This window comes from Sphingobacteriales bacterium, assembly GCA_016711285.1.
Classification (GTDB): domain Bacteria; phylum Bacteroidota; class Bacteroidia; order Chitinophagales; family UBA2359; genus JADJTG01.
In genome coordinates this window covers 57,672-115,342 of record JADJTG010000010.1, presented here as the reverse complement: position 1 = coordinate 115,342, position 57,671 = coordinate 57,672, and the positions used below count along the sequence as shown (strand labels likewise).

The 57,671-nt window shown below is 41.0% G+C and carries 34 protein-coding genes and 1 pseudogene (1 of these 35 only partly in view); 7 read left to right on the top strand and 28 right to left on the bottom strand.

What is annotated here, in order from left to right:
* The 7 genes from IPL35_06275 to IPL35_06245 form a co-directional block, all read right to left on the bottom strand.
* Positions 1-120, bottom strand: the 5' portion of a protein-coding gene (locus IPL35_06275) for a hypothetical protein (protein ID MBK8443029.1). 399 nt of this gene lie to the left of the window's left edge; 120 of the gene's 519 nt are visible here — the first part of the coding sequence; its start codon is at positions 118-120; its stop codon lies off the left edge, out of view.
* Complete coding sequence (locus IPL35_06270) at positions 63-593, bottom strand: hypothetical protein (protein MBK8443028.1); 531 nt, start codon at positions 591-593, stop codon at positions 63-65. The genes IPL35_06275 and IPL35_06270 overlap by 58 nt, the downstream gene beginning before the upstream one ends.
* Positions 559-924 (bottom strand): hypothetical protein, encoded by a 366-nt coding sequence (locus IPL35_06265; GenBank protein MBK8443027.1) that lies wholly within the window; start codon positions 922-924, stop codon positions 559-561. Before IPL35_06265 ends, IPL35_06270 begins: the two co-directional genes overlap by 35 nt.
* Positions 896-1,618, bottom strand: coding sequence for a DUF11 domain-containing protein (locus tag IPL35_06260; protein MBK8443026.1), 723 nt, complete (start codon positions 1,616-1,618; stop codon positions 896-898). Before IPL35_06260 ends, IPL35_06265 begins: the two co-directional genes overlap by 29 nt.
* Positions 1,561-2,781 carry a DUF11 domain-containing protein gene (locus IPL35_06255; GenBank protein ID MBK8443025.1) on the bottom strand — a complete coding sequence of 407 codons (1,221 nt, stop codon included), beginning with the start codon at positions 2,779-2,781 and terminating at the stop codon, positions 1,561-1,563. The genes IPL35_06260 and IPL35_06255 overlap by 58 nt, the downstream gene beginning before the upstream one ends.
* Positions 2,782-3,097: 316 nt before the next feature.
* Positions 3,098-3,646, bottom strand: a complete 549-nt coding sequence (locus IPL35_06250; GenBank protein ID MBK8443024.1) for a T9SS type A sorting domain-containing protein — start codon at positions 3,644-3,646, stop codon at positions 3,098-3,100.
* Between the two features lie 50 nt (positions 3,647-3,696).
* On the bottom strand, positions 3,697-7,125 hold the full coding sequence (locus tag IPL35_06245) for a choice-of-anchor L domain-containing protein (protein ID MBK8443023.1): 3,429 nt from the start codon (positions 7,123-7,125) through the stop codon (positions 3,697-3,699).
* Between the two features lie 232 nt (positions 7,126-7,357).
* Here IPL35_06245 and IPL35_06240 point away from each other — a divergent pair, with 232 nt between their 5' ends.
* The 3 genes from IPL35_06240 (at position 7,358) to pyk (ending at position 11,375) form a co-directional block, all read left to right on the top strand.
* Positions 7,358-9,265, top strand: coding sequence for a RecQ family ATP-dependent DNA helicase (locus IPL35_06240; protein ID MBK8443022.1), 1,908 nt, complete (start codon positions 7,358-7,360; stop codon positions 9,263-9,265).
* Between the two features lie 117 nt (positions 9,266-9,382).
* The gene (locus IPL35_06235) at positions 9,383-9,766 is read left to right on the top strand and encodes a hypothetical protein (protein ID MBK8443021.1); all 384 of its coding nucleotides are present in this window, start codon (positions 9,383-9,385) and stop codon (positions 9,764-9,766) included.
* Positions 9,767-9,932: 166 nt separating this feature from the next.
* Positions 9,933-11,375 (top strand): pyruvate kinase, encoded by a 1,443-nt coding sequence (gene pyk, locus IPL35_06230; GenBank protein ID MBK8443020.1) that lies wholly within the window; start codon positions 9,933-9,935, stop codon positions 11,373-11,375.
* A 573-nt stretch (positions 11,376-11,948) separates the two neighbouring features.
* Here pyk and IPL35_06225 read toward each other — a convergent pair.
* The 17 genes and pseudogenes from IPL35_06225 to gap all read right to left on the bottom strand — a co-directional run bounded on the left by IPL35_06225 (position 11,949) and on the right by gap (position 49,517).
* Entirely contained in the window at positions 11,949-12,905 is a 957-nt protein-coding gene (locus tag IPL35_06225; protein ID MBK8443019.1) for a type IX secretion system membrane protein PorP/SprF, read from the bottom strand.
* A gap of 57 nt (positions 12,906-12,962) precedes the next feature.
* Entirely contained in the window at positions 12,963-24,779 is an 11,817-nt protein-coding gene (locus IPL35_06220; GenBank protein MBK8443018.1) for a tandem-95 repeat protein, read from the bottom strand.
* A gap of 162 nt (positions 24,780-24,941) precedes the next feature.
* Positions 24,942-29,741, bottom strand: coding sequence for a hypothetical protein (locus tag IPL35_06215; GenBank protein ID MBK8443017.1), 4,800 nt, complete (start codon positions 29,739-29,741; stop codon positions 24,942-24,944).
* 676 nt (positions 29,742-30,417) lie between these two features.
* Entirely contained in the window at positions 30,418-32,067 is a 1,650-nt protein-coding gene (ftsZ, locus tag IPL35_06210; protein MBK8443016.1) for a cell division protein FtsZ, read from the bottom strand.
* A 217-nt stretch (positions 32,068-32,284) separates the two neighbouring features.
* A complete protein-coding gene (gene ftsA / locus IPL35_06205) occupies positions 32,285-33,817 on the bottom strand; it encodes a cell division protein FtsA (GenBank protein MBK8443015.1) in 1,533 nt (510 codons plus the stop codon).
* Positions 33,818-33,910: 93 nt separating this feature from the next.
* A complete protein-coding gene (locus IPL35_06200) occupies positions 33,911-34,723 on the bottom strand; it encodes a hypothetical protein (GenBank protein MBK8443014.1) in 813 nt (270 codons plus the stop codon).
* Positions 34,724-34,903: 180 nt separating this feature from the next.
* Positions 34,904-36,256, bottom strand: a complete 1,353-nt coding sequence (locus IPL35_06195) for a UDP-N-acetylmuramate--L-alanine ligase (GenBank protein ID MBK8443013.1) — start codon at positions 36,254-36,256, stop codon at positions 34,904-34,906.
* A 241-nt stretch (positions 36,257-36,497) separates the two neighbouring features.
* On the bottom strand, positions 36,498-37,610 hold the full coding sequence (gene murG, locus IPL35_06190; protein ID MBK8443012.1) for an undecaprenyldiphospho-muramoylpentapeptide beta-N-acetylglucosaminyltransferase: 1,113 nt from the start codon (positions 37,608-37,610) through the stop codon (positions 36,498-36,500).
* A 6-nt stretch (positions 37,611-37,616) separates the two neighbouring features.
* Positions 37,617-38,807: an FtsW/RodA/SpoVE family cell cycle protein gene (locus IPL35_06185; GenBank protein MBK8443011.1), complete on the bottom strand. Its 1,191-nt coding sequence runs from the start codon at positions 38,805-38,807 to the stop codon at positions 37,617-37,619.
* A 67-nt stretch (positions 38,808-38,874) separates the two neighbouring features.
* A complete protein-coding gene (gene murD, locus IPL35_06180) occupies positions 38,875-40,230 on the bottom strand; it encodes a UDP-N-acetylmuramoyl-L-alanine--D-glutamate ligase (GenBank protein MBK8443010.1) in 1,356 nt (451 codons plus the stop codon).
* Positions 40,231-40,315: 85 nt separating this feature from the next.
* Positions 40,316-41,566: a phospho-N-acetylmuramoyl-pentapeptide-transferase gene (locus IPL35_06175; GenBank protein MBK8443009.1), complete on the bottom strand. Its 1,251-nt coding sequence runs from the start codon at positions 41,564-41,566 to the stop codon at positions 40,316-40,318.
* 91 nt (positions 41,567-41,657) lie between these two features.
* Positions 41,658-43,133, bottom strand: coding sequence for a UDP-N-acetylmuramoyl-L-alanyl-D-glutamate--2,6-diaminopimelate ligase (locus tag IPL35_06170; GenBank protein ID MBK8443008.1), 1,476 nt, complete (start codon positions 43,131-43,133; stop codon positions 41,658-41,660).
* 122 nt (positions 43,134-43,255) lie between these two features.
* Positions 43,256-45,415, bottom strand: coding sequence for a transpeptidase family protein (locus IPL35_06165; protein MBK8443007.1), 2,160 nt, complete (start codon positions 45,413-45,415; stop codon positions 43,256-43,258).
* Positions 45,416-45,437: 22 nt separating this feature from the next.
* On the bottom strand, positions 45,438-45,818 hold the full coding sequence (locus IPL35_06160) for a hypothetical protein (protein ID MBK8443006.1): 381 nt from the start codon (positions 45,816-45,818) through the stop codon (positions 45,438-45,440).
* Positions 45,819-45,930: 112 nt separating this feature from the next.
* A complete protein-coding gene (rsmH, locus tag IPL35_06155; GenBank protein MBK8443005.1) occupies positions 45,931-46,833 on the bottom strand; it encodes a 16S rRNA (cytosine(1402)-N(4))-methyltransferase RsmH in 903 nt (300 codons plus the stop codon).
* Positions 46,834-47,215: 382 nt separating this feature from the next.
* A pseudogene (locus tag IPL35_06150) lies at positions 47,216-48,411 on the bottom strand (phosphoglycerate kinase).
* 89 nt (positions 48,412-48,500) lie between these two features.
* Complete coding sequence (gene gap, locus IPL35_06145) at positions 48,501-49,517, bottom strand: type I glyceraldehyde-3-phosphate dehydrogenase (GenBank protein MBK8443004.1); 1,017 nt, start codon at positions 49,515-49,517, stop codon at positions 48,501-48,503.
* A gap of 231 nt (positions 49,518-49,748) precedes the next feature.
* Here gap and IPL35_06140 point away from each other — a divergent pair, with 231 nt between their 5' ends.
* The 4 genes from IPL35_06140 to IPL35_06125 all read left to right on the top strand — a co-directional run bounded on the left by IPL35_06140 (position 49,749) and on the right by IPL35_06125 (position 54,568).
* On the top strand, positions 49,749-50,318 hold the full coding sequence (locus IPL35_06140; protein ID MBK8443003.1) for a type 1 periplasmic binding fold superfamily protein: 570 nt from the start codon (positions 49,749-49,751) through the stop codon (positions 50,316-50,318).
* Entirely contained in the window at positions 50,299-52,641 is a 2,343-nt protein-coding gene (locus IPL35_06135) for a TonB-dependent receptor (protein ID MBK8443002.1), read from the top strand. The genes IPL35_06140 and IPL35_06135 overlap by 20 nt, the downstream gene beginning before the upstream one ends.
* A 98-nt stretch (positions 52,642-52,739) precedes the next feature.
* The gene (locus IPL35_06130; GenBank protein MBK8443001.1) at positions 52,740-53,807 is read left to right on the top strand and encodes a histidine kinase; all 1,068 of its coding nucleotides are present in this window, start codon (positions 52,740-52,742) and stop codon (positions 53,805-53,807) included.
* A gap of 65 nt (positions 53,808-53,872) precedes the next feature.
* Positions 53,873-54,568 carry a response regulator transcription factor gene (locus tag IPL35_06125; GenBank protein MBK8443000.1) on the top strand — a complete coding sequence of 232 codons (696 nt, stop codon included), beginning with the start codon at positions 53,873-53,875 and terminating at the stop codon, positions 54,566-54,568.
* A gap of 59 nt (positions 54,569-54,627) precedes the next feature.
* Here IPL35_06125 and IPL35_06120 read toward each other — a convergent pair whose 3' ends face one another.
* The 4 genes from IPL35_06120 to IPL35_06105 all read right to left on the bottom strand — a co-directional run bounded on the left by IPL35_06120 (position 54,628) and on the right by IPL35_06105 (position 57,658).
* Positions 54,628-55,032: a lactoylglutathione lyase gene (locus IPL35_06120; GenBank protein ID MBK8442999.1), complete on the bottom strand. Its 405-nt coding sequence runs from the start codon at positions 55,030-55,032 to the stop codon at positions 54,628-54,630.
* 202 nt (positions 55,033-55,234) lie between these two features.
* Positions 55,235-55,693 (bottom strand): SRPBCC domain-containing protein, encoded by a 459-nt coding sequence (locus IPL35_06115; protein ID MBK8442998.1) that lies wholly within the window; start codon positions 55,691-55,693, stop codon positions 55,235-55,237.
* Between the two features lie 182 nt (positions 55,694-55,875).
* Complete coding sequence (locus tag IPL35_06110; GenBank protein ID MBK8442997.1) at positions 55,876-56,676, bottom strand: class I SAM-dependent methyltransferase; 801 nt, start codon at positions 56,674-56,676, stop codon at positions 55,876-55,878.
* 112 nt (positions 56,677-56,788) lie between these two features.
* On the bottom strand, positions 56,789-57,658 hold the full coding sequence (locus IPL35_06105) for a hypothetical protein (GenBank protein ID MBK8442996.1): 870 nt from the start codon (positions 57,656-57,658) through the stop codon (positions 56,789-56,791).
* Positions 57,659-57,671 lie beyond the last annotated feature (13 nt).

Here is a 57,671-nt window from a genome sequence, read left to right as displayed (position 1 = left end):
GTCAGCATCAGCCAGCGAGAAGCCGGCAGGGATATAATCAGAGATAGTAACATTGGCAGCATCTAAATCACCTTGGTTAGAGATGGTGATGTCGCAGTAGGAGCCGGAGCAGCGAGAGATTTAGAGAGTGCCAAGTCAAAGGTAGTGACGACAGGAATGAGGGCTGGGTCGTGGTCATCTTCGTCGGTAGCGGCAACAGAGTCACCGGACGTACCGGAACCATCACCATTGATGCTGTCATCGGAAGGCGACTCGGGATTACCCCCTGCATCGTTACCATTGGTGCTGTCAGGCGTGGAGTCCACATCAGTAACAGGGTTTCCGTTAGCATCGGTAGCGGCAGAGATTTCAGCAAAGTTGACAGAAGAAGAGCCAATGGTATTTGCATCGTCAAATTGCAAAGTAACCTGTACTGTCATAGCAGTACCTGCTGCGATAGTACCTGGAACAGCTAAAGAAGCCTGCGAAGCAGAAACGCTGGTCCAGTCGGCATCAGCCAGCGAGAAGCCGGCAGGGATATAATCAGTGATAGTAACATTGGCAGCATCTAAATCTCCTTTAGCTAGAGGTGATGTCGAAAGTGACCAAATCACCGACCGCCACGGCAGTAGGAGCCGGAGCAGCGAGAGATTTAGAGAGTGCCAAGTCAAAACCTGGAGTTACGAGCGGAATGAGGGCAGGGTCGTGGTCATCTTCGTCGGTAGCGGCAACAGAGTCACCGGACGTACCGGAACCATCACCATTGATGCTGTCATCGGAAGGCGACTCGGGGTTACCCCCTGCATCGTTACCATTGGTGCTGTCAGGTGTGGAGTCCACATCAGTAACAGGGTTTCCGTTAGCATCGGTAGCGGCAGAGATTTCAGCGAAGTTGACAGCACTGGTCACGATAGCATCATATTGCAAAGTGATTTGTACGGTCATAGTAGCACCTGCTGCGATAGTACCTGGAACAGCTAAAGAAGCCTGCGAAGCAAGAAACGCTAGTCCAGTCAGCATCAGCCAGCGAGAAGCCGGCAGGGATATAATCAGAGATAGTAACATTGGCAGCATCTAAATCACCTTGGTTAGAGATGGTGATGTCGAAAGTGACCAAATCACCGACGGCCACGGCAGTAGGAGCCGGAGCAGCGAGGACTTTAGAGAGTGCCAAGTCAAAACCTGGAGTTACGAGCGGAATGAGGGCTGGGTCGTGGTCATCTTCGTCGGTAGCGGCAACAGAGTCACCGGACGTGCCGGAACCATCACCATTGATGCTGTCATCGGAAGGCGACTCGGGGTTACCCCCTGCATCGTTACCATTGGTGCTGTCAGGTGTGGAGTCCACATCAGTAACAGGGTTTCCGTTAGCATCGGTAGCGGCAGAGATTTCAGCGAAGTTGACAGCACTACTCACGATCGCATCATATTGTAAAGTGATTTGTACGGTCATAGTAGCACCTGCTGCGATAATGCCTGGAACAGCTAAAGAAGCCTGCGAAGCAGAAACGCTAGTCCAGTCAGCATCAGCCAGCGAGAAGCCGGCAGGGATATAATCAGAGATAGTAACATTGGCAGCATCTAAATCACCTTGGTTAGAGATGGTGATGTCGAAAGTGACCAAATCACCGACGGCCACGGCAGTAGGAGCCGGAGCAGCGAGAGATTTAGAGAGTGCCAAGTCAAAGGTAGTGACGACAGGAATGAGGGCTGGGTCGTGGTCATCTTCGTCGGTAGCGGCAACAGAGTCACCGGACGTACCGGAACCATCACCATTGATGCTGTCATCGGAAGGCGACTCGGGGTTACCCCTGCATCGTTACCATTGGTGCTGTCAGGCGTGGAGTCCACATCAGTAACAGGGTTTCCGTTAGCATCGGTAGCGGCAGAGATTTCAGCAAAGTTGACAGAAGAAGAGCCAATGGCATTTGCATCGTCAAATTGCAAAGTAACCTGTACTGTCATAGCAGTACCTGCTGCGATAGTACCTGGAACATCAAAAGAAGCCTGCGAAGCAGAAACGCTGGTCCAGTCGGCATCTGCGAGGGAGAAACCGGCAGGGATATAATCGGTGATAGAGACATTGGCAGCATCTAAATCTCCTTGGTTAGAGATGGTGATGTCGAAAGTCACCAAATCGCCTACCGCCACAGCAGTAGGAGCCGGAGCAGCGAGGACTTTACAGAGTGCCAAGTCAAAAGTACAGGAATCAGATGCTTTCAAAATAGCCGGACAAAATAAATTAATGTCACAGCCGCTGGCATCTTTTGCTGTGTAGGTGTATTCACCTATATCACTGGTTGTTAGAGTGGACGAAGTACCTTCCGGAGACGGTACAGCAACTCCATCTTTATACCATTGATAGCTGCTTAATCCTGCTTGAGCAACTAAATCAACAGTATCTCCCGGGCAAATAAATTCCACTTTGCTGGGAGAACACTCGTCATAGGCGGCGGTTTTGGTAATTGTGCAGACAGCATCATTGGCAAATGAAGCCATTACATCTACATCGGTTGCTCCTGTAAGTTGAATACCCATAATGGTAAAACTTTCAAAGCCACTGTCATTAGATGTAAAAGGATACACATTACCTAATACTTCTACATTAATAGTACCACCGGGCCCATTGATGTAATTTACTTCTACAATCAGGTCATAAGTATTGCCCGGATCTGTAAAAGTACAGTTTGTGGGTTTTACGGATACAATGCCTATCGCGCAGGAAGCTTGGGCATGTAGTTCACCATAAAACCCCATCGTACTTAGCAGTACGATAGTGATCAAGGTAATTAATTGTTTCATACTACATTAAATAATGAAAAACTTTGTTATTAAAATTTATTTTAATTTTATTTTTTTACTATACAATATTCATGGCAAAATATATATCCCCAAAATTCATTCCAATTTTAAAAAATGGGACTATTAACGGACAAGACATGTAAAAAAATGAAATCTGTTCTATCAATAAAAAATAAAAGAGGTTTTATAATTCAATTTGATTGTCTTAAAGAGGCTTTAATATTAAAAATATTGTTTACTAAAATGTACATATATAAAAAAAAGGGCTGCCTAAAAGACAGCCCTTTTTTTATATGGTATTATAGATTAATAAACTTTACTCTATAACTAAAATACGTTTGACAAAAAATGTACTGTTTTGTAAACATAATGTATAAATTCCTTGCGGTAAATTTGATAATTCCAAACGTTGATGGGTTTGTGTGGCAGAATATCGAGTATTCAGTACAATTCGTCCGGTTAAATCATATAAATTTATTTCACAAGGTTCGTAGATAGGTGTTGTAAGGCTGATATTGATATAATCAGAGGCAGGAATAGGACTAAGGACAATTTCTACTAAATTGTTGCGTTGCAAAGCAATAATTTGAGAATATGCTTGTTCGTTTTCGGTAGAAATACTTAATAAACGATAATAATTTATTCCATTTTCTGTACTTTTATCCAAATATTCATACTCTTGTAAACTACTGCTGTTTCCTTTTCCTTGAATGATAGCAATAGTTTCAAAGTGGATTCCATCTTGAGAACGTTGCAACTCAAAATGTTTGTGATTGATCTCTTGAGCAGTTGTCCAAATCAAAAGATTTCCTTTTTCTTCTATGTTGCCTTCAAAACGAAGCAATTCCAGAGCGGTAGGCGGCAAACAGGTCACGGCATCATTGGCGACGGTGATGCTGCATTCTCCGTCAGAAATTAAAATATTATAACCGCTTGAAACCGCTGTCCGAAGAGCGTGATGATTTGAGCAAAACTTCCAGATACCGAGCCGAAGGCTTCATAATTACCACTGCCTTGATAGGAGGGCAAGCCGCCATTTACAACAAGAATAACATCGTATGTGCCTTCTTCGCTGTTGCATACTTCTTCTACTTCTGCACTCAACGGCAACAAGAATACGATTTCAGGTCCCAAAGCAATATCTGTGCAGGGGTGGTTCATCATTATATTACCGTTGGCATCGGCGGGTCCTGCAATTGCCGACAAATAATAAGGCTGATTGTAGGCACGCAAAGCGGGATTGAGGTTTTCAAAAGAGAAAGAGCCAGTGCTGTTCGTAGCTAAAACAGTTCCGAGCGAATTGTTGTTTTGGGTATGAATTACAAATATTTTTTTATCACTTTGGAGTAATTGTGCGCCGCTGTTTAAAGCAACGGTAACACCGCCATCGCATATCATCTGCGGACTCATTTGGAAACTACCTGCTTCAGTGATACATTTTTGACAGATAACTTCACCGGAAATTTGGCTGCTGCAAGCAGACTCATCGCTTACACTAATAAAATAAGTATCTCCATCTACATAATTGACATTGAAAGGAATACCCGCTGCTACCGTAAATCCTTCACTATTATAATCGCCTTCTACACTGAATAGGGCATTGTTGTCATAATTTGCTATACCGCCACTGATAACAAAAGTAGCCGTAGCGTGTCCGCTGATTTCCTCACATTCCCACGCTGTAATTTCGATTTGTATAGGAGTTAAAAATACTGCTCCGGCGGTATTGCTCACCGCAACACACTCCGATGAGCCGAGCGACTGACCGACAGGACTTACAAAAGCGGTTATATATACATTTTGATTGGCAGGTGCATTTTGTTGTGAAAACATACCTGTTGTATTGCTGGCATAAATAGTAAAATCTTCTGCTGAAAGGTCAGCATTGTAGCTGTTGTGCATTACATACGTCAGTTCGTAGCCGTCAGGAATATTGCTGCTGCTTAATTGTGTGGTTATGGTATCGCCTTGACATACATAATAGGTAGAAAGATTTAAAGTACCAATTGCGGGAGCTATCCAAGAAATAGCTGTTGTGTTGCTGGCAGATAAACAAGCCGAGTTGAAATTGATGCCGCCATTGCCATCACTATCGCCTACAAAAGCTGTTACATAACCTGTAGTATTAGGCGGCAAATTCCAACTGTTGAATTGCCCGTTGCTGCTGGAAGTATAAATAGTAAAACCATCTATATCAGTGTCACCTGTGGGGCTATTGTGCAATACATACACCAAAGCCGCACCTTCGGGAACGATACTACCTGTGGTTTGGGCGATAATGGCAGCATTGCTACAAGCCGGATTCGGAGCAACACTCAATGTTCCGGCTGCATATTCAGAGAATAAAACGGCAACGGTATTACTAAATGCCAAACATTCATCGGTCAGTACTACATTTCCGTTTGCATCAGCAGCACCCACCACAGCAGTAATATAAGCAGTTGTATTAATGGGAATTTGCGTATTGTCAAATGCTCCGTTATTATTGCTTGCATATATTGTAAAACCTTCCATATTGATATTTCCGTTGTAGCTGTTATGAAGAATATACATCAAAACTGCTCCTTGCGGCACTTGTGTTCCCTGAGCAGTAGCGGTTACTGTATTGCTGCAACTTCCGCCTTCAATATTGAGCCACCCTGCATTGTATTGTATAAAATAAACCGCTACAGTATTGCTTACCGACAGACATTCATCGCTTAAGTCCACACCGCCTTGTCCGTTGTTATTGCCTGCTACTGCTGTAATATAAAGCTCGCTGTTGGCAGGGGCAGCACCCAACGAAAATGAACCCGAAGTATTGTTACTATATATCATCAAATCATTTGCATTGAGGTCGCCGTTGGGATTGTTATGCAAATAATAAACAATCATATCATTATCATCTAATATTTGTCCGCTTACAGCAGCTTGTACGGTTTCCCAAGAGCAGGCAGGGCTGCCCGAAGCGGCAAGCATACCTACTTGTGTAATACAGGGTTGTTCGCTGATAACTGTTACGGTTACTTGTTGGCTGTAGTTACAAGTACCCAAATTGCTCGTAACAGTGTAGGTCGTTGTTTCGGTAGGAAAAGCCGTTGGGTTGGCGGTATTTGCTCCGAGTAAGGAGTTGGAGGGAGTCCAACTATAAGAGCCGCTGCCACCCGTCGCCGCCAGAGTAGCGGTTTCGCCCAAGTTAATCGTCACATTTCCTGAAACCGTTAGAGGAAGCTGGTCTTCTATGGTCAATTCGGCAGTTTGAACAATGGTAGAATCAGCGCAGGCAATTTCATTGCTTACGCTAATGCTCAATATTTCATTGCCTTCACTGGTATTATCTTCGAGTGTTTCAACATATAGTTCAATGCTGCTTTCGCCGGCAGGAATGGTAATCTGACCACTCAACTCCGCATAATCTATACCATTGGTTGCCGTTCCTGAAAGTTCATAAGGAACTGTTAACGGATAACTAATATCTCCTTCGCGGGAAAAAGTGATAATTCCATCAATACAACCTTCCACCGTATTGTCGTAGCCGTTGAGGGTGGTAAAAGTAGTGGTAGCAGATACACTCACCACCGGTACGCCCAAACTTTCGGCTTCTATAAATACCGAAGAGTCCAATACATTATCCAAAGCATCGGCAACTGCCAATTTTAAATGATAGGTTTGGCAGGGAATAACGGCTGCTTTTGCTTTGAGCGGAACTGTAAAACCATCTAACTGAACGGTGCTGTTAGGTCCCGGATTCGTCCCATCACCGTTATCAACATAATATTCGCTGTTTACGTCTGTATTTACATTGTTAATGGTAACAGGAGTATTGGTATTCGGAACAAGGGCGATATTGACATTATTATAATTTCCTCCCGTGGGGTTATCTCCGCTCAACAGCAAAGCAAAGGCATCATTGTAAGAGCCTACAAATTCCAAATACTCCTCCGAGCCGAATACATAATTAAAACGCAGTGTATCTCCATAAGGAATTACGTCAAATTCAAGTACGCAAGCATCATTGGTGTTGCCGCCCGAAATAATATCCAAATCGGGATCGCCGGGCGAGGGAGGAATTTGACCAGTAGCACCGCCTTGATTATTGGGGCTTGCCAACACATTAATTGCACCACTGGACAATACAATCCCCTGATCAATATTCAGGTTGGTATAAGTACCGTTAAAAGTGCCCGAAGCACCATCAGGGCAATTGAGTTCTATATTTGAAATCAATACACCCGCGCCCACTAAAGTCTGCGCCAACTCTTCGCCGGATACCCCACTTTGCAATTCCAACTGTGCGTGCAATTTGCCGCCTATCAACAGCAAACCGATACACAGCATTTTAAAAAAGTAATTGTTACAGTTCATAGTTTTTTATTTTGTAAATATATCTAAGGTAATATAAAAAATACTTCTGTGTAATTATAAACAGGCATTTGACGGCAGAACCAGAAATTTTTCAAAAAGACGCTGTTTGATTTAAAATAATATAAAAAATAACTATATAAAAGTGATTGAAAAACAATAACTATATCTTTTTTTATAAAAATAAATCAAAAATAATATTACTTTGCCGAAAACAAAAATGTTTTTGGAAGAAATGACGCTAAATAACATTTTGCGACATTATTGGGGATACGATGTATTTCGCCCCTTGCAAGAGTCTATTATTCATTCTGTATTTACACACCAGAGAGATACTTTAGCCTTGCTGCCTACGGGTGGCGGAAAATCCTTATGTTTTCAAGTGCCTGCTTTGGCGATGGAAGGGCTGTGCTTAGTTGTTTCGCCCTTGATTGCGCTGATGAAAGACCAAGTATATAATCTTCAACGGCGCGGCATTGGTGCGGCAGCTTTGTATAGCGGTATGCACCCGCAAGAAATTGATGATACCTTAGAACGTTGTATCTATGGAAATGTGAAACTGCTCTATGTGTCTCCCGAACGTTTGGAGAGCGAAATGTTTTTGGCACGTTTGCCGCGTATGAAATTCAGTTTTTTGGCAGTTGATGAAGCACACTGTATTTCGCAATGGGGTTATGATTTTCGTCCTGCGTATTTAAAAATACACGAACTGCGCAATAAATTGCCGCAATTAAATATTTTGGCACTTACGGCATCAGCAACTCCCCAAGTGCGCGAAGATATTATCACCTACCTAAAACTACAAGAACCCAATGTATTTACAGGTGGGTTTGCTCGTTCTAATTTGTCGTATTCTGCGTTTGAAGAAGATAATAAAATGCAAAAAATGCTTCAAATATTACAAAATGTTAATGGTTCTTCCGTTGTGTACGTTCGTAGCCGCAAAAAAACAGAAATTATCGCTGCCCAACTGCATGAAAAAGGAGTGGCTGCCGATTTTTATCACGCAGGACTGAGCAGTACGCAACGTTCACAAAAACAAGACCTGTGGCTGCAAAATACTTGCCGTGTGATGGTGAGTACCAATGCCTTCGGTATGGGCATTGATAAACCCGATGTGCGTACCGTAGTGCATTTGGACTTGCCCGAAAGTTTGGAAGAGTATTATCAGGAAGCCGGACGCGCCGGACGTGACGGCAAAAAAGCATACGCCGTGCTGTTATACGATAAAACAGACCTGCTGCGACTTCGGGAATCTTTACAAAAAGGAGAACCGGATATAGAAGAATTACGGCGGCTATACCAGGCTTTGGGCAATTATTGCCGCGTACCGCTGGGAAGTGGTGCTTTGCAAAATTTTGATTTTCAGATATTTGAGTTTTGTAAAACTTATAATTTAAAAACCGTCAATACCGCCGCCGCACTGAAACTTTTGGAACAGGAAGGTTATATTTTGTTGAGCGATGCTGTATGGCTACCGCCGCGTTTTAAAATCACCTGCTCGCGCGAGGCTCTTTATGATTTCCAGCTTCGCCACCCGCGTTACGATGTGTTTTTGAAATTTTTGATGCGCAATTATGCAGGTGTTTTTGAGGATTTTGCTGCTGTAAATGAGGGTTTTATTGCACATCATTTATCATATAAAAAAGAGGAAGTAAAGCCTATTTTTGAAAAATTACAACAATATGAAATAGGTGTATATATACCTCAAAAAGATGCGCCTCAACTTACTTTTTTAACGCCGCGTTTGCCGGCAAATGATATTGTTATTTCGCAGGAAAAAAGAGAAAAAAGAAAAAATATACGTTATAAAAATATAATAGCTGCAATAAACTATGCAACAACTTATCATTTATGTCGTAGCCGCCAGTTGAGTGCTTATTTCGGCGAGGCTGATGTGCCGGATTGCGGTATTTGCGATGTGTGTTTGCAACGGCGGAATACTATTAAAAATGACGAAGAGCAGCAAATTATAGCTGAAATAAAACAACTTTTGCAACAGGGAGAATATAGCATGGAGGCTATTTTGCAATATAACGCTTGTAAACAAAAAGACCGTGTAATAACAGTATTGCGTAATTTGTATGATGCCCAAAAAGTTGTTGTCAACGAGCGAGAAAAATGGACTTGGCGTAAAAAATAAAACTCACTTTGAAAATATATTTTTTGGAATTTAAAAAAATACGTTCCTTTGTTTTTTATTTTAAAAAAGCAAAATACAGACATTTTTAATTTTTTGCGAAAAACAACAGATATCGCCATGAATTTTAAAAATATTAAATCAGCACTGCTTGGTTCTTTTTTTTTGATAACGATAGCAGCGATAGCACAGTATTTTTTGCCTTGGTGGGTGGCATTACCTATTGCCGCAATTATAGCTTTTTGGCAAAAAATTAATCCTTTGGCGGCATTTGTTATGGGCTTTGCCACTATTTCTTTGTTGTGGGGCAGCTATGCCACCTGGCAATTGGCGGCAAGTGGCAATATAGTAGGGCAAAAAATGGGAGCCTTGTTCGGCGATCTTAGTCCGGGTGCTCTAATCAGTTTGACATCATTGCTCGGCGGTTGGTGCGGCGGTTTAGGAGCACTCACGGGTGCATTTGCAAGGGGTTTATTTGTAAGGCGGGAAAAATACGCTTATTAAAATATTTATATATTTTATCAAATAGTTTTTACTCTTTTACTTTCTTTATTGTTATTCATTTTGTCTTTTTTCATTATTATAAAAAAGGCACTGCCATACACAACCCTATCAGAAAACATTTTTTTATTTTATTCATATATTAAAAAAGTATCGGTTTATTTCAATTATGATACACGACAGTACACGCACCAAAATAGTTGCTACAATAGGTCCGGCGAGTTCCAGTTATGAAGTATTGCGCGACTTGGTTGTAGCCGGTGTAGATGTGTTTCGTCTGAATTTTTCACACGGCTCACACGAAGACAAAAAAACAATTATTGACCTCATCACTTCCATTAATCAGGAGCTGAGTGCGAGCGTTGCCATTTTAGCCGACCTGCAAGGACCTAAAATCCGTACTGGCGAAATGGAGCTGAATACCGAACTCAAAACCGGCTCTCGCGTGATATTTACTACAGAAAAAATGGTGGGCAACAGTGAGCGTTTGTATATCTCTTACGAAAGTTTTTCGGCAGATATAAAAGTTGGCGACCGTATTTTGATTGACGATGGCAAAGTGGAATTGCGTGCAACACGTATTTTGAGTGCTACGGAAGTAGAAGCGGAAGTGATGTTCGGTGGGGTGGTGAGTTCCAAAAAAGGAATCAACCTGCCCGACACCAATATTTCTATGCCTTCGCTCACCATCAAAGATATTCAGGATCTGGACTTTATTCTCCAACAGCCCATTCATTGGATAGCTTTGTCGTTTGTTCGGCGGGCGGGCGATGTAGAAAAATTGCGCAAACGTATTCAGGCGCAGGGGCATCAGGCAAAAATAATAGCCAAGATAGAAAAGCCCGAAGCCTATCTCAATATCGACAGCATCATCACTGCTGCCGATGCCATTATGGTGGCGCGCGGCGATTTGGGTGTAGAAATGCCTGTGGAGCAAGTGCCCTCTATACAAAAAGATATAGTGCGCCGTTGTAATGCACAGGCTGTGCCGGTGATTATTGCTACACAGATGATGGAAAGTATGACCTACAATTCCAGCCCCACCCGTGCCGAAGTAACCGATGTAGCCAATGCCATCTATGATGGAGCTGATGCTGTGATGCTTTCCGGCGAAACCGCTACCGGTATTCACCCCGTGAAAGTAATAGAAACGATGCACCGCATTATGGAAGAGGCTGAAAAAGAAGAAAGCATTTATGACAAAGACAGCCATTTTGACCCTACACTCAACAAATATCTTTCCGACACCATCTGTGCCAGTGCCTGCGATATTGCCAACCGCGTGAATGCCAGTGCTATTATTGGAATGACAAAATCAGGGTACTCGGCGTTCAAACTTTCGAGTCATCGCCCCAAAGCACCTATTTTTATGTTTACCGAAAACGCCGACATTCTCAACGAGCTTAATTTGCTGTGGGGAGTACGTGCGTTTTATTATAATTCATTCAATACAACCGACACTACCATCGCCGAAGTAGAAGCGATATTATTGAAAAAAGGTTTGGTAAAAGAAGATGATGTGGTGATATTCACCGGCAGTATGCCCCTCAAAGAACGCGGCAGCACCAATACCATCAAAGTAGATGTAATTGGCAGCTATTATTATTCATAGATAAAAAGAATTACGAACAAAGACCAACAATTATAAAAAAAGAAAGGCTGAATAGTTAAATTCAGCCTTCTTTATTAAAAAAGAAGAAAAAAGGACAGGCGTTACTCACTGTTAAAGAGAAGAAAAGAATGCCGCCAAGCTATTCAAAAATGAAGAAAGAGGATAACAATTTTCGCGCCTGTTCTTATTTCGTATAAAAGCAATGATAGTTTTAGTATTTTTAATCTTGATGTTAATTGTATTTTTTTATATAAAATATTTATAATTAATATTTTACAATTTATTTTTAAAATAAATTTAATTGATTTTTACAAAAATAATATGCCACTTTACAGGTTGTGAGAAGTCGGTGGCGATACACATATATTAGCATCAAGAAAGGGAATGATATTGAGTAAATTCTATATCCGGTAGTACTAAAACTATACCAATTTTTAAAAAAATACAGAGTTCTTGCATAAAAATATTGCCTTGCCAATAAAGAATGCCGCCAAGCTATGAAATGTAGAAGAAAGCAAGACATTTTTTGCTGTTAAACCCTGTATTATTCTATTTTTTGTTTTATTTTTTCAATTAAAAATAACGCGGGGTTACAATTTTATCTTCCATTTTCACCAAATCATATCCCAGCATCAATTCGTGCGAGCCACTGCTGTAGCGGCGCAATTCGTTGCCTGAAATATCGTAAGCATATCCTACGCGAATTTGAGGTGTAGCTTGCAACATCATATTAATATTATAGGAAACGGCAGCAAATTTGTCCGAAACGTTGTTGCGCAGCGAAGCACCTAACCAAAATCTGCTTTTAATCAGAAAATTCAGATTTATATCGCTTTCCATCGGTGCATTTTCGGCGTATTTTATCAAGAAGGTAGGCTTAAAGAGCAAAACCGAACTAATTGGCTGCACATAACCGCCACTCAGATAGTAATGTCGTTCTTCGCGGCTGCTTTTGCTGAGGTGGGTGTCGCCGTTGTCGTCAATACTATTATTGAGCAAGCGCGGCACGGCAAGTCCGGCAAAGAAACGCTGACCGTAATAATACACCCCTGTTCCGAAATTGGGCAAAACACGGCTGATATTTTCGCCATATACATTGATGTCGGGGTCAATGGTGCTTACATCGGCGTAGTTGGCATTGTACCAAGTAGCACCTCCTTTGATACCCAAAGAAAGCATACCATTTGCCAAAGGAATACGATAAGCATAGTCGGCAAACAAACGGTTTTGATTGATTACGCCAATGCGGTCATTTTCAATAGTGACCCCTAAAGCAGTTTTTCTTTTCGTTCCCAAAGGCGAATGTGCGCTGATGCTCACTGTTTTGGGTGCGCCTTCAATGCCCACCCATTGGTCGCGATAAAAAGCAGTTCCGCTCAAACATTCGCGGCTGCCGGCATACGCCGGATTATAAGACGAACCATTAAACATATATTGTGTAAAGAGCGCGTCTTGCTGTGCATATATATTCAACTGAAAGCCAACGGCGATAATTGCAATTGTTGCTTTCCATAATTGCCGGATTGTCATAAAAGGTAGTTTTTTAATTTTTTAGTTGTAATGAAATAAATAATGAAGCGGTTAGCATTAACGTTTGAGCATTACATAACCTGATTGTTGGGAAGTAATATCATCAGATTTTCCTATAATGACATAGAAATAAGTACCTGCCGGCAACTGCTCGCCTGTTTTGTCCCAAGTACCATTCCAGAAATCCCATTTTTCGCCCTGACGACTATATACTTCTTCACCCCAACGGTTAAATATTTTAATGCTCGGGCTTTCGTAACAATCTATATTCACAATTTCAAAAACATCATTGATACCATCTCCATTCGGTGAAAAACCGGTAGGAATTGTCAATGCACAATCGCGGATAGTAATGAATACCAAAGCATCGTCACAAGCACCATCGCTGTTGCAAATACGATATTGCAGCACATCTTGACCGGTATATTCGGCATACGGTGTGTAGCTGATGCTCATATCTTCATTTACGAGGACTTCGCCGTGTTCGGGAGCCGTAATGATGTTCACGGTCAGCGGTAAATTATTCGGGTCGCTGTCGTTGCCCAACACAGTGTATGTAACGGTAGTATTCACCGAAGTAATAATTTCGTCATTTTCGGCATTAGGTTTAGGTATGCTTTGCGCCGTAACACTGATAAATACCATTGCTTGGTCGCAGGAAGCACCATTGCACACCTGATAAACGAGTGTATCGTTGCCGATAAAACCTGCATGCGGATTATAAGTGAGCGATTCGTCTAAGTTTACATATACTGCCCCGTGTTCGGGTTGTGTGATGATGGTAACTACCGGATTACCCGCTACATTTTGGTCATTTTCCAAAATATTGATTACAAAAGGTACATTGATAGTTGTAGCAGCTTCATCATCAATAGCCAATACAGCACCGCTCAAAACAGTAATAACCACATTTGCTTCCGAACAATCGCTGCCGTTGCATATTTGATAACTCAAAGTATCGTTGCCTGCAAACGCATTATCAGGTGTATAAATAATTTCGTTGTTGCTCACGGTAGCTGTACCATTTGCAGGGTTTGTGCTGATAGTAAGGGTTGCATCATCAGCCACATTGAAGTCATTATTCAACACTGCTACATTTACGGCTTCATTTATCATAGTCGTTGCTGCATCATTGATAGCAAACAACTCCTCTTGCTGAACCGGCAAAATGGTAACAAATACAGTCGCCACATAGCAATTATCCAATGGGTCGCAGATTTCATAGAGCAATTCGTCTGTACCCGAATAATTTACATACGGAGTATAAATTAATTGATTATTAGCATCTAACACAGCAATACCATGTTGCGGCGGCACCATAATATGAACATCGGTATAAGTGTTGATATTCACATCATTTTCCAAAATATCTATCGCAATAGGTGTATTGAGATAAGTGGTAGTATCATCGTCAATAGCAATAGGCGATTGTACTACACCATCAACCAATACAGTAACCAGTGCTTCGTCACAGCCTTCGCCATTGCAAATCGTGTAGGTAAATGTAATGACACCTTCGTATCCGCTGTCGTTGCTGTAAGTAATAGTGCCGTCATTATTAATAGTTACCGTACCTTGGTTGGGTGTGGTAGTGGTATCAATTACAGGATTGTCGCCATAATCGTTGCTGATAACCGGAATGATAATTTCGTCGTTAGGAGTCATCACTACCAAATCATCTTGAGCCAAAATTCCTGCTACTATCTGAACAGAAACAGTAGTTTGGTCGCATACATTACCAGCACAAACGGTATATTGGAACGAAGTGCTACCTGTAAAGTTGCTATTTGGTATAAAGGTAAATTCACCATTATATAAATATACGTTTCCATTGGCAGGGTTGGTGTATTGTGTAATTACCAAGGGCACATTGAAGCCCGGGTTATCATTTTCGGAGGCATCAAAGGTGACGGAAGTATTGATGTAAGTGACTACATTATCCGGCACTGCAATATTGCTGTTGTTGAGCACGGTAAATACCGCTATTCCGCTGTCGCACATATTCATACACGCGCTACACAATTGATAGGTGAGCGTATCTGTTCCTATAAAACCTACTTGTGGTGTGTAAGTGAGTACGCCATTGCTGCTGAGGCTTGCAATGCCATGACTGACATTGTTGGTAATAGAAACCGTAGGCGGCTCGTTGCAAGGGTCAATGTCATTATCAAGAATATTTACGTTTACGGTTTGTCCGATATTTAAAGTTATGGCATCATCAATAGCTTGTAGCTGGCAACCGATTTGAATGACTACTTCTGTTGTATCGCAAATATTATTATGACAGCCCACCACTTGAATTGTATCGCGCGTTCCTAAAATGTAACCCGCTTTGGGTGTATAAATGAAGCAGTTTCCATTAATATCATCAATACTGCATTGTAATTGCGGCAATACTGCTGCTATAGTAGCCTGCGGTACATCGCAGAAAGTAACACATACAGAAACAGGGGTCATCGGATTGGTACAAGTATATTGCGTTTGGTCGCAATCCGCTATTACCGTTATGCAAATGGTAGCTTGATCACATAAGCCGTCGTTGTTGCAAATAGTGTAGCTGATTTCCTCTACTCCGCTAAAACCATTGGCAGGAGTATAAGTATAATTTCCGCTACTGTTGCTTTGTAAAGTACCATGAGCAGGAGTGGCAATTTGTGAAATGTAAATGCCGTTTCCAATATCGTTCACAAGCGGGAATACATAAATCGGTGTGTTCTGCAAAGTTTCGTAATAACAATCGTTGATAGCATTTACTATTTGCGGATTATCGCAATCTTCTTGTACGTTTATATGAGCATACCAAGTTTCGCAGTAGCCATTGTGACAAGCTGTGATAGTGGCAATTTCATCGCCATAAAAACCGGGCAAGGGTACATAAGTAAAACAAGGATAATCAATATTAACAATGCTACAGTTGTACATGGTTTCTATATCAGTAATAACGGCATCGTCCGGCAATAAACTGCAATCGGCAATACAAATTTGTACAGGTTGTGTAGGCTCGGTACATACAGATATGATATGTTCGCATACCTCATTGCAAGCGGGTACGGTGATATGTACGATAGCAGTATCACATTTACCACATTGATTACAAATGACGTATTCAATTTCATCGTTGCCGCTAAATTCATCATCGGCTTGATAGCTCAGATAATGACCATTTGTAACCGTAGCCGTGCCGTGTTCAGGTCCACTGATAAAGGTCATATTCACATTATCGGAGCAGAAATAATTTAATTCGTCATTGAGCAATACATCTATATTTTGTGTGCCACCGCACTGATAAGTGATATAATCATCATTGGCTTCGGGTTTATTGCAACCTACATGCACATACACGATAGAAGTAGAGCAAGCCGCAGGTACTTGGTCATCGCATACTTGTAAATATACCGTATCAATACCTACAAATCCGGGAAGCGGTGTATAACGGAAGCAAGAATCATTCATAAATACTAAACTACAATGGAAAGTGGTAGAACCTTCTATAATAGCAGCGTGGTCGCCGTCCGGATCTACAAAATCATTACAAATGATAATAGGTGTTACTTGCATAGTACATACTTCCAATGTATCAGACAAAGGTGCTTGATTCGGATTTGGACATTCTTGTATAGTAACATCAACCGAAGTAACGTCCATGTTATTATCGCCGTCTTGAATAATGTATTCAAAATAATCAGTACCAATATAGCCGCTTTGCGGAGTATAAAAGATACCTGTTTCTATGACTACAACTGTACCGTGTTGAGGTTCTTGTATGGTATTGGTTATTTCTAAACCATTACCTGTGTCGTTGTCCAATACTGTTAATAAAGTGCTTTGGTCTTGGCAAATAATATAAGTATCAGGTTTGGCTGAAATAACGTTTGTATCATTGAAAGGCACAATGACTGCATCATCTTCATCGTCATAATCATCCACATTCAGATTTTCGTTGTTGTCACCCGGTGTGCTGTCAATATCCTGTTCATTGGCAGATTCAATTTCGGCGATATTCACAATTTCACCCGTAATATCACCTACTTGTGCAGTAATGATTAGTGTGACGCTGTTGTTTACAGGTAAGTTGCCAATAGTCCAGATACCATTTTCAGCGTTGTAATTTCCGTTTGATGTTACAAAAGTTACGCCTTCGGGCAACATATCAAATACTGAGACACCGGTTGCATTGTCGGGACCTTTGTTGATTACAGAAATGCTGTAATGGATAATATCTCCATTGCTTACTTCGTAGGCATCAACAGATTTTTCCAATTCCAAATCAATGACTAAAGGTTCAGTCGGGTCAAAAGGAATAATCACTGCATCATCTTCATCGTCATAATCGTCCACATTCGGGTTTTCGTTGTTATCGCCCGGTGTGCTGTCAATATCCTGCTCGTTGGCAGATTCAATTTCGGCGATATTCAGAATCGGACCGGAAATCGCAGCCACCTGTGCTACAATATTGAGCGATACCGTTTGATTCACTGCTAAATTTCCAATATTCCATAAACCGTTGTCTGCATTGTAGCTGCCGTCAGAAGCAATAAACACTAAACCCTCCGGCAGCATATCATACACACTCACACCGGTCGCATTGTCGGGTCCTTTGTTGATAACAGAAATAGTATAAGTGATAATATCGCCTACACTTACTTCGTAGGTATCAACAGATTTTTCCAATTCTAAGTCAATAACAATCGGGCTATTTGGGTCAAATGGCATAATCACTGCATCATCTTCATCATCATAATCGTCCACATTCGGGTTTTCGTTGTTGTCGCCCGGTGTGCTATCAATATCCTGCTCATTGGCAGATTCAATTTCGGCGATATTCAGAATCGGACCGGAAATCGCAGCTACCTGTGCTACAATATTGAGCGATACCGTTTGATTCACTGCTAAATTTCCAATCTGCCATAAACCGTTGTCTGCATTGTAGCTGCCGTCAGAAGCAATAAATACAATACCCTCCGGCAACATATCATATACACTCACACCGGTTGCATTGTCGGGACCTTTGTTGATTACAGAAATAGTATAAGTGACAATATCGCCTACACTTACTTCGTAATCATTCACAGATTTTTCCAATTCCAAATCAATGTGCAAGGTATCTATAACTACAGGGTCTATATAGATATGTACAGTAGCCATAGCTGTATCGCCGCAGGCATCTAAAATATTATAGCTGAACGGAATTTCTCCAAAGAAGTCGGTAGGTGCAGTAAAGGATATATTGCTGCACGAATTAATAACAGCACTGCCTTGTTGTGGCAACTGAGTAATATTTTCTACACAAATTGCATCGCCGCTATCGTTGGCTATTACATTAATATTCAAGGTTTGACCCGGAGTTGCAATAGCATAATCATCAACAGCATCAACAGCAACTTGAGCCTCGCCGCCTTCAATTTCAAAATTGAAAGTTTGTGTATCACTGCACATACCATTGTAAGTAACTGTTACGCTATATATACCCGGCACCAAATTCTCTATATTTTCTTCGGTAGAGCTAAATCCGTCAGGACCTATCCATACATAAGAATAAGTAGTATCTGAGGTATTGCTGTTTTCTATTAATGAAATAACACCATCGTGATTACAGAAGGTAGCGTGTTGTACTACGGGCTGGAAATTGAAATCGGCAGTTTCCACCATTGTTTGGCAACTATGAGTAAATGCACAGCCGTCTGTTTCGTTGTTGTAGGATACTGTAACGGGTTTCAAACCGGCGGTTGTCCATCTCAACGTTGCAGCTTGTTCGTTTTGGCTGATTACTTCTGCATCTCCAAAATTCCACTGAATATTATCAACATTGCTTGCTTGCGGAAGGCTGAGGATTACTTCTATTGCTTCGTTGAGGCAAGTCATAGCAGGCAACATACAGGCAATTTCGGCAGGTTGGTTAATAATTACTTCTACTGCCGCCGATAAAGTGCTGCATTGTGAGACGTTGGTAGCCACTACTGCATAGCTGCCTTCAATATCAGTGGTAAAACTATTCTGAGTAGCTCCTAAAATTAAGAAACCATTGCGATACCACTGGAAGCTAATATCTGTATCGGGCGTACTGTTGGCATATAGCGTGGCAGTACCGCCTTGGCAAATATGAATTTCAGGAGAAGGGAAAATACTCACCGTTGGGCTGTTTTGCAATACAACCGAAATTGTATCAGTAGTACCGCTGCAAGTACCGTCAGTTACCACAGCATAATAATCTCCGCTTTCACTGCCTTCATATACATTGTTGGAAAAACTGTTTAACGGGTTGGCATATCCTGTCTGGTACCACAAAACATTTTCGTAATTACCTGCTACCTGCAAAGTGAAACTGCTGTTTTCGCACAACGTGCTTTCCTGCAAATAAATGATAGGTGCAGTAAAATCAGAAGTGCTGATGAGGATAGGGTCAGAAGTGCTGCTGCAACCATTTTGTGTAACTACTACATAGTAAGTTCCATCATTATTTACAGTATGGTAGCGTCCTGTCCCTATCAGGGCATCATTTTCATCATTATACCACATATAACTGTCATATACTTCGCCTTCGGCAGTTGTTCCGGCATCTAAGGTGATGCTGGTACTGTTGTTGCAAAAATCGTAATCGCTGATGCTGATAATTGCTTTTTCTGCCGTAACAGTTTGAACGCTGAGTGTATCGGAAACAGCCGTACATTCATCATTTCCACTTATCACATAATAATCACCGCTTTCGCTGATTTCTATTTGTGATGAGTTTGCTTGATAAATCGCGATACCATTGTGATACCACTGATAATTGCTGAAGCCCGCAGTAGCCGTTAAAGTGCTTACGCTGCCTTCGCAGAAAGCAGTAGCACCTGAAATGTTGATACTTTCGGGATTGATTACTTGAATTAAAACACTCGCTGATGCGCTGCAACCTTCAGCATCGGTGATAGTTACCAAATAGTTGGTGTTGTAAGCAGGAGTAGCAATCGGATTTGGACAATCGGTACAACTTAATCCGCTTGTCGGCGACCATTCATAGCTGACAGCCGAAGAATTTACATATAATTGTACAGATTCGTTGGGGCAAATAATGGTGTCGGAAGCCATTAAATTAACACTCGGATTAGCATTCGGATAAACACTTACATAATTGGAAGTATTTTGACAACCATTACTTTGAGTGGCAACCACCACATAATCACCCGGATTATCTACGGCAAGTATATTAGAGCTTCCGGCTTGCACCAAGGCAGTACCGTTGCGATACCATTCGTAATAGAACAAACCGTTGGTGGCTATTAAATTGATATTAAAATCTTCATAACAAATATAAGCATCTGTTTCAGGAGCGATGGCAACCGTAGGCAATGGCAATATATTGATATACATCGGTGCTGATATGTCTTCACAATCGGCATTGTTATTTACATAAACGGTATAATTACCTGCGGCGGAGGCTTCATACACTGCACTGTTGGCAGTAGGTAAAATTGCGCCGTCCAAATACCATTGATAGTTGCTGTAATTGCCAACAACAGACAAGATTACGCTTTGACCTTGGCAAATAGTTGTATTGCTACCCGCCATTATAACAGGTGCAGGACTTGGCAATACATTTACTTCTATCATTTCAGAAGTAGCCGTACAAGTATTTTGGTTGCTTACTACTACATAAACCGATGAATTTTCGGTAATGACGATACTGTTTGTATTATTACCTGACACTAAAGTATTATTGACAAACCAGCTATAATTTGCAAGTCCTGATGTTGCGGTTACAGTTACATTACCACCTTCGCAGAAGTTGCCATTGCTGCTGAGTGATAATTGAACTTCAGGTAAAGAATTAACGACTACATTAACAGTATTGCTATTGACCATACAACCGCTATAAGTAGTCGCTTCTACACTGTAAGTACCACTTTGAGTAGCTTGTAGTACATTAGAAGCACTTTGTTGTACCAAAGTAATACCGTTCAAGTACCAACTATATTCAGCGTAGCCGGTAGTGGCTTGTATAGTTACGGATTCTCCTGCACATACATTCGCTGTGCCTCCTGTACCAGCTATTGCTATAGCAATAGCTGGGTTTATGATTGTATTAATAGTTATATTTCCTTGCGACTCACAACCGTTGGCATCGGTGATGGTAACAGTATAAGTTGTCGTTTGAGTTGGTGTGGCAATCGGATTTGGACAGTTGCTGCAAGAGAGCGAAGCCGCAGGCGACCAACTAATGCTTTGTGCTGCCGAATTACTAAATAATTGTACACTTTCGCCCAAACAGATTTGGTCGGTTTCGGCTTGAATATTCACCGGCGGCAAGGTATTGAATTGAAGCACGGCCACATTAGAGGCAGCACTACAACCCTGTGCATTGGTGGCTATTACCTGATAGCTCCCGCTTTGTTCGGCATTAAATGTGTTGTCGCCATTATTTTGAACCAATACATTGCTGTTCCACAACCATTGATAATTGACAAAACCTGTATTGGCAGTGAGTGTAACACTCATAGCATCAGCGGAGCAATCGCTGTAAGTTTCAGGTGTGATATTTACTTGCGGCGCAGGCAATACTGAAATATTAATGGCTGCCGAAGTAGCACTGCAACCTTGAGCATCGGTAACATACGCTGTGTAAGCACCGGAGGCGGACACTGTGAGTACCGGAGTAATACCAGTACTGATAGCTTGTCCATCTTTATACCATTGAACGGCGGCAATATTATTACCCAATACAGCCAAAGTGGTGCTTTCATCTTCACAAATTTGTGTTTTGCTGGCAATGACAGCAGGAGTGGGGTTTTCGGTAACAGATATTTCAAATACTGAAGATTGCCCTATGCAACCGTTGGCATCGGTAACAACAACATAATAATAACCACTGCTAATTACGTTCAAGCTCGGATAAATAGAACCCGGAATGATAAAATCGCCACTATACCATTGGTAGCTGCTGTATGATGCATCTGCAACAGATAAAACAGTGCTGTTGTTTTCGCATAAATTCAAATCACCTTCAATATATAATTCGGGAGAGGGAAGTGGTGTTACTTCTAAATTCACCGGATTAGAAGTACCCTGACAGCCTTGAGTATTCGTAACAACTACGGTATAAACACCATCATAAGCAGCATTATAAGAGTTGGAAGCCCCATTTTGAAGCAACGTAACACCATTGAGATAGAATGCATAGTTGGTAAAACCAGTCGTAGCCGTAACAATTGCTGAGCCGCCTTCACAGATGCTATTGTCGGAAATGCTTAAAACAGCTTGTGGCGTGGGAATGACGGTAATCAGTACAGACTCTGTTTGTTGGCAGCCGTAAGCATCGGTAATAGTAAGGCTGTAAGTGGTTGTTTGCTGCGGAGTAGCTACCGGACGGGCACAGGTGAGGCACGAGAGTGTGCCGTCATTGGGTGTCCACGAAAAAGTAGTGGCGTTGGCATTAGCGTCAAATTCAACCACTTCACCCGGGCAGATTTCGTATTTGTCGGCAGTAAGATTGACCGGCATCGTAGGACTTACGATTACTTCGGCGGTAGTTCCACTTGTATTGGTGCAGCCATTGGCATCGGTCACTTCTACCGTATAAACACCTTGTTGCATGGCATTATAAGTGTTGAGCGTTGTACCTTCGGCAACAATTTCAACACCATTTCTCCACCAACGATAATTGCTGAAAACACCACCCGAAGCAGTAAGTACGATAGGTAAGTCTTCATTACCACAGGCGATAGTTTCTGTTTGAGATACAGTTGGTTGTGGCAATGGATTTACGGTAAGCACAACCGGATTAGAAGTGCCTTCGCAACCATTAAAATCATTTACATATACGGTATAACTGCCGCCTTGATTTACTTCAATAACATTACTGCTGCCATTGTAGAGGGCTTGCCCGTTGAAGAACCATTGTACAATGGCATAGTTGCCCTGCACGGCAAATTCGGTGCTTTCGCCTTCACAAATTTGCTGCTGCGGTGCCATAATAACAGGAATCGGATTGGGGTTAATATTAACTTCTACCGTTTCTGATATATTGGAACAACCATTGGCATCAGTTACTTGTACTTGCATAATACCGTTTTGTGTAGCAAAATATTGATTTTCATTGTTTGCCAAAATAGTTTGACCATTAAATATCCACTCATACGAACTATAACCTGCCGTAGCACTGACGGTTACATTACCGCCTTCACAGAAGTTGCTGTTGCTCTCTACGGTAATATCTACCTGTGGCGTTGGATAAAAAGTGATTTCAATATCGTTGGAAATATTGGTACAACCATTGGCATCGGTTACTTGTAGGCTATAAATACCATTTTCGGTAGCTGTATAAGCAGCCTCGGTAGCCTGATAAATTGGCAAACCGTCTTTCAACCATTGGCGCACCGCATAAGTACCCGAATTTGAACTTAAAGATACAGAACCACCTTCGCAAACCGGATAAGCACCTGCCGTAATGAATACTTCGGGTAAAGGATATACGGTGATAGGAATAGTAAAAGTAGTAGTGCTGCAACTTCCGTCCATTACTACTGCGTGATATACACCGCTTTGAGTAACAATCAACTCAGGTGAGGTTGCTCCTACAATAATGGTATTATTGCTATACCATTGGTAGCTGTCGTGCGGCTCGGTAAGTGTCAGGATAATATTTTCGCCAATACAAAAACTTTGTTCTCCATCTACTTCAATACCTGCTTGCGGTATATCTTGTACCTGTATGGCAAAAATCGGCGAAGTGAGCAAACAGCCGTCCAAGGTTTTGGCAGTAGCATAATACACTCCTGCCCCCATGCTTGTTAAGGTATTGTTGGTTTGGTTGGGTAGCGGCGTACCATTGTAGTACCAGATATAATTAAAGAAGCCCGCACTTACAGATAATGTCGTTTCTTCTTCTTCGCCGCACAGCGTAATTTCTGTATTGCTGAGTGCGTTTAAGGTAGCATTTGGTTCAATAATCGTTACCGGAACGGCGGCAGAAGCACCGGAGCAACCATCTTCATTGGTTACATATACCAAATAAGAGCCGCTGATACCTGTTGTAAATGTATTTCCCGTACCCAATATAGTACCGCTTGGAGGCGGTGCTGTAGCCGAATACCATTGAATCGTGGGATAAGTACCAAATACAGCTAAGGTTACTTCTTTTCCGGTACATACCGTACTCGGACCTACTGCTGACACAATCGGTGTTTGGAATGGCAATGTTTCAATAAATACAGGGTCGGAAGTTACTTTACAGCCGTTAATATCGATGGTTTCTACGGTATAAGTACCACTTTGGGAAGCAACAAATGTATTGCCGCCGCTACTTACGGTACTGCCGTTTATTTTCCACAAATAATTGGTAAAAACAGGCGGCACAGACAGTGTGACTGTTTCATTTTTGCACAACAAATTGTCGCCGTCTAAGGCAATAGCTACGTTTTGAACAGCAAAAATGGATATAGTCTCAGGTTCGGATTGTGCCGGACAACCATTTTGGTCGGTAGCCGTTATGAAATAAGTACCTGCATTATCCGTTATGAATGAGGCACCGAAGGCAATCGGTGTGGTAGGATTATTGACATTATACCATTGAATATCATTAAAGTTGCCTGTAACAATTAAAGTAGCTTCGGTATCGCTGCATATAGCATTATCGGGAATAACGGCGATTTGTGGTTCAATGGAATGATTGATATTCACTTCAATGGTTGGCGAAATACCTACACATTGATTGGCGGTATTGGATACCACTTCCACATAATAATTGCCCGAAAGAGTAGGAGCGAGGGTTTGTCCGCTGCCCACCGGAATCGGATTGGTGGGGTTGGAAGCATCAAACCAAGCATACGAAAAATAACCGGAACCGGCATCTAATATTACCTGACCCGCCGCCGCACAAGAGTTGAGGTCGCCTTGCACTACTAAAACAGGTTCGGGCGTAGGCTCTACATTTACTTGTATGGAATAAGTAGCTTCACAATTAAAAGCATCTAAATAGGTGGCTGTATAAGTGGTAATGCCCGCCGGAGGCGTAATAACCGGATTGGCAATATAGGGATTGCCAAAGCCGTTGAGTGGAACCTAACTATATTCGCTGCCGATAGTAGGTGCATTGAGCTGAAGGGTTTCCCCTTCGCATAAGAAAACAGGATTATCCATAATGGTAGATTGCGGGTTTACCGTAATCGTAACACTTTCTTGAGATATGCAACCTCCGCTACTGCCTCGTTGTGTGATGAGGGTATAGGTTTCGCTGATAGGCTGTGTACCATTATTGACGATAGTCAAAGTAGGATTGGCACAATCGGTACAGCTGAGTTGTCCGGTATTAGAAGCTGGAAACTGCCATTGATAAGTATATCCTGCAACGGTACTACAACCCAATTCGAGTGGTGTACCGGAGCAAATAGAGGTGTTTTCACCTGCATTGTAATAGCGAACATTCGGAATATCCAAAGAATTTGTAGCGCATATACAATTTTGTCCTTCATCAATCATTAATAAAATAGGGCAAGCCTGCCCTGCCGCCGCTAAAAACGAATAATTGATATTGACGATTTCGCCCTGCTGAATAACATTGGGATAGGTGTAATTACCCACTAAGCCATCAATACCTGCTTCATAGGTGCCGTTTCCATTTTTGTCGTGGATATATTTTAAAATAATAACACTACCCTCCAAAGTTGCAATACCTGTATTTTGGAGCGAGATGATGCTGTTAATTTCTTCATAATTGCCATTTGTACAGGTAGCATATACGTCTATATTATTCTCTAAGAAAACGATATTGGGCTTTTCTGTAATTAAAGAGAAATTAGAGTTTCCGGTGAGTGTTTGCAGAAAACACTCCTGTATATCACCATTAATTTCGCAGGTAGCTACGCCATAGGTGTAGGTTTCTACCACATAAGTTTCTGCACCGCAGTTGAGATCGGCACTTTTTACATCTACTTCAAAAGTAAATTGAGCCGTAGTATTGACAGGCATATTGGGCGGTAATTGCCAGTTTAATTCTTGAAATCCGGTAGAGTTATCCGCCAAGGGTTCCTGTATTGCCCAAGAATTTGGGATAATAGCAGAGGAAGTTCCAGGTATATATTCAATGTCTTGAGGTAGTCGTACCCGTGCAAAGTCGTAGCTGCCTGTTGGTTGAGGACCAAAGTTTTGTACAGTGGCAGTAAATACTACCGGTTCGCTGGAACAAGGGCGTATAGGCGTACTTTGCAGTGCTAATTGTGTATTGTAGGGGGCATCTGCTCCTTCTATAAACAATTGAGCGCCATTGAGTGTACCATCGGTGAAAGCCCCACAAGAATTGACTCCAAAAGCACGGAATCGGAAAATATCCCCCGAGCGAAACTCACAATTAGTATTTACCCGCAACCTTATCTTGAAGCGGTTGAGCGTATCGCCCGGAGTAGGAACGCCTATTAAGCCATCAGAAGCTAATATATCATTATAGTCCGTTGCTTTAAAACGATATACATTCCCCAAAATAGTGCTTTCTATTGGTTGTAAATTGGTCAGATTGAGTGGTATCCAAGGTGCTTCGGTAGTATAAGCAAATTCTATGCTATTGGGGATAATTTCAGCACCTTGTAAAGGAATAACTACATCAAAGTTCACATCATATACCGTTCCCAGACTTACGTTTTTAAATTCTACTTCAAAATATGCTTCGTCACAAACGGCGATGGTGTCGGAGTATGTAACCAAAGATGCCTGTATGGAGGTAGGTTCGGGCTGTAATTGTAATTGGGCAGGAATCTGAATACCAAAACAGCCGCCGTCAGCATCAGGATTAATAAAGTTGGCTGCGTTGCAATCCCAACCACTTTTCACATCAATCGTATCTAAAACACAAGTAGAGTAGGTTGCACTAAGTTCTATTTCTCTACAGGTATTGGCTGCAAAATGCCCCATATTTACCCAAATATTATCATTATTAAAGCCATATTCATAAAGCGGTAAATTGGTATTGGCATTGTTGGTTATTTCGCTGCAAGATGTAAAATCAATTAATCCGGAAGGTGTTTCGAAAGCTACCCAAGAGAAATCAGCATCTTGCTCGGCTAAATTGCAAATACGCAAACGCCATGAAGCTTCTTTATTGATTCCTTCTACGACCGGCGTGAGTACATCAATGGCAAAATAAGGTGCAGTATAATTAAAGCTAACTATATTTTCTTTTTCTTCAGGCTGCATACAGGAACCATCAAACGGCAAGGCATAATAATGGTTGAATAAATTGTATTTGAAACTCACATTGCCACTCACTCCTGATTTACAAGAAGGCAGCATATTGAATTTGAATTTATACACATATCCACCCATTTCTTTATCAGGAATAGGCCAAGCGGAGGTGCCTGTATTGCTGAAAACTAATTCTGTGCCGCCATTTTGAGATATGGGTTCTATTGCTATTGTAGTACTTATAGGGTCGCCGTTGTTGTTTAATGTAACAATTTCTAATGAGCCGCTGCCTGCGATATAGCTATAGCCATCGGCGATATTGAATACAGTGGCTTCAATATCTCCAAACCAAGGGCGGTATTCATTTGGAAAATCATCGCCGCTTGCTGAGGGCACTTCTATTGCTCCCACAACCTCTATATTGCCCGAACAACCTCCTATGTCGGTAGTGTTCATATATACAAAAGGTTGAACACGCGGGGTGGACACATAAAAATCTTTAATAACCTCCATACACGCAGATGTAATTGCTTCATTGGTAGCATATAATAAACCAGTCGTTTGTGTAATGGTAAGATTAGGTGTGTAGCCAACTGCTTCTATTACAGTCGCATCTACTATGAGCTGTATGTCATCGCCGTCTTTTAGGGCGATATTATTGGCATCAAGACAGGCATCAAAATTGAAACTCCACTGCACGACATCATTGCCGAGAGCATCTTGTACGGTAGCTACACTTGGCGGTTGAATGGCACAAGTGAGTGCCAAACCATTTACAACCAAAGTAGCATTGTTAAATTCGTAAGGAACAATATTTTCGGGTGTATAAAACCCTATTACTCCGCCGCCTCCTGTAAATTCAGTAAGTCCGGCGGGCATATTGCTGATGCCACCATCTAAAGTTAAACGCACTTGGTCGCAGGTGTAGGCGCGGTCTAAAGCCACTTCCGGTGTAGCAGCAGTGACTAAGGAGCTTTGCGATTCATCTGACCAACTGAAAGTGGTGCGCTGTATAGAAAAATCGTTGGTCGTCATACCTTCGCAAGTACCCGGACAGTTATTATAGATAAAAATTTCGTAATCTTCACATACGCGGTCGGATAAACAATCGGCACAACTACATTCGTATTGCACATTAAAATTTAATTCTTCTTTTAATAGCGGTCCGCAGGGGCGGCTGTCGTTGAATTGGAAAGTAATATCCCAGCAATCTTGAATAATTTGGGTGGCACTGCCGATAGTTCCGCCGCTGATTCTGTAAGTGCCGTCGCCCATATTGGTGATGCTCACAGGGCTTATGTTGTCGCCGATATCAATAGTGGCAGAGGTAGGCACTAAATCAGCCAAACTCGAAGTTACATATAAATTTACAGAGCCGTCAGGGCAACCGATACCGCCAAACATATAGTTGTAGCAAAAACGATAAGTAGCAGTTTGCGGAGAACCCACAATAGTTGGTGTTCCTTCTATGTACGAAGCCGAGAGGGGTTGATCCACAATATTGAGTAATGTATGCTGCTTGGGCAAGCGTGGTATTTCGCACTGGTCGGCATAAGCTATTGCAAAAAGTAAATTGGCAGGGCAGTTTAATCCAACATTTTCACTCTGACAATCTTTTGAAAAACAATGTCTTTCATATTCAAAACGAAATGTAAAACTGCTGTTAATCGGCAATTCACCATTAATGCCATCTCCGTTAATATCCTGTAAAAAATTCAGGCTGTTAAGTGTAAACATGTAGGTGCTACCATCTGCTGATAAAGCACCATTTCCGCTAACGGGTGTACCATTTATAGAAAAAGCAACAGGTGTATAAATATCGGCAAAAGCAATATCGTCACAGTCCGTTTTAAAAGTAATTACCAAGTCGCGGGCATACCCTGAATTGGCTAAAATTTCGCCCCCTATATTGCTTACAGTATATTCTACAAAATTATTTTCGCATAAAGTAGCCGGACTTTGATTACTGATAGCAATATTTAATTCCGGCAAACCCTGCCCTATATTATAACCATTGGTATAAATAGCTGTATCACACAGTTCGCCGCCACAGCCCCACGAGAATTTAAAATCAGTTAATTGGTAGTCAGGTTGGCAATCAACTACTTTTACTTCCTCCGAAATAACCAATTGTTGAGTTTCTATCATATAACCCAAATCAGCACCATTAACAGGCGGCTGTAATCCCAACAACATCATAATATTGGGTGTTATTTGTGCAATGGCATTGCTGCCGTTATCTGTAAATGAAAGATTTGCCGACAAGCCGTTTTCAGGGTTGGTAACAATCATATTCAATATTTCTACCCCTCCGTGATGGTCACTTATATAAGTAAAATTATCTAAGTAGGCATATAAACCATCTTGCGAAACGGTTATTTCGCGTGTATAAGTATCGTTGATATTCATAATCGGATAATCCGGCTGCATATCAATGATATTAAGCATAGGAACATAAATACTCGTGTTATACTCCAAAGGAGGAGTGTAAGAGAATGTACCGCCTGAATAATTAAGGATATAGGTATTATTGATGGGTTGCAGAGCCTGCCAAGTATGGGCAACATTACAACCAGCACTCAACCCGATAAATATCCTTAAACTATCACCCGCCGCAATAGTAGGCAAGTTGAAAACAGGCTCTTCAGGAGTAGATAAAATACTTTGATTAATGGGAGCGTTGGGCATTGTGGATACAAAGCCTGCATAAGTAAGCCCCGGAAACAAATCTAAACGTAAACTGGCACCTTGTAAGTTTGCGTCAGCCGGAGCATTAATTTGAAGTGCTAATGTATCCGCCTTTCCGCAAGCAACTAAAGTATCTAATTTGGGTACACCCGGACGAAGAAGTACCGCGCAAATCTATTATACATATACCGCCATCTTCTGCTTGTACGGTTGTATAATATAGAATGAAACAACTAAATAATAGTATAAAATATCTCATAACTTGGCATTTTTTTATTCTATAAAAGTCTTTATCAAAGACAATGCCAAACTGTTAATACATAGATTTATAGCATTTTAAAGTTGTTTTAGTTTTATATTTATTTTTGTATGTTTATTTAATAATATAATGATTAATTATTAATACATATTTATTATGTAATATGTAGTTTTTTTCTGTATTAAACAATCTTTAGAATTGTCTGATGAAATTTTATAAATTTTATCAGGTGAAAAAATAGTTTTGATAATGTCAATAATTATACATATAAAAAATTAATAATTATTTAAAATTTAATATTTGCTTGTCAATTGTGATATTATTATACGTAGAGTTTGATTTTTTAATAAAAAAACGCCCTTTTAAGATTTTATCCTTAAAAGGGCGTTTTTGTTATAATTTTATATCTTATATTTTTTAATCCAGCATTTCTTTGTCTGACAAATAAGAGTTGCTTGTTTTTCTGGGTTCTACTTCGTCCGTATCGGGGTCTTTAGCCAAGTATATAGATGATAATTTTTCGTTGTCTTGTGTATGAGTACTTTTCTTCAAGACTTCTTCTGTATTCAGAGGCGGCATTGTTCTGCGAGCATCGTTTAAACTAGGAGGTATTGGTCTGTTGTTATTGCGTTCATCTATAAGTTTTTTCAATTTATTTTTGTCTTCATCGTTCAAAGGGCGCAAAGGTTGAGTATCTTCCGATTGTTTCTCAGAGCTATTTCCACTCGCAGGTAAAGAGCCGATTCCCAATTTTAAATGAGTAGAGCTGCGTATTGATGTGCCATTATTGCTAATGGAGAAAGGGATGCTCTCGGCGGCTTTTTGAGCGGCGGCAACCCGTGCTGCTTCCTCGGCGGCGCGTTTTTCTTCAGCTTTGCGTGCTGCTTCTTCGGCGGCGCGTTTTTCTTCAGCTTTGCGTACTGCTGCTGCTTCAGCGACGCGTACTTCTTCGGCTTTGCGTGCTGCTTCTTCGGCTTTCTGTACTGCCTCTTCTTCGGCACGTTTTTCTTCGTCAAGGCGTGTATCTTCTTCCGCTTTACGTTTCAGCTCTTCCTGCCGTTTCCAGATGTCATCATGTATGATCGGTGTGGAAGGAATTTTTTTTTCAGAAGAAAAACCGGTAGCTACCAAAGTGACAGCAACTTTATCGCCTAATTCTTCTTTTTGGCACAAGCCCCAAATAATATCAGCTTCGTGTCCGGCAACTTCTTGCACATACGAACGAATGGCTTTGCTTTCGCCCATCGTAATTTCCGTATTGCCATACACCATATTTAACAACACATGGCGTGCTCCTTTAATTTGATTGTCTTGCAAAAGTGGTGAGTTGAGTGCAGCCTGTACAGCTTTGATAGCTTTGTCTTCACCTTCGCCTATGCCAGTACTCATCATTGCTACACCGCCTTGTCGCATTACGGTATTTACGTCTTCAAAATCCACATTAATTTTTCCGTGTATGGTAATAATTTCGGCGATACCTTTGGCTGCCGTCAATAATACCTCATCAGCTTTTGCCAAACTGGCGGTAATAGGCAAATCTTCGTAAATATCTACTAATTTATCATTAGATATAATGATTAAAGTATCTACGAATTTGCGCAATTCTTCTATGCCTTCTTCTGCTTGTTTGCGGCGGCGCGGACCTTCATCGTCAAAAGGCAAAGTAACAATACCCACTACCAAAATACCCATTTTGCGAGCAACTTCGGCTACTACCGGTGCACCACCAGTACCGGTGCCACCCCCCATACCGGCAGTAATAAACACCATATCTGTGCCGTCGCCCAGTACTTTTTCTATTTCTTTTATAGATTCTAATGCTGAATCACGCCCTACAGAGGGAATGGAGCCAGCTCCACGCCCATTTGTTTTTAAGGGTCCTAATTGAATTTTAGTAGGTACCGGATTGGCTTGTAAGGCTTGAGCATCGGTATTGGCAACCACAAAGTTGACCCCTACGATTCCTTGTGCGTACATGTGCATAACAGCATTGCAGCCGCCACCACCTACTCCTATTATTTTTATAATAGAAGGTATTTCTTCATGTATGTCAAATTCAATATTCATAATTACTTAACTTGGCGTTTCAAAGGTAAAGTTAATACTTAATTTAAAATAGATGTAATATTTTTTTATACAAATATAGATTATGATGCTAATAAAAACTTTTTTTTATTTGTTATAACGTATTGATAATTAATTATTTGTTTTGATTGTTAAATTACTCAATTGTAATGATATATAGCTACGTTAAACTAAATAATTGTAATAAAAGCATCTTCCTTTACTTGTCGAATTCGGGGTCTTCTAATTCAGAAGCATCGTTATCCTGCTTTAACCAAGAACCTATTTTTTCCATCCAATCACTAAAAGGTGATGAGCGGGATTTAGTACTTGCATTATTGGTAGATGTTATATCTGTATTTATTGTTTTTTCCTGCTGTTCTTTCAAAATTTCTGCTGCTGCCGGAATTTCGGATACCACGGCATTCGTGGCGGGCACTTCGGAAATAGCACCCGTAGCGGCAGGCGATACATTTTTTTCTTTATCTTCTGCGTTGGTTTGCGGGTGGAGTTTATCCGAATTTATCAAGTGTGTAGGTTGATAATTGAGGCTGTAAAGTGCCAATCCTATAGATGTGGCAAAAGAAGGATCTTTTAATGTTTTAGCAGCATCTTTATTGAAAAGAGGTTGGTTGGAAGCGATGTTTTCGTTGGGTGTTCCGATGCGTACCGGCATACCACTATAAACGCTCAAAAAGTCTTTAATATACGCCAATTGTGAGCCGCCTCCGGTTAATACAATACCTGCATGCAGTTTTCGCGCATATCCCGAATTAATAATTTCATCTAATACCAATCTGAAAATATCTATCATACGCGCCAATATAATTTGTGCCAATTGATGACGGGTAATTTCTATGGGTGGACATTCGCGGGCTACATGCGGAATTACAATAACTTCATTTGCAAATTCTTCCAATAATACACAAGCTCCGTATTTTATTTTCACTTCCTCCGCTGAATCTTTCATAATTTTGCAGCCGTCCGCTATATCCTGCGTAATACAGTTGCCTCCTTGAGGAATGACTGCGCTATGACGAACAATGTTGCTTTGTATGACTACAATATCAGTGGTGCCGCCGCCCATATCTATCAATACCACACCAGCCTCGCGCTCTTTATCGTCAAGCACTGCAAGTGATGAAGCAATAGGCTCCAATACCAATTTTTCTACTTTGGCTCCGGCAAGCTCCACACAACGGTGGATATTTTTAATAGAAGACTCAAAACCGGTAATGATATGAAACTTAGCTGAAAGGCGGATTCCCGACATACCGATAGGAACAATAATTCCGGATTCCCCATCTATGGTGTATTCTTGCGGAATTACCTGAATGATACGCTTGCCGGGGTCTAATTTCACCCGATGCGCTTCTTTATTCAGGTTTTCTATATCCACCTGTTCTATTTCATTGGTATCATCTCTTGAAATAGAAAAATCAGCCCAGATGCTACTTACATGCTGTCCGGCAATACCGACCACCAAATGCGACAAATCTACAAAAGGAACTTGTTGCAAGAGCATCTTTTTAGCTTTGGCGATACTCATTACACTTTGGTCAATATTATTAATAACGCCATTTGCCGTGCCTTTTGAAGGCGCGTAGCCGAAGCCGATTACTTCGGGAATACCTTGTGCATTATAACGAACTACTACAATGCAAACTTTGGTAGTACCTATATCTAAGCCGACACCTATTTTATCTAAATGGTTGGTAGATGAGGTTGAGAGGTGAGTAGAGTGTAATTGCATAGAATTTTAAAAAATTTAAAGGTAAGCTCAGGAAGGTTTCTTTATTGATGATAAATAATTGTTATAACATAGATATCAACAGAACTGCAATATTTATAAACTTTCACTAACAGTTATGTTTCCGGCATATTGTGCTTTTATACGTTTTATAGTATTCCATTGAGCCTCTTTGAATACTACTTGTTCGTAAAATACTTGCAATTTTCTGAGTTTTATTTGTATATCTTCTATACCTCCTAATTCCACAACTTGTTGCTTAAAAAACGGAATCAATAATATATTATCTTTGTTGCTCATGTCTATCTGGTCTGTTATTTCATATATAAAAGTATTTTTATGCAAAATACTGATAAATTTCCATAGTTCCTGTTCTTGTTCATTTTGAAGCGCGCCTGAATATTTTTTATTATTACTTTGATAGTTGGTGATGACAGGCACACGCGCCGTAAATTTTGTGGAACACGGTATTTTGAATCCGGTATTGGTGATATAAAATGAATCGTGATGCTGATTGATGATGCGGATAATAGGCTTTTGCAAAGATACATCAATATTCAATGCGCCATGTATGCCTAAATGTACTGTTGCATTTTGTATATAATAATGCTGTTCTAATTTGGATTTTATGGCATGTAGATTAATATCTTTAATGCGCTGGTGAATGGGGCTTTTTTTTAAGGTATCTAATACTAAGTTTTCAATTTGTTTTATATTTAAAAATTGTACATTTCGTGTTCCTTCTTCTTTAATACGAATATTCATATCCGTACACAAGGTATTATTTTGTTGCACAAAAGTAAATCCTGTAAATACCAATACCAATACCACCAGTAATAGGGAAATACTTTTACTGCGGGCAATAAAATCAGCAATATTTTTAAAGAATGAATAGCTTGGCGGGTTCATCTCTTTGTTATTTATAAACTTTTATACAAAAACTAAAACATCATCTTTTTCGTTCCTGATACATTATATTTTTTAATAAATTTATAAAAAAAATATATATTTCAAATAAAAAGTATATTATTAGACGTTTATGTTCGTGAATGTTACATTGATAAGTGTTTTTTAAAAAAATTAATTGCATTAAAAATAAATGTCTAATATTTGGTCTATATCTCCTGCTCCTACCGTACACCAAATGCCTTTGGGGGTATGCAGCATCATTTCGCGCGCTTGTATTTTGTTTATTACTCCTTTGCAATTGGGCAACATATTTGCCAGCCACTCGGAAGTAATACCGGATATTGCAATTTCGCGTGCCGGATAAATGGGCAACAAATATACTTCATCTGCGAGAGCCAAACTATCCGCAAAGCCCTGTGCCAAATCGCGGGTGCGGCTGTACAGGTGCGGCTGAAATATTACCCGTATAGTTTGGGCAGGGTAGAGGGCACGCACAGATTTGAGCAGCATACTGATTTCGGCAGGATGATGGGCGTAATCGTCAATCACCACTAAATCTTCTGAACGGCGTATATATTCAAATCGTCTTTTAATACCTTGAAAAGCAGCAATAGCGGCAATTACTTGGTCGGCGGGCAAATTTAGCTGTTGCGCTACCGCCCACACTGCCACACTGTTTTCTATATTGTGAATGCCACCAATGCGCAGCAGAGCTGCCGTGGCACCGCAATATGTGGCATCAGGCAGGTGTTCGCTGTGAATTTGATAATGATATACACCATCTTCGATGTTTATGTTGCTCACATAATAATTGCTTTGTACATCATCTAAATGATAGGTATAAACACGCTCTGCCCGTACTTGCAAAGGCAGATTCTTTTTGATGATGAGGGTGCCACCTTCCACTATATTGGCAGTAAATGCTTCAAAAGCATCACGCATAGCTGCACCTGTGCCGTAAATGTCGAGGTGATCGTCATCGCAGGCAGTAATAACAGCGATATTCGGGTGCAGCCGTAAAAAGGAGCGGTCGTATTCGTCAGCTTCTAATACCATCACAGCATCGTTGCCACCCATAAAGTTGCTGTTGAAATTGCGGGCAATGCCGCCAATCAGGGCAGTACAATTCACTTTGCAATAATTCAAAACAAAAGCCACCATAGCAGTAATGCTGGTTTTGCCGTGTGTGCCTGCAATGGCAATAGTATATTTACCTTCACTTATTTTTCCCAACACCTCCGAGCGTTTATAAATTTTGTATCCTTTTTCGCGCAAATAATTCAATTCGCTATGATTAGCAGGAATAGCCGGTGTATAAATCACCATATCTATATGCTCCGGCAATTGGTTAATATCATCTTCAAAATGAATATCCATTCCTTCCGCTGTCAAAGCTGCGGTCAGAGGGGTAGGCGTTTTATCATATCCTGCTACCTGAATACCCTGTGCTGCAAAATAACGCGCTAAGGCACTCATACCAATACCACCGATACCGATGAAATAAATATGTGATATGTCGGAAAAAGGGAGCAAAGAAATTCTTTTTAAGAATGAAGAAAAGGCAGAAAAGAAATGCTGTGGTATCGTAAAGTAGTAGAAAATAATTTTAAATACGGCTGATATTATGATTTAAGTAAATATGCAAGCAAATATAGACTAAATTGGCAATACCTCAAAATAATTTTAAAAATTTTTTTAAGCAAATTTTTATAAACCATTGTAAACCAGTATCTGTTTTTTTATAAAACTTAAAAAATACTTAAAAAAAATTTACTTAATTTTTTGCCAAAAATATTGCTTGAGTCGCAATTTTATCTGCTGCGTCTGTTTTTGCCATTTTTTTTAAATTAGCAGACAGCTGTTCTGCCATTTCGGTGTTGTGGAGTAATTGGTGCAATAACGCGGGTAATTGCGCTGTTGCTTCGGCATCTTTGAGGAGTAAAGCGGCTTGTTGTGCCACCAATGCCATAGCATTGGCGGTTTGGTGGTCTTCGGCTACATTGGGCGAGGGCATCAATATCAGAGGTTTTCCCACAATTTGTTGTTCGGCGATGGAAAGTGCACCCGCCCTTGAAAGAATAAAATCGGCGGCGGCGTAGGCTTGGTTCATTTCCTTTACAAAAGGTACTATTTTTAGCCAATCGGCGTGCGATGTTTCCAAATGTCGGTATTGTTCGTAGTAATATTCGCCACATTGCCAAAGCAATTGCAAACCATATTGGCGTATGGTCGGTAAATTTTGAGCTAAGGCTTCATTGAGGGCGCGTGCTCCCAAACTGCCGCCGGTAGCAAAAAGCAGAGGCGCATTGCTGCGAAACCCCAACAGTTGTTTGCTTGCAAGCGGATTGAGCAGTGCTACATTGCTGATGCTACTGCGCACCGGATTGCCGAGCAAGCATATTTTTTCAGCGGGAAAAAAACGCTCCAACCCTTCGTAAGCTACACAAATACAGCGGGCGTGGCGTGCCAAAATTTTATTGGTGATGCCCGGATATGAATTTTGCTCTTGTATTAATATCGGTATATTTCGCCAAACTGCCGCCTGCAACAAAGCTCCACTGGCATAGCCGCCCACACCAATGGCAATCTGTGGCTTAAAACGGCTCAAAATCCTGTTTGCCTTCCACAAGCTGGAAATTACTTTAAAAGGAAAACTCAGATTTTGTAAAGACAAACTTCGCTGCAAGCCGCTAATCCATAGCCCTACAATCGGATAACCCGCATCGGGTACTTTTTTCATTTCCATACGCCCTTGCGCACCCACAAACAGAATATCAGCATCGGGTACTTTTGTTTTGATGGCATTGGCAATGGCAATTGCCGGAAAAATATGTCCGCCCGTTCCACCGCCACTGATAATTACTTTGAGAGGTGCTGATTTTGTCATATTATTTTATATAGTAGGTTGGGCTTTGTGATGAGAAGTGGATAGGCTGCGTTTTTTTTCGTTGTAGCGGCTTACACTCAAAATAATGCCCAAGGCAATACAGGTAGAAAATATAGAGCTGCCCCCTTTGCTCACCAAGGGCAGCGTAATACCGGTAGGAAAAAACCAACCTATGTTCACGGCGATATGCACAAAGGCTTGCACCACAATCAGCATACTCAGCCCCAGCACCAACAAAGCCCCGAAAGAGCCTTCGCTGTCTTTAAAAATATTGATGCAGGCTATAAACAGCATAATATAAATGGTAATAATCAAAAATGCCCCGAACAAACCAAATTGCGCTACAATTATACAAAAAATATAATCGTTATAAGCATAAGGCAAAGCGGTGGCTTGAGGTGTATAAGTTGCTCCTGTACCCACAAAGAAATTTCCTTCGGTGAGCGTAATGTAGGCTTGTTGTTCTTGAAAACCTATTTCTTCTGCTCCCCCATCTCCCAAAACACGGTGTTTCCATGTTAAAACACGCCCTGTATCTTTCAGATAAGAGTCGGGTATAAATGCTAAAATTCCAATGGCCATTATCAAGGCAGCTATTAAACCTCCGGCAGTAATAGCCAAATATTTTAAATTAAAACGCCCCAAAAACATCATCATCATCGCTACCATAAACATCAACAGGGCTGATGATAAATTTGCCGGAGCTATGAACAGCACAATAATAAAAGTCGGGAAAATACCACTCAAAAACACTTCCAAAGATTCTGTTTCTTTTCGTTTGACAGATATTAAATGCGCTAAATAAATGACCAATCCTAATTTGGCAAATTCTGAAGTTTGAAACTGAAATCCGATAAGGGGAATTTCTAACCAGCGTGCAGCACCATTTACTTCTTTACCTATCACTAATGTAAGTATTAGCAGTACAATACTCGATATTAAGATATGTTTGGTATATAAAGTGTATTTCCGATAATTAATTTTGTGTATGATCATCACCATCAATAAACCTACTACTAAATAAACAACATGCTTATTCATTACATAACTCAATATGCCCGAATAGTTTTTATATGCCAAACTGCTCAGGGTGCTAAAGCTCAATAAAATAGACCATACCATCAATAAGGTAATAATCGCCCATATCCAACGATTACCTTCCATAGCCGTAATTCTGTCAATAAATTTACTTTGCATAAAAAATAAAATGGTTTTGGGGTGATGAAATAAAGAAAAAGAGTATAAGTATAGTAATATTATATAATTACTGTGCCGTTGCATCGGTTTCGGAAGCTGCCAATAAAGCCAATACTTGTGCTTTGAATTGTCTGCCTCTGTCTATGTAGTTTTTGAATAAATCAAAACTTGCACAGCAAGGTGCCAAAAGCACCACATCGCCGGCTTGTGCGTAGCTTTGTGCCACATGCACGGCACTTGCCATAGAGCGGGTATGCACCAGATTGTGCTGTATAGCGATAAAAGCATTTTCAATGGTTTGAGTGTCTTTTCCCAAACACACAATAGCACGCACTTTTTGTTGTACCAAATCATTTAATAGGCTGTAATCGTTGCCTTTGTCAGTGCCGCCCACAATCCACACCACCGGTTGTTGCATCGCCTCCAAAGCAAAAAACGCCGAGTCTATGTTGGTGGCTTTGGAGTCGTTGATGTATTGTACACCGCGCACAGTCGCCACCGGCTCCAAACGGTGCTCCAACGCGCTGAAGTTTTTTAGTGTGTGGCGAATACTTTTTTCTGTCACACCCACCAACAATGCGGCTTTTACGGCAGCCATCATATTCAGGGCGTTGTGTTTTCCTTTGAGGCTCGTTTCTTGCAGGTCAATGGCGAGTTGTGTATCGTTGTGTGTAATATAAATATAATTGTCGCGATATTGGGAGAGAGCAAAAGGAGCGCGGCACACGGCATAATTACGGCTTTGTAAATATTGCTGAATAGCAGTATCATCTTGCCAATAAATCAACCAGTCGTTGGCGGTGCTGTTGGCAATAATTCGGAATTTAGACGCTATGTATTGCTGAAAGTCGTAGTTGTAGCGGTCTAAGTGGTCGGGAGTAATATTAAGCAGCAGCGCAATATCGGGTTTAAAATGCAAGGAATCATCTAACTGAAAACTACTGACTTCCAGCACATAGTAGGCTCTTTCAGGAAAAAGAGCCACTTGTTTGGCAAAGCTATCACCGATATTGCCGCCTAATCCCACATCAAAACCCCCATCGCGCAGCAACTCGTAAGTAAGTTGAGTGCTGGTAGATTTTCCGTTGCTTCCGGTAATGGCGATGATGAAGGCTTTGGTATAGCGGGCTGCAAATTCTATTTCGGAAATAATGGGAATACTGCGTTGGCGCAGCACTTGTATTAAGCCGGCTTTTTCAGGAATACCCGGACTCTTGATGACTTCGGCGGCATCACAGATGCGCTCTACGGTATGTTGCCCTTCTTCATAAGCGATGCCATATCGTTCTAATTCCGCTTTATATATCGGCAAAATTGCACCTATATCCGACACCCACACCTCGAATCCTTTTTGTTGTGCCAATATCGCTGCTCCTACACCGCTTTCGCCCGCGCCGAGCACCGCAATTTTTTGCTGTTTCATCAGTTGCTGTATGAATAATTTACAAGTAACTTTTTTTTGATAGGTTTTGAAAAATATACCGTCAAAGGCGGCAATTTTTGTTATATTATCTTACTTTCAAAAGCATCAGGGTAATTATCGCCAATAAAATGCTCACTATCCAAAATCGCGTTACAATTTTAGATTCGTGCATATTGAGTTTTTGGTAATGATGATGTAGCGGCGACATTTTCAGCAAACGCCTGCCTTCGCCGTATTTCCTTTTAGTATATTTAAAATAAGAAACCTGCACCATCACCGACAAATTTTCTATAATAAACACGCCACACAATACGGGCAACAAAAACTCTTTGCGAATAATAATGGCAAAAGCCGCAACAATGCCGCCGATTGCCAAACTGCCCGTATCTCCCATAAATACGGTAGCTGGATAGGAATTGTACCACAAAAAACCGATACACGCTCCCATAAAAGCAGCTGCAAAAATGACCAACTCGCCCGTATTTGGCAAGTACATAATATTGAGATACTTGGCGGCGATGAAATTGCCCGACACATACGCCAGTATGCCGAGGGTGAGCATGACCACCGCCGATACGCCCGTTGCCAAACCATCAATACCATCGGTGAGATTAACACCATTGGAAATAAAAGCAATAATAAGCGTAATCAAAGGAATATACAAGAGCCACGCCCAACGCATTTGTGTGCTTTCATCTGCCCAGAAAATAATTTTTCTGTAATCAAATTCGCTGTTTTTTAAAAAAGGAACAGTACTGAGCGGAGCGCGATAGTCGCTTACGGTGCGCCCGTTAAACGGCTCCTGGTGTCGTTGTACTTCGTGTGCCACTTGAATCTGGGGTGTAGTGCTGATTTCTTTGCGAATGACCACTGAAGGATGAAAATACATCACTGCACCCACCAAAATACCCACACCAAATTGTCCTATCAGCTTAAAACGCGCTTTGAGTCCTTCTTTATCTTTTTTAAATACTTTGATATAATCATCTAAAAAACCGATAAAACCCAGCCACAAAGTAATAATAATCATCAGCCACACATACACATTATCCAAACGGCACAGCAATATGGTAGGCAACAAAATCGCACTTAAAATAATAATGCCGCCCATCGTGGGCGTGCCTTTTTTCTTCTCTTCGCCGGGCAGCCCCAAAGTGCGTATAGTTTCTTTAAATTGCAATTTTTTGAGTGTATTGATAAAATATCCCCCCAAAACCCAAGAAATCAACAGGGCTATCAACACAGCAATAAGTGAGCGGAACGTCAAATATTGAAACAATCCGGCTCCTACAAAATTGTAGTGTTTATCTAAAAAATCAAACAGATAGTAGAGCATATTGACAGAAGCATGACTGCTTTTAATAAAATATATATATAATAAAACGACTGTGTCTGCGACAGACTTATACCAAAAAGCAAATATACAGTTAATCTAATGCTAATGCCTGTTTTAGTTCTTCTTTATCATCAAAAGGATATTTGATGTGGTTAATTTCCTGATATTTTTCGTGTCCTTTACCTGCCACCAAAATCATATCGCCGCTTTGAGCGAGCATCACGGCGGTTTTTATGGCTTCGCGGCGGTTTTCTATGCTCAGTGTTTTGTGGGCGTGTTCGCTGTTGATGCCTTGTTTCATATCATCTAAAATAGCCTGCGGCGACTCGGTGCGCGGATTATCGGAAGTTAAAATCACTTTGTCGCTGAACGAAGCCGCAATAGCCGCCATTTTAGGGCGTTTGCTGCGGTCGCGGTCGCCGCCACAGCCCACCACGGTAATAATATGGTTGCCGCCGTTGTGCCGCCGCAACTCCTGAATGGCGTGGAGGGTTTTTTCCAAAGCATCGGGCGTATGTGCATAATCCACAATACCCATAATACGGCGGTTGCGCTGCACCACAAAATCAAAACGCCCTTCGGCAGCCTGCAACAAACTCAAGGCTTGCAGCACTTCAGTAGGGTCGCTGTGCAATAAAACAGCACTTGCATATACTGCCAACAAATTGTAGGCGTTGAACTCACCCATCAGGCGTGTGTGTACTTCTTTTCCGTCTATTTCCAGCACCATACTGCCGAGTGTTTGCTCCACCAAGCGCAGCCGGAAGTCGGCAAAAGATTTCAGCGCATAAGTATAGCAGTGTGCTGCCGTATTTTGCAGCATTACATTGCCGCGCTTATCATCTATATTACTCAATGCAAAAGCAGTAGCAGGCAACTGGTCAAAAAACATTTTTTTTGCTTTCAGATATTCATCAAAAGTTTTATGAAAATCTAAATGATCGTGCGATAAATTAGTAAAAATAGCACCTGTAAAATGCAAACCAGCTATGCGCTGTTGTACTACTGCGTGGGAGCTAACCTCCATAAAACAATACTCACAGCCTTCGGCTACCATTTCTGCCAATAAAGATTGTAAAGTAACTGCATCGGGTGTAGTATGTGTGGCTTCTGATTCGCGCCGGTGTACCATGTAGCGAATGGTGGAAATAAGCCCCGTTTTGTAGCCCAACTGCAAATATAAATGATACAGCAACGTAGCGATGGTGCTTTTGCCGTTGGTGCCGGTAATACCCACTACTTTTAAATATTTGGAGGGGTTTCCGCAACAATTGGCAGCGATGTTGCCCAAAGCAGCGGCACTATTTTTTACTTGCACATACAGCACCTGCGGGTGTATCTGCGGCGGTATTTCCTCGCATACTATCGCCACTGCACCTTGGTCCACCGCTTTGTTTATATATTGGTGTCCGTCGCTTTGAGTGCCTTTTATTGCTACAAAAATACTACTCTTTCCAACCTGTCGCGAGTCGGCAGTAATCTGATGTATCTGTATTGAGGAAATATAATCGCCCTGAAGTCGGATATACTCAATATCTTTCAGAGCGTTTTGCAACAAAATGTTCATATATGTTTATGAGGAAAAATACAATAATATATTAATTTGTTTTTTATATAAATAAAGTATTTAAAACCAATAGTTTATTATGTTTAAAAAAAAATAAAAAAATCAATGATATGTCTTTCGTTTTAGGAAGGCGACAACCTGATGCTGATATTTTGTCCGTTGCTGATAGGTGTTCCCGGTTGTATAGACTGGTGTTTGATAGTGCCAACGCCCGAAAAATGTACTCTCAATCCCTGATTTTCCAATAAAAACAAGGCATCTTTTAAGCCCATACCCACTACATTAGGGACAATATATTGTTGTATTTTTGGTATTGCACGAGTTTCTGCTCTAAGCGTGTCGCTGTGTTCAGTGGTTTGTATCCAGTCGCCATAGATGGTATCTGCATCTTCCCATCGGCTGTGAATATGTTTTTTAAAAAACTTCTGAATGTCGGCGCGATTACCTGCTTTAAAAGGCGGTGCTGCTGCAATATAATTTGTTGGTTCCGTTCTGTTCTCCAAGCGGTTGTATTGATGCTGTACAAGCGGATAATATTTTTCCACCAATTCTTTGAATACCGGAGCAGCCACTTCTGCCCCATAATACGAGCCGGTTTGCGGTTTATTAATGACGACAATACAGGAAATTTGCGGATTATCTGCCGGAAAAAAACCCACAAAGGAGGCTTGATATTCTTTTTTGTCGGTGCCTCTGAGTTGTGTGGTGCCGGTTTTGCCCGCAATCGGTACAATGGCATCTTTTAGGTTTTTTGCAGTTCCTTCTTGTACCACTTTTTTAAGTACTTCCGTAATTTGCAAAGCGGTTTTGGAGTCGCAGACAGTTGCTATTTTTTGTGGTTTTGAAGATTTTATAATTGTAGTTCCGTTTTTTATTTGCTCCATTAAATAAGGGCGCATCATTACTCCTTTGTTGGCAATGGCATTATAAAGTGACAGAATTTGGATAGGCGTGATAGCCAATTCGTAGCCGTAGGCAATCCAGGGCAGCGAAATACCGCTCCATATTCTTTTGCCGTCATCGGGTGATTTGATAGGAGTTACTTTTTCGCCGCTCAAATCTATGTCTGTGGGCTGATCTATATGCGTAGCTTTGAGTAATTGGATAAATTCTTTGGAGAGTCGCCGGTCTTTTTCTGCATCTTGCGGGCAGTTGCGGTCGCCACGAAACCCAAAATATTGAGACACCAATTTAGTAAAAGCCACATTAGAAGAATAAATCATTGCTTCTGCTAAGGTAAGCGTATCCTTAATCGGCGGTTTTACATCGCGCACGAAGTGGTCGCAAAAAGGTACTTGCTGGGCATCAATATACACTTTGGTATCCAAGTTGGCTTTGCCGCTGTTGAGCAGTGCCAACATAGAGGCGAGTTTGAAAGTAGAACCTGGGTCAATAGCTTCGCTGATGGCGTGATTTTCAAATTCGCCGTATTCTCCTTTTTTATTGGTAGCAATATTTGCCATTGCCAATATTTTACCAGTTTTTACTTCCATCAGTACTACACTGCCGTGGTCTGCTTGGTGTTGTTGTACGGCTTTTTTCAGCACATGATGCGCTAAATCTTGCGCTCGTATATCTAAGGTAGTATATAAATCATTGCCGTTGCGTTGCTCATAATGAATATCGTTTTTGGGTATCCAAGTGCCGGAAGGGTGTTTTGTCATTTCTACAGGTTCGGTAGAACCCAATAAAAATTTGTCATAATATCCTTCCAAACCCACTTTTGATGTGTCGTTGCGCCAATATCCCAAGGTGCGTGCGCCGGCATCGCCGTAAGTGTGGATTCGGGTGCGGTTAGGCTCTTCTATAAAACCACCTTTGTTTTTGCCCAATTTAAAAATAGGCAAAGTGAGCAAATATTGTTTTTCTTCATAATTCAAATTTTTAAAAAGCCTCAAATAGCGATTATTTTTATTGTATGCTTCTGACATCAGTGCATAGTACTCTTTTGCTGTTTTTTGGGGTGCAAATTGTGCTAATTTTTTGCACAAAGTCGGTAAATATTTTTTTAAAGTATCAAGATGTACCGTGCGAGCGTCCCAGATAATATCAAAATGCTCTACACTGCTCACCAATATATTGCTGTGATTATCATAAATAGTGCCGCGTGCTCCTTCTATTATTTTGGTTTTCGTGGTATTTTTATAGGCTTGCCAATGGCTTTTGTCCACGCTTCGCATTTTTACCAAACGCAACATAAACAAAATGCCGATAATCATTAAAATACCTGCAAATACAAAGGCACGTCCGTGAATATCCTGACGTATATTAACCTTCGTCATAGTTTTGTGTTTTATTTTGGTGTTATTTGGATAAAGTGAGAACTTCATGTTGTGCGCCTTGTTCAGTCAAACCTAACTCCTGTACTTTTGTATCTATATTGGACGGTTTTGTAGCGCGTTGAATATCCGAAAAAATACTGATGTATTCGTAGTGCTGCTCGTTGAGTTCTTTAATCAGTTCTTTTTTATCAAAGCGCAATCTTTCCACTTGTGCGGCAAAATAGGAATATATCAACAATAAACACATCACAAAAAGAACATAAGAAAAATGATTATCTACAAAGGATTGTCCGGTATAACGTGCTATGTAGTTTTTGATAACACGTTTGGCGGTGTTCATACGATTGAACTTGTGTGTGTTGTGTTGATAAAATTGTTGTTGGGTCGTAAAATCTGGCGGCATAAATTATATTGAAATAAAAGTAAAAAGAATATGCTTGGCTTGATTTTTTAAGATAAAAAATTGATTACCACAAAAGTATAAACTTTATCTCAATGAAAATTGCAAGTAAGAACTAATTTTTTACGGCACTGCGCAATTTCGCGCTTCTTGCGCGGGAGTTGCTGCTGATTTCGGCGGGGGCGGGTACAATTACTTTTTGGTGCAGGGGACTGAGTGGGGCGGCAACTTTTCCGTAAATATCTTTTTGCGAGATACCTTCAAAATTGCCGTGTTTCATAAAGTTTTTTACTAATCGGTCTTCCAGCGAATGATACGAGATAACAACCAAACGTCCTTCTGGGCGCAACAATTCGGCACTTTGCGTCAGCATCTCTTTCAGAGCCTGCAATTCTTCATTGACCTCAATGCGCAACGCCTGAAAAATTTGGGCATACACTGAGTTGCCGCTGTTTTGCAATACGCTGTTGATAAGTGTGAGCAAATCGCCGGTGCTGCGAATAGGGCTTTGTCTGCGGCTTTGCACTATTGCCGCCGCCAATCTGCGGGCACTTTTCACCTCCCCGTATTGAAAAAACAAGTCGGCGAGGCGTTTTTCGTCATAAGTATTGAGTACATCGGCGGCACTAAGCGGCATTTTTTGACTCATGCGCATATCCAATCCTGCATCAAAGCGAAACGAAAAACCGCGCTCGGCACTATCAAACTGATGAGAAGATACGCCCAAATCTGCCAAAATACCATCTACCTGCGTAATACCCGCTACTTTTAAAAAGCGTTGTATATAGCGAAAGTTGTAAGGCAATAAGCGAAACCTCTCATCATACAAGGCATTGGCAGTAGCATCTTCGTCTTGGTCAAAAGCAAATAACTTGCCTTTGGACGACAATTGCCCTAAGATAGCTCTGCTGTGCCCTCCACCACCGAAGGTGACATCTACATAGATGCCATCAGGTTGGATTGCTAAAGCTGTGATGCTTTCAGAAAGAAGGGCGGCTTGATGATAGAGAGGTTTCATACCTGAAAAAGCTGTCATTTGTGAATGGGGCACACGGGTTTGAAGTGATACCCATTTCTCGGCAAATGAAAAAAGGTTTAAGGTATCACAAAGATAAAATTATATTTTTTATCGTCAAAAAAATAATTAATTTTTTTTAAGTTAATTATTTTTTAAATTCTTAATTATTTGCATAAGTTATTGATTATAAAGATTTTGTTTGATAAAATAATTTTTAAAATTTTTATTATTACTTAATAAAAATTATATTTTTATTTTATTTTAGGTTTATAATTTATCTATAATTTACGAATTTTCCTGATTTTTATCAAAAAGCAAATTCCAATACACAAAAAGCACCATATTATGGTGCTTTTTGTGTATTTTCTTGATATGTTTATATTTATGCCTCTATTGCTGCGATACCGGGCAAAGTTTTTCCTTCAAAAAACTCCAGCAAAGCACCGCCGCCCGTACTCACAAAACTAATGCGCTCCTCCAAATCAAATAGTTTAACGGCAGCCACCGAGTCGCCGCCACCTACCAACGAAAAAGCACCCTTTTCGCCGGCTGCTGCTACTGCCAACGCCACTTGGCGCGTACCATTTTGGAAATTCGGCATTTCAAACACCCCCATCGGACCATTCCACAAAATGGTTTTGGAGTTTCCGATTACCTGCACAAAGGCTTCGATAGCTTTTGAACCGATATCCAAGCCCATATAATCCGCATCAATCCGGTCGCTAGGACAGGCTACAACGTGTGCTTCGTTGGAAAAAGCATCGCCACAAATACTGTCTGTCGGCAATAATAATTGTACGCCTTTGGCTTTGGCTTGTTGCAATAAATCTTTTGCCACATCCAACTTATCTTCTTCACACAGCGATTTGCCAATATTGCCGCCCATCGCTTTGAAAAAAGTATAAGCCATACCGCCGCCAATCAAAATATTATCTGCTTTGTCGAGCAGATTCTCAATGAGCAAAATTTTATCCGATACTTTTGCGCCGCCCAAAATTGCCGTAAACGGACGCTCTCCTTGCTGCAATACACGTTGGGCGTTTTCGATTTCGCGAGCCATCAGCAAACCAAACATACGATGTTCGGGAGCAAAGTATTCGGCGATTACTGCCGTAGAAGCGTGGGCGCGGTGGGCAGTACCAAAAGCATCATTTACATACGCATCGCAGCCCAATTCAGAAAGTTCTTGAGCAAAACGTGGTCGCCTTTTTCTTCTTCACTGTAAAAACGCAGATTTTCGAGCAATAGCACTTCGCCCGATTTGAGCGCATCAATGGTGGATTGTACTTCCTCGCCCACACAATCTTCTACAAAATAAACGGGAACTCCCAAAAGCGAGGAGAGTTCGCCTACAATATGTTTGAGTGAAAATTTGTCTTCGGGTCCTTTTTTGGGTCTGCCCAAATGCGACATCAGAACGACAGCACCGCCGTCATTCAACATTTTGCGAATGGTAGGCAAGGCTTCTACAATGCGGGTATTGTCGCTTACTTGCAGGTTAGCATCTAAGGGTACATTAAAATCTACCCGAACAAGGGCTTTTTTGTTGGCGAAATTGTAATTGTTTACGGTTTTCATTTGATATAATTGAAAAAAACTTTGACAAAGCTAATGCTGCCTTGCCAAAGTTTTATATAAAAAAGAAAATATAATAAAAAGATAATTTTCTACAACATTTCGCCCCATTTGGAGATGAGGTCGGCAATGCGATTGGAATAACCGGCTTCATTGTCGTACCAGCCCACTACTTTTACCATATTATTGATAACGGTAGTTTGCTCGGCATCAAAAATGCAAGAGTGCGGGTCGCCGACAATATCGCTGGATACTAAGGGATCTTCGCTGTAATGCAGCACACCTTTCATTTTAGAAGCGGCTTTTTTTACGGCTTTATTGATTTCTTCGGCGGTAGCGGGCTTGCGCAAAATACAGTTGAAGTCGGTAACAGAGCCAGTAATTACAGGCACACGCATAGAAATACCGGTGAGTTTGCCTTTGAGGTGCGGCAATACTTCGCCAACGGCTTTGGCTGCTCCGGTAGAAGTAGGAATAATATTGACAGCGGCAGCGCGGGCGCGGCGCAAATCTTTATGGGGCGAGTCTTGGAGACGTTGGTCTTGCGTGTAGGCGTGAATAGTGTTCATCAACCCATACTCCACACCGAAAGCATCATCTAAGGCTTTTACCATAGGAGCGAGGCAGTTGGTAGTACAAGAAGCATTGGAAATCACCAAATCATCTTTGCTCAACAAATCATCATTTACACCCAGCACAATGGTTTTTACGCCGCCACTGGCAGGTGCAGAAATAACTACGCGCTTCGCACCGGCAGCAATATGTTTTTCGGCATCTTCTTTTTTGGTAAACAAGCCGGTGGACTCCAGCACAATATCAATTTTATGTTTTGCCCAAGGCAGGTTGGTAGGGTCTTTTTCTTTATAAACTTTAATACGGTCGCGGTCAATTACGATTTCGTCTTCATCAAAACTCACCTTGCCCGCATAACGACCAAAAGCGGTATCGTACTGAAACAAATGCGCCAAAGTGCGGGTGTCGGTGAGGTCGTTCACAGCCACTAATTCTATATTATCTTTTTTGAGAAGTAATTTGCACGCCATACGACCAATACGACCGAAGCCGTTGATGGCAACGCGAATTTTTTTGCTACTTTTTGTTTTTGCCATAATATACAATAATTTTTTATATAAATGTAGAAAAATAATGCTGCAAAGGTCGTTATTTTTTTTGAATTAAAACACGCCGAATACAGCCTTCTCTGTTAATTTTACGCAAATTCGCTGCTCTTGGAGCAATCAGTATAAAGAAATTTCTTTTTTATATTTAAAAATGCAACAATGTTGCAAATATGTAAAAAAATCATATTATCTTTACACCTTAATTAATTTATTTGCAGTATGATGAATAATAAGTTTTTTCTTTTTTGTACTTTTCTGTTATTTATTTCTGTTGCCAATACATCTTGTAAAAAAGATGATCCTATTATTCCCAACGAAGAAGAATTAATAACTACACTGATTTATACGCTTACTCCTACCGATAGCAGCGAGGCTGTGGTGTTTAGTTTTAAAGATACAGATGGCGATGGCGGTGCTGCCCCTGTTATTATTAGCGATACGCTGGCTGCCAATACTCTGTATTCGGGTACTTTGCAACTGCGCAACGACCAAAACACACCTGCCACCGACATCAGTGCCGAAGTACTCGCCGAAGCCGGAGTACACCAATTTTTTTATACTCCGTCTGCCACGTTGCAAGCGGTTGTTCAGTATAACGATACCGATGCAGACGGTAAACCCGTAGGTGTCGCTACAAAACTGCAAAGCGGTGCTGTTTCAAACGGAACACTCACTATTGTGTTGCGCCACGAACCCGACAAATACGCCACTGGTGTAGCGGCGGGCAACCCTGCCAATGCCGGAGGTGAAACCGATATTTCTGTTACTTTTGATGTCTATATCCAATAATAATTTATATACACTTTTTTTAAGGGTTGTATGTGTGGCAATAAGTTGCTGTACGGTTGCTTCTGCCCAAGATAATTGCAATTTTACCCTGTCCGGCAGCATCAGCGATGAGGGCAGTGGACTTGCTTTGCCTTTTGCGCAAGTGCAGGCGGTAGAAGCGGCTCGCAGCATAATGGCAGACGAAAACGGATTTTTTCAGTTGAAAAATTTATGTGAGGGAGCTTATCATCTGCACATCAACCACATCGGTTGCGAAGCGGTGGAGTATTTTTTTGAATTAAAAAAAGACACTGTTTTCAACATCACTTTGCAGCACCACAGCGAGTTGGTGGACGAAGTTGTCATTCACGGCAGCAAAAGCCAGCACGCCGCACACATCAGCCATAGTTTGCAGCAGGAAGAAATACGGCAGCAGGGAAATAAAAACCTCGCAGATGTACTCGAAAATATAGCAGGTGTTAGCGTACTCCGCAATGGAAGCGGTATTTCAAAACCTGTCATTCACGGTTTATACGGCAATCGGGTGAGTATATTGAACAACGGTATTGTGCAAAGCGGACAACAATGGGGCAACGACCACGCTCCTGAAATAGACCCTTTTGCCGCCGAACATGTAGCCGTAGTAAAAGGAGCAGCTGTCGTAGAGTATGGCGGCAACACTTTAGGCGGCGTGGTATTGGTAGAGCGCGACCCCATCGCCGCCGACCCGCATTTGCACGGAAAACTCAACTATATCGCCGAAAGCAATGCCTGGGCGCATACGCTGCATACCGATATGGAGCAACAAACCAAATGGGCAGCGTGGCGGGTGGGCGGTACTTTGAAAATACAAGGAGATGCCCGTGCGCCGGATTATTGGCTGAATAATACCGGCAAACGCGAAGCTGATTTTTCCGTTCAGTTGGAGAAAAATTTGTTCAAATATTGGAACAGCACTTTTTATTACAGCCTTTTTAATACCAATTTGGGCATTTTGCGCGGTTCGCATATCGGAAATATCAGCGATTTGGAAACGGCAATTCACCGAGATATACCTTTTTTTACAGAATCTTCTTTCTCTTATCAATTGGAATCGCCGCGCCAAAGTGTGCAGCATCATTTGTGGAAAATAGAAAGCAAGCGAATTTTTAATGACAAGAATACTTTAAAATTGCAATACAGCACACAAATCAACCGGAGGAGGGAATTTGATGTGCGGCGCGGCGGCAGAAGCGATATTCCGGCATTGAGTTTATTACAGCAAACCCATTTTGCAGGGGTTTCTTATCAGCGAAGCCTGAGCGAAAAATGGTGGTGGAAAAGCGGCGTGCAACTCAATATCGTTGATAATACCAACAATCCCGAAACCGATATTTTGCCTTTGATACCCGACTATTTGTCTTATCAAAGTGGTATATACAGCGTATTGCAGCGCGAAAGCGAAGATTGGTTGTGGGAAGGCGGTGTGCGCTACGATTTTAAGTATTTTGATGTAGTACGCATAGTGCCCATAGTGCCGTACAGAATTGAACGGCGACCTCATTATTTTCATCATTTTCAGGCTTCGGCGGGTATGCGCTATGCGCCCGACACGCGCTTTAAGTGGTCGGCGAATGTAGGGTGGGCGAGTCGGGCTCCCGACATCAACGAGCTGTATAGTGCCGGATTGCATCAGGGCGTAAGCGGCATTGAAGAGGGCAACCCCAATTTGTTGCAGGAAACTTCGCTGAAAGGTATTGTGGCGGCGGAGTTTTTTTTGAATAATAAATTATTTATACAGGCAACTGCTTATTATCAGCACATCAGCAACTACATTTATTTACAGGCGCAGAATGAATTTCGGCTCACGATACGCGGCGCATTTCCCTTGTATGTGTATGAGCAAACACAGGCGCGGCTCTATGGCACTGATGCGGTGCTTTCGTATGAGTGGTTTTCTGGTTTGAAATTTCAGGCAAAATATGCCTTTGTTCGCGGCGATGATGTATCACAATCTTTGCCTTTGCCGTATATGCCGCCTGCCAATTTTCATTTTACCTGCACTTATACGCCTTCATCTGCCAAAAACCGCCAACGACAAACATTTATACAAATACAAAGCCGCTATGTGGCAGAACAAAAACATTTGCAGCCTCAGCAAGATTTTTTAGCATCACCTTCGAGCTATTGGCTTTTGGGCGTGGGCGGCGGCAGCGATTTTGAATGGAAAAAACATTTGATAAAAGTATCTTTACAAACAGAAAACCTCCTCAACGCCCGCTACCGCGATTATCTCAACCGCCTCCGTTATTTTTGCGATGAAAAGGGAATAAATGTGATGCTGCGGGTGGCTTATAAGTGGTAAAAAAAGACAGATATAATTTTTTTGCCGACACAATAGACGGCTCTGCCTATATCTTATGCCCATTATCAGTGCTTACTTTTATTTTTGCGGTATGATATATGGAAACTTTTACCTTTAAACGTTTTTCCGGTATGTGGCAAACTCTGCTGTTGTGGAGCATTTTGGTCATTATACCGATGGTATTTGTGCATGTGGCATTGGCTTGGAAAATGGAAGGCGCACCTTTGCAGCACTTGGTGTATAATTTATTGATATTCAGGATATTGATTATTATATTGGTGTATTATGTGCATAGCTCCGTTTTGTTGCCTCGATTTTTTTTTAAGGCACGTTACTGGCAATATGCAGTAGGAATTTTGTTGTTGGCGGCAGTAGTTTTTTTATTGCATAAAATAATAATGCCACACCCACCGCACCCGCCGCAGTTTAAAGAGGGCATCAACCTGCTGAAACAAGACCGCATACCACCTTATTTCATTAAACCGCCGGTAAATATTTTTCTGTTTTTTGTGGCTTTGTTTGTATCCTATTCGCGGCAGCTCACGGAACGCTACGAAGCAGTACGCCGCACCCAACTCGTCACTGAATTGTCTTTGCTCAAAGCACAAATCAATCCGCATTTTTTGTTCAATGCCCTCAACAGCATTTATCTGCTGAGTATCAAAAAGTCCGAAAAAACATCGGAGGCGATCGTGCAATTGTCGGAGATGATGCGCTATGTGACCACAGAAGCCGACAGCAATCGCGTATCGCTGGAAAAAGAAATAGCTTATCTCAACAATTATATCGCCATACAGCAATTGCGTTTAGCTCCTACGGTGCAGTTGCAATATGCCGTAGAAGGCGACCCGCTCGGCAAGCAAATTGCGCCGATGTTGTTGATTTCGTTTATAGAAAACGCCTTTAAATACGGTATCAGTACCACCGAACCCTGCGAAATTGTCATTCATCTTCGCATAGAGCCGACACAGCAATTATTTTTGGAGGTAAAGAACCAAATTTTTCAGCGACAAACCAATAATAATAATAAGGAAAGCAGTAGTTCCGGCGTGGGCATTGACAACACACAAAAGCGTCTGGAGTATTTTTATCCTCAAAAACACCGTCTTGCACTCATAGAAACTGCCACGCATTATCAGGTGCTTTTGGAATTGAATTTGTCGTAGCCAATGATTGCTATTTTTGTATTTTACCATTCTTTTTTTTACAGACGCATTGCCCCGATACTTTTATGTTGAATTGTATTGCTTTAGATGATGAGCCTTTGGCTTTGGAAATTTTACAAACTTTTGCCGAGCAGGTAGATTTTTTGGATATGAAAAAAACATTTACCAATCCGGCAGAAGCCACGCGCTACCTACACAATTATCCGGTAGATTTATTGTTTTTGGATATTCAAATGCCTGATGTAAACGGAATAGATTTTTTTAAATCGCTGAAAAGAGATGATTATATGCTCATATTCAGTACGGCATACAGCCATTACGCTATTGAAGGATTTAATTTGAACGCCATAGATTATTTGCTGAAACCTTTTACATTCGAGCGATTTCGTCAGGCGGTGCAAAAAGCCGCTGATTATCACCAATACATGAGAGGTAAGCAGCAGGAAAGTGCTTTTTTGTATGTACGCGCCGAATACAGTTTGTTAAAAATTGCTTTGCAGGATATTATTTGTATTGAAGGTTTTGATGATTATGTGAAAATTCATTTATCGGGGCAAAAAAAGCCCGTACTCACGCGCATGAACCTGAAATCTATTGCCGAAAAACTCCCTGCTGCTCATTTTGTGCGCGTTCATCGCTCTTTTATCGTGCCGCTTTCCAAAATAGAGCAGGTACGCAACAAAGTCATTCATTTAGGAGCAATGGAAGTGCCTATCGGAGCTAACTACGAGCAGGAGTTTTATGCGGTATTTGGGCGGTAAGTAATGATGTAATAATACTTGTCATTTTTGCTCACCTGCCGCGAAACCCTTGTTTGTTGTTATAAATCATTGCTTTGTTTTTCGGCAAACGCGACAATATGTCCATCAATATCTGCAAAATAACAAACTCTGTCGCCCCAATTTCTATTTTCTATGGGACTTATCAGTTTTCCTCCAATTTTGGTGGCATTTTCAAATTCAAACGCTATATTTTCAACATAAAAATAAAGTTCACATCTCGGTATTCCGTTTCCTTGTTTCGGGTGTGGCATTTTATTTGAAAGTATTTTGGCAATTCCATGATTAGGCATTAGTCCTAATTTACAATTTGGAGCAAGTTGAAATTCTGTCATACCGGGTACGAATAAATCAGGTGCTTGTCGAAGCAATTTTGAATAAAATTCCGTACTTGCTTTTTGGTCGTTTACATAAAGAATAGTTTCTATTAGTTGAATATGTTTCATATTGAATTTCAAGTTAGAGTATAATCAATATCTTCTACTACTCTGCCGCTTCCTTCTTCCAGTTTTTTCGTCTGATTGCATAAATTAATTCGTCTAATAAAATACCATCTTTAACTAAAACTCCTTCAAATTTGCCCTCTAAAACAAAATTGTTTTTTTCCAAAACTTTTGTTTTTACCAATCACCCACTGCAAAATTTATTTTATTTTTCACATATTTCTTTCAATTTTTCGAGGGCTTTTGGGTAGGTTTGGTTCATATAATCTAAAAAATCCTCTGTAGTGTCTAAATCAACAATAACAGTAGTAATCCCGTTATTTTCTTCAAAAGTATAATTTTCAAATCCATTAGCCCATTTTTCTACTTCCGGTCCTTCTGTGATTTCCTCATCTGCTTTTAAAAGCCCATAATGCCGAATTGAAACAAAACGATGGGGAATATTTTCAACTATCTCTGAAAGCATACCACCTTTTTCCCCCTGTTCGTCAGTTCCTATAAACTGCATTTTGCTGCCTTTCCCCCAATTTCCTTCATAGGTAGATGTCGGATTGAACAAGGCAGTCCATTGCTGATAAGTTAGTTTATTGCCAATACCCAGCATTGTATCATAGACTTTATTAGCGGGAGCGTTAATACTCACTTTGAATTGTATTTTATTCATCATTTTTGAGATTATTTGATTTTTTTTATTTAACCCTCTTAGAATATTTTTCATCTCTTTTAGCTGTTGATAATTCGCCCACCGTCAATTTTTTATAAATTGTCTGAGCAAGCAATTTGCAAGGTTTGTTTGTCTGATACTTCTAATAATTTAATTTTTTGTAAATGATCGTATGGCTGCTTTCATTTTTTTTTAACAATCCACAAATCCTGTCCACCGAATTTTTCTTTAAAATTTTTTCCTTCAAAAAATTCAACCACTTCAAATTCATTTTCCAATAATTCTTTAAATTTTTTGCAATCATTATAAGTTGTCATCATTCTATGTCCTTTTTGACCAAACGTTGTCGTATAAAATCCATTGAGGTTTAACTCTGACATTTGTGCGTCTGATAATTTGTCAAAATAATTTGTGCCGTGTGTTGTAAATAAAAAAATGCCTTTGGGTTTTAGAATGCGTGAGATTTCGGTTATCCAGTCTTTTTGTTTGCTCCCTTCAATATGGGTGAAAACAGACAAGCCATAAACTAAGTCAAAAGTGTTTTTTACATAATCGGTTGGAGGTTCGTATTCAATCGTTTTGAATTCAACATCGTCAATATTATTTTTATTCCACACAATCATTTCATTGTTGATGTCACAGGCAAATATCTTAAAATTGGAGTTGCTTATAGTTTTTAAGTGACGAACTATTCTTGCAACTCCACAACCCCACTCTAATACCGAAGCATTATGAGGCAAGTAGTCTTTTGTCCACTCATATACTTCTTTGGCACTTACATAGCCATCTTCTTTATATTGTTTATAATCAAGTTTGTAAGTTTCATATAAAAAATAATCAGGAGGAAATTTAAAAGAGGAGTGGTCATTTTTAAACTTTTGATTTTTAGCTCTGTTAGTCCATTTTGCTTTTATAAAAAGAATTTGGTCTAAAATTTTTAATGTGTTTGTAAGTTGAAATATATATTTAACCTTTGATTTCATAGACTGATTGGTGTAAAAGAGAGGGGTGTAACATACAACTCGGAAAAGAATGGTAATGCTGATTCTGTTTTTTAAATTTGTTGTTGATGCCGATCGGAGTTTTATTTTCGCTCTACGGCACTGTCGGCGTTTCTGCTGCTGTGGCGGCGGCGGTTCGCTGATAACGAACTCCCACCTGCGGCGAATGTCCCAAAACGGGGTGATAGCTGTAAGCGAAATCTACATCAATATTGCCCAAGTGCCAGCCCAAGCCGCAGGTAAACAAAGACGGCTTATTAACAAAGCCCGCCCGCAACGACAAGGATTTGAGCAAAGTATAATCAACGCCGCCTTTGATGGCAAGTGTTTTATCCAACATTTTTTCGCTTTCTATCACAAAAAGCACCCTTTCCGAAGGCGAATACGACAGCGCAATGCTCAGTGCTCCTGCCAGTACATCATTGTCGGTATTGCTGAGTTGAATGTTCAATGGATTAAATAAATGCGCCGCCGCTTGCAGTTGGTCGTTCAAACGATATTGTGCGCCCACGCCAAAAGTAAAAGCCGTTTTTCCGGCGTATTCATCGGCTTGAATAGAAAGTACATCAAAATCAGCCCCTATCCACAAATTTTGGCTCAAAGCCCTGCCATAAGCGAGAGCGAGGTGGGTTTCGTTATAAAAATCGCTGCCGAAGCGCACCGCCCCCGCGCCGAAAGTGCCGGAGCGCGTACCAAAAGATGCCGCCACTGCATAGCGGTTGAGTTCGGGCAGCAGAAAGCGGTTTTCTACATAAGCTGCCATTCCGAATTGCTGCAAACTGCCCAAAGCCGCCGGATTATTAAAAGTAGCAAAGGCATCGCTTTGGTGCAAACGGATATAACCCATAGCAGCTTGTTTAGCACCTACAGTGAGTTGGTCGTTGCCGGCATCAGCATACAAGCTGCAAAGCCACCCTGCCATACAGCATATTTTTCCCAAAAAACGGTATATCTGTAAATTCATAAAAAAATGAAAA

Coding starts and splice junctions, on each gene's coding strand:
- IPL35_06265 (MBK8443027.1), bottom strand. CDS start 924: ATGACCGTACAAATCACTTTGCAATATGATGCTATCGTGACCAGTGCT.
- IPL35_06255 (MBK8443025.1), bottom strand. CDS start 2,781: ATGAAACAATTAATTACCTTGATCACTATCGTACTGCTAAGTACGATG.
- IPL35_06245 (MBK8443023.1), bottom strand. CDS start 7,125: ATGAACTGTAACAATTACTTTTTTAAAATGCTGTGTATCGGTTTGCTG.
- IPL35_06240 (MBK8443022.1), top strand. CDS start 7,358: ATGACGCTAAATAACATTTTGCGACATTATTGGGGATACGATGTATTT.
- IPL35_06235 (MBK8443021.1), top strand. CDS start 9,383: ATGAATTTTAAAAATATTAAATCAGCACTGCTTGGTTCTTTTTTTTTG.
- pyk (MBK8443020.1), top strand. CDS start 9,933: ATGATACACGACAGTACACGCACCAAAATAGTTGCTACAATAGGTCCG.
- IPL35_06225 (MBK8443019.1), bottom strand. CDS start 12,905: ATGACAATCCGGCAATTATGGAAAGCAACAATTGCAATTATCGCCGTT.
- IPL35_06215 (MBK8443017.1), bottom strand. CDS start 29,741: ATGCCCAACGCTCCCATTAATCAAAGTATTTTATCTACTCCTGAAGAG.
- ftsZ (MBK8443016.1), bottom strand. CDS start 32,067: ATGAATATTGAATTTGACATACATGAAGAAATACCTTCTATTATAAAA.
- ftsA (MBK8443015.1), bottom strand. CDS start 33,817: ATGCAATTACACTCTACTCACCTCTCAACCTCATCTACCAACCATTTA.
- IPL35_06200 (MBK8443014.1), bottom strand. CDS start 34,723: ATGAACCCGCCAAGCTATTCATTCTTTAAAAATATTGCTGATTTTATT.
- murG (MBK8443012.1), bottom strand. CDS start 37,610: ATGACAAAATCAGCACCTCTCAAAGTAATTATCAGTGGCGGTGGAACG.
- IPL35_06185 (MBK8443011.1), bottom strand. CDS start 38,807: ATGCAAAGTAAATTTATTGACAGAATTACGGCTATGGAAGGTAATCGT.
- murD (MBK8443010.1), bottom strand. CDS start 40,230: ATGAAACAGCAAAAAATTGCGGTGCTCGGCGCGGGCGAAAGCGGTGTA.
- IPL35_06175 (MBK8443009.1), bottom strand. CDS start 41,566: ATGCTCTACTATCTGTTTGATTTTTTAGATAAACACTACAATTTTGTA.
- IPL35_06170 (MBK8443008.1), bottom strand. CDS start 43,133: ATGAACATTTTGTTGCAAAACGCTCTGAAAGATATTGAGTATATCCGA.
- IPL35_06165 (MBK8443007.1), bottom strand. CDS start 45,415: ATGACGAAGGTTAATATACGTCAGGATATTCACGGACGTGCCTTTGTA.
- IPL35_06160 (MBK8443006.1), bottom strand. CDS start 45,818: ATGCCGCCAGATTTTACGACCCAACAACAATTTTATCAACACAACACA.
- rsmH (MBK8443005.1), bottom strand. CDS start 46,833: ATGAAACCTCTCTATCATCAAGCCGCCCTTCTTTCTGAAAGCATCACA.
- gap (MBK8443004.1), bottom strand. CDS start 49,517: ATGGCAAAAACAAAAAGTAGCAAAAAAATTCGCGTTGCCATCAACGGC.
- IPL35_06140 (MBK8443003.1), top strand. CDS start 49,749: ATGATGAATAATAAGTTTTTTCTTTTTTGTACTTTTCTGTTATTTATT.
- IPL35_06130 (MBK8443001.1), top strand. CDS start 52,740: ATGGAAACTTTTACCTTTAAACGTTTTTCCGGTATGTGGCAAACTCTG.
- IPL35_06125 (MBK8443000.1), top strand. CDS start 53,873: ATGTTGAATTGTATTGCTTTAGATGATGAGCCTTTGGCTTTGGAAATT.
- IPL35_06120 (MBK8442999.1), bottom strand. CDS start 55,032: ATGAAACATATTCAACTAATAGAAACTATTCTTTATGTAAACGACCAA.
- IPL35_06115 (MBK8442998.1), bottom strand. CDS start 55,693: ATGAATAAAATACAATTCAAAGTGAGTATTAACGCTCCCGCTAATAAA.
- IPL35_06110 (MBK8442997.1), bottom strand. CDS start 56,676: ATGAAATCAAAGGTTAAATATATATTTCAACTTACAAACACATTAAAA.
- IPL35_06105 (MBK8442996.1), bottom strand. CDS start 57,658: ATGAATTTACAGATATACCGTTTTTTGGGAAAAATATGCTGTATGGCA.